Here is a 55477-nt window from a genome sequence, read left to right as displayed (position 1 = left end):
CTGCCTGCACAGCCCCCGCTGGGCCCGCCGCGTCGCCGCCCACCGTCCCTATCCGGACGTACCGTCCCTCCTGGCGGCGGCGGACGAGGCGACGTACGACCTGGACCCCGAGGAACTCGCCGGGGCCCTGGCGGAAGAACCACTGCCGAAGCTGCCCGCCCACACGTACGCGGCCGCCTCCACGGCCCTGAGCGCCGGCTACGCCGCCTACGAGGCCAGATTCGGCCACACCTTCGTCATCTGTCTGGACGGCACCGCCCCGGACGAGACCCTGGACCGGGTCCTGCCGGCGATCCGGTCACGTCTGACCAACGATCCGGAGGACGAGCGCGGCGTCGCCCGGGAGGAGCTGCGGAGGCTGGCGAACGGGCGGCTTCGGGGCCTTCTGGGCGCCGCCACTGCGCCGTCCGTGCACCTTTGAGGGCGACTTCGTTCACACGGGCGGACCCCCCGTAAGGCCCCCGCCAGCACCTCGGTACGATACTGGGGGCCGGTGGACCGTACCCGGCCGGGCCCGACCGACAGTGAAGCCGGCGCGGCCCTAATCCCCGCTCCCGGAGGGTTCTTCCGTGCCGGCTGGAACGCTGTACCGCGGCCGGGAAGGAATGTGGTCCTGGGTGGCTCACCGAGTCACCGGCGTCCTCATCTTCTTCTTCCTGTTCGTCCATGTGCTGGACACCGCACTCGTGCGTGTGTCTCCGGAGGCCTACGACAAGGTCGTGGCCACCTACAAGACGCCGATCGTCGCCCTGCTCGAGTACGGGCTGGTCGCCGCCATCCTCTTCCACGCTCTCAACGGCCTGCGTGTCATCGCCGTCGACTTCTGGGCCAAGGGCGCCCGGTACCAGAAGCAGATGCTGTGGACCGTGGTCGGCGTCTGGGTCCTGCTCATGATCGGGGCGATCTACCCCGTCCTCGGCCACGCCGTTCGTGCAGTATTCGGGAGCTGACGCACATGTCCACTGAAACCACCGCTTCCGGCATCGGCCCGGTCGAGGGCGGCGCCGTCTACGGCGTGGACAACCCCGCCCCCCTCATCGAGGCCCCGCGTCAGCGCACCCGGAAGACCCCGAAGTCGACCCGCGGCAACTTCGAGATGTACGGCTGGCTGTTCATGCGGCTGTCCGGCATCGTCCTGGTCGTCCTCGTCATCGGCCACCTGCTGATCCAGCTCGTCCTGGACGGCGGCGTCTCCAAGATCGGCTTCGCCTTCGTGGCGGGCCGCTGGGCCTCCCCCTGGTGGCAGGTCTGGGACCTGCTCATGCTGTGGCTGGCGATGCTGCACGGCTGCAACGGCCTGCGCACGGTCATCAACGACTACGCGGAGCGCGCGAACACGCGCCTGTGGCTGAAGGGTCTGCTGTACACCGCCACGGTGTGGACCATCCTGCTGGGCACGCTGGTGATCTTCACCTTCGACCCGAACATCCGCTAGGCCCCGGGACCGAGGTATTTTCCTGATGAAGATCCACAAGTACGACACCGTCATCGTCGGCGCCGGTGGCGCCGGTATGCGGGCCGCCATCGAGGCGACCAAGCGCAGCCGCACCGCGGTCCTGACCAAGCTGTACCCGACCCGCTCCCACACGGGCGCCGCGCAGGGCGGCATGGCCGCCGCGCTGGCGAACGTGGAGGAGGACAACTGGGAGTGGCACACCTTCGACACGGTCAAGGGCGGTGACTACCTGGTCGACCAGGACGCCGCCGAGATCCTGGCGAAGGAGGCCATCGACTCCGTCCTCGACCTGGAGAAGATGGGCCTGCCGTTCAACCGGACGCCCAACGGGACGATCGACCAGCGGCGCTTCGGCGGGCACTCCCGCAACCACGGCGAGGCCCCGGTCCGCCGCTCCTGCTACGCGGCCGACCGCACCGGCCACATGATCCTCCAGACGCTGTACCAGAACTGCGTCAAGGAGGGCGTGGAGTTCTTCAACGAGTTCTACGTCCTGGACCAGCTGATCACCGAGGTCGACGGCGTCAAGAAGTCGGCCGGCGTGGTGGCGTACGAGCTGGCGACCGGCGAGATCCACATCTTCCAGGCGAAGTCCGTGATCTACGCCTCCGGCGGCAACGGCAAGTTCTTCCGGGTGACGTCGAACGCGCACACGCTGACCGGTGACGGCCAGGCCGCCGTGTACCGGCGCGGGCTGCCGCTGGAGGACATGGAGTTCTTCCAGTTCCACCCGACCGGCATCTGGCGCATGGGCATCCTGCTCACCGAGGGCGCCCGCGGTGAGGGCGGCATCCTGCGCAACAAGGACGGCGAGCGCTTCATGGAGAAGTACGCGCCGGTCATGAAGGACCTCGCCTCCCGTGACGTCGTCTCCCGCTCCATCTACACGGAGATCCGCGAGGGCCGCGGCTGCGGTCCCGAGGGCGACCACGTCTACCTGGACCTGACCCACCTGCCGCCGGAGCAGCTGGACGCCAAGCTGCCGGACATCACCGAGTTCGCGCGGACCTACCTGGGTATCGAGCCGTACACCGACCCGATCCCGATCCAGCCGACCGCGCACTACGCGATGGGCGGTATCCCGACCAACGTCCAGGGCGAGGTGCTCTCGGACAACACCACGGTCGTGCCGGGCCTGTACGCGGCCGGCGAGGTCGCCTGCGTCTCCGTGCACGGCGCCAACCGCCTGGGCACCAACTCGCTGCTGGACATCAACGTGTTCGGCAAGCGGGCCGGCATCGCGGCCGCGGAGTACTCGGCGAAGGCCGACTACGTGGAGCTGCCGGAGAACCCCGAGTCGTTCGTGGTCGAGCAGCTCGAGCGGCTGCGGACCTCCACCGGCACCGAGCGGGTGGCGAACATCCGCCGGGAGCTCCAGGACACCATGGACGCCAACGTCATGGTGTTCCGCACCGAGCAGACGATCAAGACGGCCGTCGAGAAGATCGCCGAACTGCGCGAGCGCTACAAGAACGTGTCGATCCAGGACAAGGGCAAGCGGTTCAACACGGACCTGCTGGAGGCCGTCGAGCTGGGCAACCTGCTGGAGCTGGCCGAGGTCATGGCGGTCTCCGCCCTGGCCCGCAAGGAGTCCCGCGGTGGTCACTACCGCGAGGACTACCCCAACCGCGACGACGTCAACTTCATGCGCCACACCATGGCGTACCGCGAGGTCGGCGACGACGGGTCGGAAACCGTCCGTCTCGACTACAAGCCGGTCGTCCAGACCCGCTACCAGCCGATGGAGCGTAAGTACTGATGGCAACCCCCGTTCTGGACAAGGTGGAGGCGGAGTCCGCCGCTTCCCCCTACATCACCGTCACCTTCCGCGTCCGCCGGTTCAACCCGGAGGTCTCGGCCGAGGCGACCTGGGAAGACTTCCAGCTGGAGATCGACCCCAAGGAGCGCGTCCTCGACGGCCTGCACAAGATCAAGTGGGACCTCGACGGCACGCTGACCTTCCGTCGCTCCTGCGCGCACGGCATCTGCGGCTCGGACGCCATGCGGATCAACGGCAAGAACCGTCTGGCCTGCAAGACGCTGATCAAGGACATCAACCCCGAGAAGCCGATCACGGTCGAGCCCATCAAGGGCCTCACGGTCCTGAAGGACCTGGTCGTGGACATGGAGCCGTTCTTCCAGGCGTACCGGGACGTCATGCCGTTCCTGGTCACCAAGGAGACCAACGAGCCGACGCGGGAGCGCCTGCAGTCCGCCGAGGACCGCGCCCGCTTCGACGACACGACGAAGTGCATCCTGTGCGCGGCCTGCACCTCGTCCTGCCCGGTCTTCTGGAACGACGGCCAGTACTTCGGCCCGGCGGCCATCGTCAACGCCCACCGGTTCATCTTCGACAGCCGTGACGAGGCCGGTGAGCAGCGCCTGGAGATCCTCAACGACAAGGACGGCGTCTGGCGCTGCCGCACCACCTTCAACTGCACCGACGCCTGCCCGCGCGGCATCGAGGTGACGAAGGCGATCGCGGAGGTGAAGCGGGCGCTGATCACGCGCCGCTTCTGACGTTCCGCAGTACGCGACGCCGAGGGCCCCGTTCCATCCGGAACGGGGCCCTCGGCGTGCTGTGCCCGGCTGTCGTCGCCGGGTACGCGGACGAGTCAGCCGCGCAGGACGCGACCCTGCGAGTCCGTGCGGTCGTTGCTCGTGAAGAAGAGGATGGCGTCGATCAGGGCCCAGATGCCCAGACCGCCGCAGGTCAGCAGCTGGGCGATGCCCACACCCACGGAACCGACGTAGAAGCGGCCGATGCCCAGGCTTCCGAGGAAGAGCTGGAGGATGCCCGCGACGATCTTCGACTTGTCGGAGTACGGGCGGCCCTGCGGGTCGTAGCCGTAGGGGGCGTCAGGGGTGGGGACAGTCATGGCTGGTGCTCCTGGGGAGTGGTGAGAACACCCGGAGTGGGAACCTCCGGGGCCAGGGAGCCGACTGCCCCGTCACACGGCATCCGAGCGTGATTCCACGCGCGTCGACCGGATGCGGCCGCCCCCCTGCGCGTTGGGAGCATAAGGATCCGGAAGGGCGGCGCGGGAGGGGGTTCGAAGGAACGTTCCCGTTCTGTGATCAAATTCGGCCACATTGGCGGCATTTGGCACCGCGCCGGCTTCCGGCCCGTCCACTCGCCCTCGTCGATGCCGTACGCGCTCGTCGGCGCCGTACGCCCGCGCCGGCGCCGCACCACCGTCCCGGCGCCGTGCCGACCGCCTCTGGTGCTGTGACCGGAAAGGTTCACCGGCTCGCGACGCCCGGCACGGCACTCCCCCAGCCTTCGGCCGGGGGTACCCCCACGCCCCGTTGTCGCATCACCCGAGTACCTCCAGTACGCGGGCAATGCTCCGCCTTGCGATGCTCCCCCACTGCCTGAACGGCGTGGGAGGTGCCCCCAGCACCGGACGCCGCGAGCTTCCCGGCAAACCTTCCCGGCCACAGCACTAGCCGATGTTGCGGACCACGGTCCACGCCACGGCCACCAGCAGCACCGCCGCCTGTGCCCGGGGGCTGAGCCGGGGGTGCCAGCGGCGCCCGCGCAGCCCCTCCAGGGCCCACTTGCCGAGCAGCGCCAGCGCGAACGGCGCGGCGAGCAGGAGCATCCTGTTGTCCAGCCAGGCCTGGGTGAGGCGGCCGTGCATCAGGTCGTACACCATGCGCGTGCCGCCGCAGGCCGGGCAGAGCAGCCCGGTGACGTACCGGAAGGGGCACTGGGGCAGGACGTGGCCGGGCTGGTGCGGGTCGGTGACGTAGAGGTACCCGGCACCCGCCACCCCGGCGCACAGCACCGCGAGCGGGGCGGCGGCCGGATGCCGCAGCAGCCGGCCGTGCACCGCGCCGGACACCGCGTCAGCCACGCAGGATCCGGCCCTGCGCGTCGGTGTTGTCGTTGCCGGTCAGCAGCATGATGCCGTCGATCAGGGACCAGATGCCGAACCCTCCGCAGGTGAAGAGCTGGGCGATGCCGATCCCGACGTGGCCCATGTAGAAGCGGCCGATGCCGAGGGTGCCCAGGCTGAGCTGGAGGACACCGGCGACGATCTTCGACTTGTCGGAGTAGGGGCGGCCGTAGGGGTCGTAGCCGTAGGGGGCGTTGGGGTCGTACTGCATCCCCGGGGGAGGCGGGTAACCACCGGGAGGCGGGTAGCCGCCGGGCGGCGGCGGGTACGCGCCGGGCGGCGGCGGGTACGCGCCGGGCGGCGGGTAACCACCCGGGGGAGGCGGGTAGCCGCCGGACTGCTGGTTGGGATACCCGTATCCCGGGGCCTGGTTGGGCTGCTGCGGCTGCTGCGGCTGCTCGGACACGTGGCTCCACTCTTCGACTGCCGACGAACTGACGGTCATATTGCAGGAAGAGCGGCTGAAGCGAAACATCGGGGTCCCGCTCGGCGCCCGGCCGTCCGGCCCGAACGAGTGAGCCGGTGCCCGCTGCGCGCCCCGCCTCCCGGACCCGGCGGGCCCCTACCTCATCTGATGGCATGTCGGATGACGAGTCGTACGAGCTGCTCGGGTTCGACAACGCCCTGCTGCCCGTGGGGGATCTGGGCGAGGCCGTGGGGTTCTACGAGCTGGCCGGGTTCGCGGTGGCGTTCCGTCCGGACGAGGCCGGCATCGCACTGCTGAAGGCCGGGGGCGAGACACCGGGGATCCTGCTGCGCGAGGAGGAGTTCGGGTACCGTCCGCCGCCGAGGCCCTCGCCGCGGGTGTGGCTGGAGGTGCCGGACGCGCGGGCGGCGGCGCGCGAGCTGACGAAGGCCGGGATCGACCTGCTCGACGAGCCCTTCGCCGTGGCGACCGGCTGGACCGTCGAGATCGCCGACCCGTGGGGCAACGTGCTGGGTTTCACGGACCACGGCAAACGGCCGGAGCTGGGGCGCAGGCCCTGAGGCGTTCCGTCACCACCGGACTCCCCCCACCCCCGTATTGAACGCGTTCAAAAACAGGTCTAGAGTCACCCCTGTCAGCGTTTTGAACGCGTTCAAAAGAAGGGGTGGGGGGCATGGACCGCACGGTCATCGCCTACGTCATCTATCTGCTCGTCAGCATCGCCCTGACCGTCTGGGTGGCCCGCACGCTCAGCAGGAACGGGCGGATCTTCCTCGCCGACGTGCTGCACGGCGACGACAAGCTCGCCGACGCCGTGAACCACCTGCTGGTGGTCGGCTTCTACCTCGTCAACCTCGGCTTCGTCACGCTGTACCTGAGCGGCGACCAGAGCATCGACGACACACGCGGCATCTTCGAGGCGCTGTCGACGAAGCTCGGCGTGGTGCTGCTGGTGCTCGGCGTGATGCATCTGGGCAACGTGTACGTGCTGAACCGGATCCGCCGCCGCGGGGTGCTGGAGCGCGAGCAGGTCCCGCCGGTCCCGCCGCAGGACTGGGCCGCCCCCGCGGCCGGGGCGTGAGCGCGATGCCGGCCACCGCCGGCCGGGACCGGGACGCCTCCGCGCGCGTCCCGGTCCGCGGGCTGACCGTCCTGTACGACGCCGAGTGCGCGCTGTGTTCGTTCGTGCGCGACTGGCTCGCCAGACAGCCGCAGCTGGTGCCCCTGGAACTCCTCCCGGCCGGCTCCGAGCAGGCCGGACGGCGTTTCCCGGGCCTCGACCACCGCGCCACCCTGGACGAGGTCACGGTCGTCGGCGACTCGGGGCAGGTCTACCGGGGAGCCGCCGCCTGGATCGTCGTCCTGTGGGCGCTGCGCGAGCACCGGCCGCTCTCCCACCGGCTCAGCACCCCGACGGGCGCGCGGCTCGCCAGGGGCGCCGTGCTGGCCGCCGCCAAGTGGCGCGGCGGGCGGTGGGGAGGGGGTGCGTACCGGCGCGGGGACGGGTGGTCCTACGACCCGCGTCACGGCTGGACCTACGACCCACCCGGCTGTGACAGCGGCGCCTGCGCCACTGGCTAGGCTCTGTCCGTGCCCGCGAAGAACGACGACGGCCCCCTCGGGGGCGTGCCCGCCAGCAAGTCCGAGCAGACCCGCGCGCTCATCCTGGAGACGGCCATGCGGCTGTTCCAGGAGCGCGGCTACGACAAGACGACCATGCGAGCCATCGCCAAGGAGGCCGGGGTCTCCGTCGGCAACGCGTACTACTACTTCGAGGGCAAGGAACACCTGATCCAGGGCTTCTACGACCGGATCGCCGCCGAGCACCGGGAGGCGGCCCGGGAGGTCCTGGCCCGGGAGACCGACCTGGAGGCACGGCTGGCGGGCGTGCTGACGGCGTGGCTGGACATCGCCACGCCTTACCACGAGTTCGCGGTGCAGTTCTTCAAGAACGCCGCCGACCCCGACAGCCCACTCAGTCCCTTCTCCACCGAGTCGGAGCACGCGCGCGCGGAGGCCATCGACGTCCACAAGGAAGTGCTGGACGGCGCGCGGACCAAGGTCCCGGCGGACCTGCGGGAGGTGCTGCCCGAGCTGATGTGGCTCTCCCAGATGGGGCTCGTCCTGTACTGGATCTTCGACCGCACGGAGGGCCGCGAACGCAGCTACCGGCTGGCCGAGCGGGGCGCCCGGCTCACCGCCCGCGGGGTGTCCCTGGCCCGCTTCCGGGTCCTGCGCCCCCTGGTGCACGAGGTGCACGACCTGTTCACGGACTTCCTGCCGGGCATGACCCGGCTGATACCGGACCCGGCGGGCAGGGGGAAGGGCACTGCGGCCGGGTGATCACTTCCGGGTGATCGGGCGCGAACGGGACACCCGATGGGCGGCCTGCCTACCGTGATGCTCTCGACACCAGCCCACGGGAGGCACGTGATGTCCGCTGCATCCGTCGAGCGGTCCCATGGCGACCGTCCGTGGATCGCGGAAGCCAACCGGCTCATGGACCGCAATCCGGGGTATCGCGTCGAGATCGTCGGAGGCCGGATCCGCGTGTCCCCGCCCCGCGACGGCCCGCACGGTGCAGCACTGACCGACCTGATGGTGCCCTTTCTGTCCGCCGGACTGCACGGTGCCGAGTCGAAAGTGGTCCAGGGCATCGGCCTTTGGCTTCCCAGCGGCGTCGAGGACTACGCGATCCCCGACCTGTCGCTGCTGGATGCGGACCACCGGGACCATTACATCGAGAACAACTGCTACGACCCCGTCTGCTTCCGTCTGGTCCTCGAAGTCACCTCCAGCAACTGGAAGACCGACGTGCGGAACAAGGTCAAGGCCTACGCGGGCGCCAAGATCCCGGTCCATGTGATCGTCGACCGCAAACACCAGCGCCTCCATGTCCTGACCGACCCCGCCGGTGACGACTACGAGAATCACCGCTCGTACTCCCCCGGCGAAGTCGTCACCCTGCCCGCCGCCATCGGGGCCGAGGTCACCCTCGATGTCGGCGAAATCCTCAAGTCCGGGGAGAAGTCGGCTACTTGACCGCGTCCATCTCGTCCTCCCTCAGTTCCACATCGTGGACCAGGGGGCCGTCGGTCACGACGACGTGGTGGGCGCGGGACCCGTGCGGGGAGGCCGCGGCGGCGAGCAGATAGGTACCCGGGCCCGGTACCGCGACGATGTACGAGCCGTCGGCCAGGGACGTCACCCGGTCCAGTTGCCGGCCCGCCTTGGACAGCAGGGTCACGGCCGCGCCGTGGACGGGCTCGCCCTCCTCGGTGCGGATGAAGCCGTGGATCACCGAAGCGGGACCCGGCTGCCGCGGGAGCGGTGCCTCCTCGGGCTCCTCCTTCGCCTCCACCGCCAGATGCGGCAGACGGCGCTCCAGCCAGGCCGGCAGCCACCAGTTGGCCCTGCCGAACAGATGCATCGCCGCCGGCACCAGTGCCGTCCGCAGCACGAACGCGTCCAGCGCGACCGCCGCCGCCAGGCCGACGCCCGCCATCGCCGCGCCCTGGTTTCCGCTGAGGACGAAGGCGAGGAAGACGCAGACCATGATCAGGGCCGCGGAGTTGATGACCCGGCTGGTCTCGGCGAGGCCCACGCGGACCGCACGGGCGTTGTCCCGGGTGTGCACCCACTCCTCGTGCATCCGGCTCACCAGGAAGACCTGGTAGTCCATCGACAGGCCGAAGAGCAGGGACAGCATGATGACCGGCAGGAACGCCTGGATCGGTCCCTCCTTGCCGAGGCCCAGCAGGTCCAGGCCCCAGCCCCACTGGTAGATCGCCACGAGGACGCCGAAGGACGCGGCGGCGGCGACCAGGTTCATCACGGCCGCCGTCAGCGGCACCAGCAGCGAGCGGAAGGCGACCAGCAGGAGCAGGAAGCCGAGGCCGACGATGGTCACGACGAAGTACGGCAGACGGTCGCCCGTGACGGAGGCGAAGTCCTTCGAGACCGCCGTGACACCGCCGACGTGCGCCTGCGCCCCCGCCCCGGGGATCACCTCGTCGCGCAGGGTGTCGATGAGCCGGTCCGTCCGCTCGGACTGCGGCGAGGTGGTCGGGACGACCTGGATGACGGTGACGCCGTGCGCGGGCGGCAGCGCGGCCACCCGGGCCACCCCGCGGGTCTCGCCGATGTCCTTGACCAGCGCGGTGGTGTCACCGTCGGTGGAGACCACCTGGAGCGGCCCGCTGAAGCCGGGTCCGAAGCCTTCGGCCAGCAGGTCGTACGCCCTGCGGGTCGTCGTCGAGGCGTCGTCGTTGCCCTGGTCGGTGGCGCCCAGCCGCAGCGACAGCACCGGCAGCGCGAGCAGGACCATGACGACCAGCGCGAGGCCCGCGATCCAGGCGGGACGCCTCTGCACCGTGCCCGACCAGCGCGCCGCGAGCGTGCTCGCCCGCTCGTCCCGGGAGGGACCCCCGGCCGCGAGCCGCCGCCGCTGGCGCCGGCTGAGCACCCGCGGCCCGAGGAATCCGAGCAGCGCCGGCAGCAGGGTGACGGCCGCGAGCACGCTCAGCACCACGGTGAGCGAGGTGCCGATGACCACGCCGTCCAGGAAGCGCAGGCCCGTCACCAGCATCCCGGCGAGCGCGATGCACACCGTGCCGCCCGCGAACAGCACCGCCCGGCCCGAGGTGTTGAGGGCGACGACCGCCGACTCCTCCGGTTCCAGGCCGCGCAGCAGTCCGCGCCGGTGCCGGGTGACGATGAACAGCGCGTAGTCGATGCCCACGCCGAGGCCGATCAGGGAGGCGAGCAGCGGGGCGATGTCGGGCACGTCCGTGACATGGCTGATCATCTGGGTGGAGAACAGGCCGATGCCGACGCCGAAGACCGCCACGGCGATCGGCAGGAGCATCGCGAAGAGCGAGCCGAAGGCGAGGAACAGCACGACCGCCGCCGCCGCGAGGCCGACCAGCTCGGACAGACCCGTGGGCGGCTGCTGGATCCGGGTGATCGCCTGACCGCCCAACTCCACCCGCAGGCCGCTGCGTTCGGCCGCCCGCGCGGTGTCGACGACATCCTGCACGAGCTGCTTGGGCACCGCGTTCGCCCGCTCGGTGAAGGTGAGCTGCGCGTACGCGATCGTCCCGTCCCGGCTGATCTGCGCCGCGCCCCGGGCGCCCGTGTACGGGCTGCTGACCGCGCCCACCCCCGGCATCCGGCCGATCTCCGCCAGGGCGGGCTCGATCCGGGCGCGCACCGACGCGTCCCGGACCGACCCCTCGTCGACCTTCCACACCACCGTGTCGGTGTCGCCCGCCGCCTTCGGGAACGCCTTCTCCATCAGGTCGTACGCGGCCTTGGAGTCCGTGTCCGGCAGGGAGAAGACGTTCGCGTAGGCCGTGCCCCCGGCGGACGCCCCCACGCCCGCCCCGAGCAGTGCCACCACCCACAGCAACAGGACCAGCAGCCGGTGCCGGTAGCACCACCGCGCCAATGTCGTCACGCTCTACGCTCCTTCATCCGGGTCCCCCGGGTCCTGGGACACCAGCATCCGCAGCGGCGGGCGCGGACGGGCACATGCCGCCGCGACTCTCAAGGAACTCCAAAGCATCCGCGGCCCCGCCGCCGGTCCCACCGCGGATACTGGGGACATGACCGTCAACGAGGCAGCGCACGAAGGGGCGACGGTCCTCGTCGTCGAGGACGAGGAGTCCATCGCGGACGTCCTCGCCATCGCCCTGCGCTACCACCGCTTCCAGGTGATGACCGCGGGCACGGTCCGCGAGGCGTGCGCGCTCGCCGAGCGCACCCGGCCCGACGTGGCCCTGCTCGACGTGATGCTGCCGGACGGGGACGGCCGGGCGCTGGGCCGTGAGCTGCGCGCCCGCTGCCCGGACCTGGCGCTGGTCTTCGTCACCGCGCGGGACGCGCCCGCGGAGATCGTCGGGGCGCTCGGCTTCGGCGACGACTACATCACCAAGCCGTTCAACATCGACGAGGTCGTCGCCCGTGTACGGGCCGTGCTGCGCCGCACCCGCCCCGCCGACGTCCTGCCGCAGCGCCCGCCGCTGCGCTACGGCGACCTGGAATTGGACGAGACGACGTACTCGGCGCACCGCGCGGGCCGTGCGGTCGAGCTCACCCCCACCGAGTACGCGCTGCTGCGCTTCCTGGTGCGCAACGGCGGCCGGGTCGTGCCCAAGGAGCAACTCCTCAGGCACGTCTGGCAGTACGAGCACACACCGCCCGAGTCGACCGTCGTCGAGACCTACATCAGCTATCTGCGCCGCAAGCTGGACACGCTCGGACCGCCGTTGATCACGACCCGGCGGGGCGTGGGATACGGGCTGGCATGAGGCCGCGCGGGCCGCGTCCGCGGCGCCGCCGGCACGGGATCCACTCCCTGCGCGGCAAGCTGACCCTGGCGAACGTCGGACTGCTCGCCGTGGGCGTCGTGGTGGCGACCGCCGCGAGCCTGATGGGCATGCGGCACTACCTGCTCGGCCAGATCGACACCCAGCTGATCAAGACCCGTGAGTCCGTGGCGGACTCACGGCTCACCATGCGGCAGATCGACTCGCTGGCCGCGCTGACCCTCATCCGGGACCACTTCGTACAGCCCACCGTCAACAGGCCCCGGCCGGAATCCGTCTTCACCGCCGTCGGCAGCGGCGGCGAGGCCGTGCCCATCGCCGGTTTCGCGCCGACCGACGCCCAGCGGACCCTGGCCGCCGCGATCGGCGACCCGCACGCGCTCGCCGCCGACCCGGCACCGCACGAGGTGACGCTGCACGGCGCCACCTACCGGGCGACCTCCGCCCGTCTGACCGACGGCAACTACCTGGTGTTCGCCACCTCCACCGACGCGCTGCACCAGGGCATCGCCAAGGCCCTCAGGCTGGACCTGGGCGTCGGCACCCTGCTGCTGGCGCTGCTCGCCTGCCTGACGATGTTCAGCGTGCGCCGCCGGATGCGGCCGCTGGAGGACATGGTGGAGACCTCCTCGGCCATCGCCGAGGGCGACCTGACCCGGCGTGTGCCCTCCAGTCACCATCCCACCCAGGAGGTGGAGCAGCTGCGCGTCGCGCTGAACTCCATGCTGCACCAGGTGGAGTCGGCGTACCGCACGCGCGAGCGCAGCGCGGCCCAGCTGCGCCGCTTCGTCGCCGACGCCTCGCACGAGCTGCGCACCCCGCTGTCGGCGATACGCGGCTACCTCCAGCTGTACGACAAGGGGATGCTGACCGAACCGGACGAGCGCAGGCGCGCCTGGGACCGGATGAACGCCGAGGTGGACCGCATGGGGCGGCTCGTCGACGAACTGCTCACCCTGGCCCGCCTGGACCAGCGGCCGCGGCTGCGGCTGCGGAACGTCGACGTCGTCCGGCTGGTGCGGGACGCCGCCGAGGACCTGCGCGCACAGCAGCCGGAGCGGCCCGTGACGGTCGGCGCCGAGGGCGTCCTCCTCGTGCACGCCGACGAGTCGGGGCTGCGGCAGGTGCTCGGCAACCTGGTGGCCAACGTGCGCGTCCACACGCCCGCCGGCGTTCCGGTGCGGCTCACGGCGGAGCGCGCCGACGGTGCCGTACGGCTGTGTGTGCGGGACAAGGGGCCGGGGCTGGCCGAGGAGGACGCGGCGCGTGTCTTCGACCGCTTCTTCCGCGCGGGCGGCGGCGCGGGCAGCGGCCTCGGCATGGCCATCGTCCAGGGGGTGACGGAAGCGCACGGCGGGCAGGTGGCCGTCCGCACGCGCCCCGGTGAGGGGTTCGCGGTGACGGTCACGCTGCCCGCGCAGGCCCGGTCGTAGCGGTCAGATCCAGTTGAGCTTCCAGAGCCGGAAGCTGCCCGTGCCGTCCGACAGGTACTGGCCGCCGCCGACGTCCTCGCTGCTCACCACGTACTCCTTGCGCTGCCACAGCGGGATCAGCGGCACATCGGTGGCGACGTTCGTCTGGAGGCGACGGAAGTCCGTGGCGATCCGGCCCCGGTCGGCCAACTCCCGGGTGTCCCGGATGAGGTTGTCGACGGTCTTGCTGCTGTAGCCGGTGTTCATGGTGCTGTCGGTGCCGACGAGGGCGGAGCCGAAGGTGTCGGGGTCCGGGTAGTCGGCGACCCAGCCGACCGCGTACGCGTCGAGCTTGCCGCCCGCCCAGCGCTTCTGGAAGTCGGACCACTCGTAGCCCGTGGCGTCGACCTTGAACAGGCCGCTGGCCTCCAGCTGCCGCTTGAGCTCTTCGGCCTCCTCGCCGGCGGCGCCGCGCCCCTTGCCGTAGCCGTAGGTGAACCGCACCGGGATCGACACGCCGGCCTCGGTCAGCAACTCGCGGGCCTTCTCGGTGTTCTGCGCCGGGTAGGCGTCGAAGAACGCCGTGTTGTGGCCCGTGATGCCGGCAGGGATCAGCGAGTACAGCGCGTCCACGGTCCCGTCGTACACGGTGCTGGCCAGCTGCTCCCGGTTGATCAGCCAGGCGATGGCCTGCCGGACGCGGGTGTCGTGCAGCGGTGAGGAGGCACGGGTGTTGAGGTACAGGTTGCGGGTCTCGGCGCTGTCGGACACGGACACGCGCATCCTGGGATCGCTCGGGTTGAGTCCGGCGAGGAGCTTCGGGGGCAGGTTGCGCGTGGCGACTTCGACCTTCTTGCCGCCCCAGGCCTTCTCGAGCTCGGCCGGGCTGTCGAAGTAGCGCAGCTCGACCGGTCGCCCGGTGCTGCTGATCGCGCCCTTGTAGGAGCCGTTCGGCGTCAGCTCCGCGCTCTTGTCCTTGGCGTACCCCTTGAGCACGTACGGCCCGGTGCCGTCGACCGCGGTGCCGGTGCGCAGCCCGTTGGCGGGGTAGCGGGTGTGGTCGACGATGGAGCCGGCGCCCGTGGCCACCTTCAGCGGGAAGGTGGCGTCCGGGGTCGACAGGTGGAAGGTGACGGTCATGCCGCCGGCCTCCACCGAACCGAGGGTCGACAGCAGCGAGGCGGGGCCGACGTCGGAGTTGACCTTCTTGATGCGGTCGAAGGAGAACTTCACGTCGTCGGCGTCCATCGTGCGACCGCTGGGGAACTTGATGCCCTCGCGCAGTTCGCAGCGGTAGGTGCGCAGTCCGCTGCCGACGAAGCCGCAGTTCTTGGCCGCGTCCGGCACGGGCTGGACACCACCCGGCTCGAAGGCCAGCAGGGACTGGAACACGTTGCTGAACAGTGCCCAGGAGCCCGCGTCGTACGCTCCCGCCGGATCCAGCGACGTGACGGCGTCCGTCGTGCCCACGACGATCGTCTTGCCATTGTCGTCCTTCGACGGCAGCAACTGCCAGCCGCCCACCCCCACGACCGCCAGCACGAGCAGCGTCGTGAGGATCCGCATGCGAACCGATCGCATCCGTACCCTCCCCAGGCCCCTTTTGGGCCCTTCTGCATATGCCACACACCTGAGTGGCGCCGTTACCTAATCACACACTTTTCGCCAGAGGGAAACCGGGTCTGGGGAGAATGCGAAGAAGTTACGAAGACTTGTTGTTCGAGTGTTTCGGGGGTGGTTCCGGGACTCCAGGGCCTCTCGTTCGGATCATGCCGGGCTCGCGGGGCCTGATCCGAACGGAAGACCCTAGGCCTGCTTCGAGGCGAGCTGGACGACGGTGACGTCGGAGGGGGCGCCGACCCGTGTCGGCGGGCCCCACGCGCCCGCGCCGCGGCTGACGTACAACTGGGTGTCGCCGTAGCGCTCCAGGCCCGCGACGGTCGGGTTGGCGGCGGCCGCGAGGAGGCTGCCGGGCCAGAGCTGGCCGCCGTGGGTGTGGCCGGAGAGCTGGAGGTCCACACCGTGCCGGACGGCCTCGTGGATCTGCACCGGCTGGTGGGCGAGCAGCACGCACGCGCGTGCCGTGTCGCGGTCGCCGAGCGCCCGCTCGAAGTCGGGGCCCTGCCCCTCGCTCTCGCCCCGTACGTCGTTGACGCCGGCCAGGTCGAAGGCGGGCATCTCGGTGCGCGCGTTCTCCAAGGGGTGCAGGCCGAGACGCCGCACCTCCTCCACCCACTGCTCGGCACCGGAGAAGTACTCGTGGTTGCCCGTGACGAAGTACGCCCCGTGCCGCGCCCGGAGCCCGGCCAGCGGTGCCGCCGCGGGCCCGAGGTCCTTCACGCTGCCGTCCACCAGGTCCCCGACGACGGCGATGAGGTCCGGCTGGGTCGCGTTGACCGTGTCGACGACCTTCTGTGCGAAGCCGCGTCCGAGGACGGAACCGAGGTGGACGTCGCTGACGACGGCGATCCGGAACCCGTGCGCCGCCCGCGGCAGTTTCGCCAGCGGCACGGTGACCCGCTTCACCCGCGGCCCGCGCAGCACCCCGTAGGTCCCGTGTCCCACAGTCCCCAGGGCGACCGCGGCGGCGCCTCCGGCGACCACCCGCGACACGAACAGCCGCCGGCTGGGGAGGTCACGGGGTGACGGCGGCGCGGCCTCCGCGGACGGGACCGGACGGCCGGGGTTCGGCGGGGCCTCGGCCTCGGGCTCGGCAGGACCGGCGGCCGACGTCTTCGCCTCGTCCACCGCCAGACGACCGGAACCGGACTGCGGCGCGACGGCGGGGAGCGGCACGCGGCTGAGCACCGGCTCGGCCGCGGACGACGGCTCCGCGGCGAACGAGGGCTCCACGGCGGAGGGTGACTCGTCGGCGGACCGCGCCTCGTCAGCGGTCCCCGTCTGGCGGGCGGGCGCCTGCGCGGCGGGGAGCGGGCCACCCGGACCGGGGGCGGGCTCCGGGGGCCGGGCGGGCAGGAGACGGCGCAGGACCGGGCGGAGGGGCTCGGTCGCCAGGGTGGCCAGCAACAGGTACAGCACCAGGGCGAGCCAGAGGAAGCCGGGCCAGGCCAGGGTGCGCTGGAGCCAGAAGGGGGCCCCGGCACGTTCGGCGACGAGGGCGCCGACGGCCAGGAGCCAGCCGCCCGCGATCAGGACCGCGCCCGCGCGACGCACCGGACCGGGACCGCGGGTGGTGTCACGGAACAGGCGGCGCCACAGGTACCAGTTGGCCGCCACCACCACGGTGACCGCGAGCAGCGCCACGAGCACGAGGACGACCACCATGCCGCCTGTTCCTTCCGCCTGTTGCCTGTGCCGGCCTCTGCCTCTGCCAAAGGCCCCGTGGAGCTGTCCGGAACGCTATGGCGTCCGGCGCAGTGCGCGCAGCCCGCGCAACCCGATGCCCCCGATGACCGTCCCCAATACGAAGGAGACGACGGCGAGCGCCAGGTGCACCCAGAAGTACGCCGTCGGCTGCCCGTGGTCGAACGCGAGACCGCTGCCGTCCTTGACGAGATTCTTGACGAAAGTGACCCAGATGACCCAGCTCCACACCCCGAAGGCGAGCAGGAACCAGGAGACGGGGCGGCTGAGCTTCATACGTTCAGTATCGCTGTCCGGGGCCCGGCTCCGCGTCCGGGGTGGGAGGCCGGGAGGGACGTCACTGCCCGCGCCCTGTACGTTTCCGACCGTGCCCACACCCAATAAGATCATCAGGCGATCGCCGGTGGTCACTTCCGCCACCCTGCTGTCCGCGCTGTCCGTGTTGTCCGTTCCGCTGGCCGCGCCCGCCGCTCTCGCAGCGCCGGTCCCGTCGGCCGCGCCCCCGGCCCGGATGTCCACCGTGGGCGGCGCCCGCCTGGGACTGCCCGGCACACAGGTCGACCTGGGCGACGGCGCGCCCGTGCTGCCCAAGGACCTCTCCGCGCGCTCCTGGATCGTGGCCGACGCCGAGTCCGGCGCGGTGCTCGCCGCGCACAACGCGCACTGGCGGCTGCCTCCGGCCAGCACGCTGAAGATGCTGTTCGCCGACACCGTGCTGCCGAAGTTCCCCCGGACGCAGACGCACAAGGTCGCCCCGGCCGATCTGGCCGACGTGGGCGCCGGGTCCAGCCTGGTCGGCATCAAGGAGAAGGAGACCTACACGGTCCACGACCTGTGGCTGGGTGTCTTCCTGCGCTCCGGCAACGACGCCGTGCACGTGCTGTCCGCGATGAACGGCGGGGTGGGGCCGACCGTGGAGGACATGAACGCGCACGCGCAGGAGCTCCAGGCGCTCGACACGCACGTGGTGAGCCCGGACGGCTACGACGCCAAGGACCAGGTCTCGTCGGCGTACGACCTCACGCTGTTCGCCCGCTCGGGAATGCAGAAGAAGGACTTCCGCGAGTACTGCTCGACCGTGCGGGCGTCGTTCCCGGGCGAGACGAAGAAGAACAAGAAGGGCAAGACCTCCCGCGGCTCCTTCGAGATCCAGAACACCAACCGGCTGCTGAGCGGCGACTACGACGTCTCGGTCTACCAGGGCATCGCGGGTGTGAAGAACGGCAACACCACCCACGCGGGAGCCACCTTCACCGGAGTCGCCGAGCGCGACGGCAGGGTGCTGCTCGTGACCGTGATGAACCCGGAGAAGAAGGACCACAACGAGGTCTACAAGGAGACCGCCAAGCTCTTCGACTGGGGCTTCGCCTCCCTGGACAAGGCGCGCCCGGTGGGCGAGCTGGTGCCGCCCAGGAGCGCCGCCGAGGCGAAGAGCCGGCCGGCCACCGGGCCCTCCGCGGGCCAGACGGACAGCGACCCGTCCCCCGCGGCCGAGGCGAGCGCGTCCGGCGGGAACGGCTCCAGCGGAGTGGGGATCGCCCTCGGGGTCGCCGGTGGCGCGCTGGCGCTGCTCGCGGCCGGCGTCTTCCTGGTCAACCGCCGCTGGCCGCTGCCGGACCTGATGCGCCGCCGGACCCGCCCCTGAGATCGACGGCCCGGCCGTCGTCGCCGCCCCCGTCCTCGCCGGACGCGCCGTTCCCCTCGCCCGTCCCGCCCTGCGTCGCCGTCCAGGCGGCGCAGTACAGGACCAGCTTGGACGTGAAGTTGATCCACAGCAGCAGGGCAACGGGGACCCCGAAGGCGCCGTACATGCTCTTCGCCGCCACCCCCTGGATGTAGCCGCTCAGCAGCAGCTTCAGCAGTTCGAAGCCGACCGCGCCGAGCAGCGCGGCGACCAGCAGCCGGTGGCGTGGCGGCTCGACACCGGGCAGCAGCGTGAGGACGTACAGCAGCACCAGGAAGTCGGCCAGGACGGCGACCGCGAACGCGATGATCCGCAACAGGACGCTGCCCCAGCCCTGTTCGGCGAGCCCGATCTGCCGGGAGAGAAAGCCGACGGCGGCCGAGGCGACGGTGGACACGGCGAGCGTGACCAGCATCGCGCCACCGAGGCCGATCAGGACACCCGCGTCCTTCACCCTGCTCATCAGCGGGTTCTCCTCCGGATCGGGCAGTTCCCAGACCGCGCGCAGGCAGTCCCGCATCTGGCCGACCCAGTTGATGCCGGTCAGCAGCAGGACGGCACCGGCGATGAGCCCGACCGTCCCGGCGTTCTGCACCAGGGCGCTGATGTCCAGCTGCCGGCCCAGGCCCGGGAACTGCTGGGCGATCTTGTCCTGGAGCGTGTGCTGCCGCTGCGGACTGAGTGTGGCGGCGCCGATCGCGGCGGCCACCGTCAGCAGCGGGAACAGCGCGATGAAGCTGATGAACGTCATGGCGGCGGCCAGTCGCGACCACTTGACCCGGTCCAGGCGCTCGTACGACCGCCATGCGTGCGTGGTCATCAGGCGGGCCACCCACGGCCCGACGACGGGGAGCTTCTTCAGCCAGTCCATGATCGGACTGTGCCCGCTCGGCGGCCACGTGAACACCGCGTTTCTGCGTTAAAACACGCATAACCGGACGATATAGTCGTCAGCCGTGAAGGATGCCTCCGGTCTCTCTCGCCTCCCCCGGTCCCTGCTCGTCCTCGGCGGCACATCCGAGATCGCCCTGGCCACCGTGCGCCGCCTGATCGCGCGCCGCACCCGCACCGTGTGGCTGGCGGGCCGCCCGTCACCGGCCCTGGAGGAGGCCGCCGCGCATCTGCGCGGCCTGGGCGTGGAGGTGCGCACCGCCCCCTTCGACGCGCTCGACTGCGCGTCCCACGAGACCGTCCTCGGCAAGGTCTTCGCCGAGGGCCGTATCGACATGGTGCTGCTGGCCTTCGGCGTCCTCGGCGACCAGGCGTACGACGAACGGGCGCCGCTGAACGCGGTCCGGGTCGCGCAGACCAACTACACGGGGGCGGTGTCCGCGGGGCTGGTGGCCGGGCAGGCCCTGCAGAACCAGGCGCACGGCTCGCTGGTGGTGCTCTCCTCGGCCGCCGGTGAACGCGCCCGCCGCACGGACTTCATCTACGGCTCCAGCAAGGCGGGTCTGGACACCTTCACCCAGGGCCTGGGCGACGCGCTGTACGGCACCGGGGTGCACGTCATGGTCGTACGCCCCGGGTTCGTACGTTCCAGGGCGACCGCCGGCCGCGAGGCCGAACCCTTCACCGTCACCCCGGAACAGGTCGCCACCGCCGTCGAACTCGGCCTGCGCAGACGCTCGGAGACGGTGTGGGTGCCCGGTGTGCTCCGGGTGGTGACGTGCGTACTGCGGCATCTGCCGCGCGCGGTCTTCCGGCGGCTGCCGCTGTAGCCGCCGCTTCGGCACCGCTGTCCGCCGCCGGGGCGGGCCCGTCCCTGCCGGGCGGGCGGCGTGCCTACGAGGGCGGCGCGTCCACCGGGGGCGGCGTGCCTACCGGGCGGGCAGCGTGCCGCGGTTCACGGGGGCCGCCTGCGGGGGCACCACCGCACTGCCGCCGAAGCCGAACTCCCGCAGTTTGCGCCACACCCCGTCGGCGCCCTGTTCGTGCAGCGCGAACCCGGTGCACGGCCACTCGGCCTCGTACTCGGCGAGCTCCTCGAAGGCGAGGTCCATCGCCGCGTCGTCGATGCCGTGCGCCACCGTCACATGCGGGTGATAGGGGAACTGCAGTTCACGCGCCACGGGCCCGGAGGCGTCGCGGACCTGCTTCTGCAGCCACGCGCACGCCTCGGCGCCCTCGACGACCCGTACGTAGACCACCGGGGACAGCGGCCGGAAGGTGTCCGTGCCGGACAGCCGCATGGTGAAGGGGCACCCGGCCGCGGCCACCTCCGTCAGATGGGCCTCGACGGCCGGCAGCTCCGCGGACTCGACCTCCGTCGGCGGCAGCAGGGTGACGTGCGTGGGGATACCGTGAGCCGCGGCGTCGCCGAAGCCCGCGCGCCGCTGCTGGAGCAGGCTGCCGTGGGGCTCCGGGACCGCGATCGACACGCCGATCGTTACGGTCCCCACGTCGTCTCCTTCGTCGTGCCGGATGGGTCTTCTGTTTCGTTCTCAGCCGTTTCGTCACCGCCGTCCGGCTATGACTGTACGACCACGGCACCGTTGTGGGCAGGCGCAGCCACAGTGATGTGCAGCGCTCTGCCGTGTGCGGTGGTGCGCCTCAGTGCTTGGCGGGCAGGAAACCCACCCGCTCGTACGCCTGGGAGAGGGTCTCCGCGGCGACCGCGCGCGCCTTCTCCGCGCCCTTGGCCAGGATCGAGTCCAGGGTCTCCGGGTCGTCCAGGTACTGCTGGGTCCGCTCCCGGAACGGCGTCACGAACTCGACCATGACCTCGGCGAGGTCCGTCTTGAGCGCACCGTAGCCCTTGCCGGCGTATTTCTCCTCCAGTTCGCCGATACCCGCGCCGGTCAGCGTCGAATAGATCGTCAGGAGGTTGCTGACGCCCGCCTTGGTCTCCGGGTCGTAGCGGACGACGGTGTCGGTGTCCGTGACCGCGCTCTTGACCTTCTTGGCGGTGGCCTTCGGATCGTCCAGCAGATTGATGAGGCCCTTCGGCGTGGACGCCGACTTGCTCATCTTGATCGTCGGGTCCTGGAGGTCGTAGATCTTCGCCGTCTCCTTGAGGATGTACGCGCCCGGGACGGTGAAGGTCTGGCCGAACCGGCCGTTGAAACGCTCGGCGAGGTCGCGGGTGAGTTCGATGTGCTGGCGCTGGTCCTCGCCGACCGGCACCTCGTTGGCCTGGTAGAGCAGGATGTCGGCGACCTGGAGGATCGGGTACGTGAACAGGCCGACGGAGGTCCGGTCGGCGCCCTGCTTGAGGGACTTGTCCTTGAACTGGGTCATGCGGCCGGCCTCGCCGAAGCCGGTGAGGCAGTTCATGACCCAGGCGAGCTGGGCGTGCTCGGGGACGTGGCTCTGGACGAACAGCGTGCAGCGGGCCGGGTCCAGCCCGGCGGCCAGGAGCTGGGCGGCGGCGAGCCGGGTGTTGGCACGCAGCTCGGCCGGGTCCTGCGGGACCGTGATCGCGTGCAGGTCGACGACCATGTAGAAGGCGTCGTGGGTCTCCTGAAGGGCCACCCACTGACGGACGGCGCCGAGGTAATTGCCGAGGTGGAACGATCCGGCGGTGGGCTGGATTCCGGAGAGCACGCGGGGTCGGTCAGTCGCCATGCTCACCATTCTCTCAGGTACGGGGGCCCGATCCGGAACCGGCCGGAAACAGGTGGGAACCGAATCATCCCGCGCGGTGTAACAAGGGTGTGAGAACGCGGGAGGGGGGCCGCATCGCCGATGAGGCCGCGGTGATCGCACGCGTACGCGCCGGAGAGCCGGAGGCGTACGCGGAGCTGGTGCGGGCCCATACGGGCATCGCGCTCAGGGCGGCCACCGCGCTCGGGGCGGGGGCGGACGCGGAGGACGTGGTGCAACAGGCCTTCGTCAAGGCGTACTGCGCCCTGGGCCGGTTCAGGGACGGCTCGGCCTTCAAGCCGTGGCTGCTGTCGATCGTCGCCAATGAGACGAGGAACACGGTGCGCGCCGCGGCCCGGCGGCGCACGCTCGCCGGCCGGGAGGCGGCGTTCGTGGAGGCAGAGCCGCTGATACCGGAGTCGGCGGATCCCGCGGTGGCGACGCTGCGCACGGAGCGCCGCGCCGCCCTGCTGACCGCGCTGGAACAGCTGAGCGAGGAGCACCGTCTGGTCGTCACCTACCGCTATCTGCTGGAGATGGACGAGTCGGAGACCGCCCAGGCCCTCGGCTGGCCCCGCGGCACGGTGAAGTCCCGTCTCAACCGCGCCCTGCGCAAGCTGGGCCGGCTGCTGCCGGACGCCCGGTCCCGGGAAGGAGGTGAGGAGCGTGCGTGAACAGGAGGGGGCGGGGACCCCCGGGCTGCCGGAGGAGCTGCGCGCGCTCGGGCGGTCGCTGGACGCGCCCCGAGCGGTGGGTCCGGCGGGCCCGGCGGGTTCGGCGGCGGGATCCGAGTCGATGGTGGAGCGAGTCCTTCAGCAGATACTGGCCGATCAGGTGCCGGTCCCGGTGGCCGAGCCGACGGGTGCCGGTGAGCGCCTGCGGGCGGTGCGGCGCTGGACGCGGACGCGATGGCGTTCGCTGACGGCGGCCCTGTGCGGTCTGCTGACGGTCCTCGCGCTCACTCCCCCGGTGCGGGCGGCGGTCCTCGACTGGTTCGGCTTCGCCGGCGTCGAGGTGCGGTACGACCCGTCGGCGATGCCCTCACCCGGCGCCGAGGTTCCCGGCTGCGGCCGCTCGCTGTCCCTGGAGCAGGCCCGGCGGCAGGCGGGTTTCGAGCCCCTGGTGCCGGACGCGCTCGGCGTGCCGGACGCGGTGACGGTGACCGACGAGCCCCGGGGGCGGTTCCTGGTGACCCTGTGCTGGCACGAGCAGGGGCGGACGATACGGCTCGACGAGTTCCCGGAGCGGCTGGACGTCAGCTTCGTCAAGAGCCTGCGGGAACCACCGGAGTGGATCCCGCTGGACACGACGTCGGCCGATGGCGTCCAGGACAGCGCCCTGTGGTTCCCGAGGCCGCATCTGCTCGGCTTCTGGCTGATGGACGCCGACGGGCACCGCTTCACCCGGAGCGAGCGAACCGCCGGTCCGACCCTGCTGTGGATGCACGGGAGGGGCGACGACGCCGTGACGCTCCGGCTGGAGGGAGTGGCGTCGAAGGCGCGCGCGACGCGGATCGCCCGGTCGGACGTGCTGGAGTCCGGGACTTCCGGGCGGCCTTCGGCTAGGTGAGCGTGACCGGACAGGTTGGTGACGCGGGGTGGGAACCCGGGCGGGCCGGGCGGTGTACCAGAAGTGATGCGCGGCCCGGGGCGGGCCGCGTCGGATTCGGCCGTGGGGGTTCGGATGGGCAGGTGGAGGGTTCGTGAACTGATCGCGCTCATGGGCGCGTTGACGACGGTGCTCGCCGTGACGGTGTGGGGCGCGTCCTCCGCGGCGGCGGGCGGTCCGACCAGTGTGCTGGTGACCTCGCCGCAGAGCGGGGAGGCCGGCGCGCTGTACTACTCCGCGAAGGAGTACGGGCAGTTGGAGAGGCTCCTGGGCCCGGCGGGCTCGGGCAGCCGCGACAAGCCGCCCGAGGCCGACCTGGTCCATGCCCGGCAGATCAACGTGACCTGGCTGGCGCACGACATATCACCGTGGCGACTCGACCGGGTCTTCCCGGTGACCGGCGAAAGCGCCGTCTGGATCCACACGGCGGCGAACGTGCCCGAGTCCGTGAACGGCTACTGGCACCGCGCCGAGCAGCCGGCCCGGCTGCGTGCCCTGCTCGCGAAGCTGGGCGTGATGGGCAAGGCCCTGGCCTCGGGCCAGGGGTACACCGGCATCTTCCCGGCGCCGTGGCAGGCGGAGACGGCAGCGCCGGACACCACTACGCCGGACACCCCCGGACCCGCCGTGGACGAGGGGACGCAGACGGTGCGGGTGAGTGTGCCGGACGCGGGTGGCGACGGCACCGACTGGTGGTGGGCGATACCGGGAGCGGCGGGCGGGGCGGTGCTCGCGCTGGTGCTGCGGCCCTTCGCTTCGAGGCTTCCGCTCGACCGCCTGCGGCGGGAGCGGGACCCGGGGCCCCGGCAGGAGCTGCGGGACGTGTAGGGCGCGTGCCGAGAACAAGAGACGTGCGTGGGAGGACGGAGGGGGCGGTCGGATGGCACGGCGCGGCGGGCGCTCGGCGCCATGGCTGATCTCAGTGCTGCCGGTGGCGGTGGTCGGAATGGGGGTGCTGCTGTGCGGGGTGCTCCTGTGCGGGGTGTCGCCGGTCGCGGCGGCCGCGGACGGGGGCGGTGCGCCGCGTGCGCCCGATGTGGCCCTCGTCGTCGCGGGCGGCTCGGGGCGGACCAGGGCGTTGCACGTGGGCGATCGCGACTTCGCCCTGCTCCGGGAGTTGCTGCGCCCGGCGTACACGGGGACGGAGCCGGTGCCGGACGCCTGGGCACAGGGGCGGCATCCAGGGGTGCGGGTGACCGTGGTGTGGGGGCTGACCGGGGTCGGAGGATGGCCGGTGACGAGCAGGCCGCCGGGAGGGGATGTGGCCGTGGAGCGGCAGGACCAGTTGATCGTGGCGGAGGACGGCACACCGTGGGTGCGCTCGGACCTGGCCCCGGACGTGGAGGACGACGACATCCGCTGGCACCGGACGCCGCGGGACCTGTACGAGCGGCTGGCCCGCACGGGGCTGCTGGGTGACACGGACGACGAGTCGCCCGGCGGTACTCCGGGCGGCAGTCCGGGCGGCCTGGGTGATCACGTGTGGTGGGCGGCCGGCGGGCTGGCCGCCGGGGCCGGCGGCACGCTGCTGATATGCCGCGCGGCGGCCCGGCGCGGTGCCGGGCCGCCGTGGGAGGAACCACGACAGGAGCTGATCGAACTGTGAGCCTGTGACTCGTGAGCCCTGGGCCCTGTGAGTCCTGGGCCCTGTGAGTCCCGTGCGGGGACGGGTCAGCCGAGGTCGATCTCCGGGTACAGGGGGAAGCCCGCCACGAGGTCCGTGGCCCGGTGGGAGATCTCGTCCGCGATCTTCGGGTCGAGGACGTGCTGGGCCTTGGACGGGGTGCCCTTGCCGGTGGTGCCGGGCTCGGTGGCCGTCAGGACACGGTCGATCAGTCCGGCGACCTCGTCCATCTCGGCGGTGCCCAGACCACGGGTGGTCAGCGCGGGGGTGCCGATGCGGATGCCGGAGGTGTACCAGGCGCCGTTGGGGTCGGCCGGGATCGCGTTGCGGTTGGTGACGATGCCGGACTCGAGCAGGGCGGCCTCGGCCTGGCGGCCGGTGAGGCCGTAGGAGGAGGCGACGTCGATCAGGTTGAGGTGGTTGTCGGTGCCGCCGGTGACGAGGGTGGCCCCGCGGCGCGTCAGGCCCTCGGCGAGGGCGCGGGAGTTGTCGACGATGCGCTGGGCGTAGTCCTGGAAGGAGGGCTGCCGGGCCTCGGCCAGGGCGACCGCCTTGGCGGCCATGACGTGCGGAAGGGGGCCGCCGAGGACCATCGGGCAGCCCCGGTCGACCTGGTCCTTGAGGGAGTCGTCGCACAGGACCATGCCGCCGCGCGGGCCGCGCAGGGACTTGTGGGTGGTGGTGGTGACGATCTGCGCGTGCGGGACCGGGTCGAAGTCGCCGGTGAGGACCTTGCCCGCGACCAGTCCCGCGAAGTGGGCCATGTCGACCATGAGCGTGGCGCCCACCTCGTCGGCGATCTCGCGCATGATGCGGAAGTTCACCAGGCGCGGGTAGGCGGAGTAGCCGGCGACGATGATCAGCGGCTTGAACTCGCGGGCGGAGGCGCGCAGGGCCTCGTAGTCGAGGAGGCCGGTGGCCGGGTCGGTGCCGTAGGAGCGCTGGTCGAACATCTTCCCGGAGATGTTCGGGCGGAAGCCATGGGTGAGGTGTCCGCCGGCGTCCAGGGACATGCCGAGCATGCGCTGGTTGCCGAAGGCCTGGCGCAGTTCGGCCCAGTCCGCCTCGGAGAGGTCGTTGACCTGGCGGACCCCGGCCTTCTCCAGGGCGGGCACCTCCACGCGCTGGGCGAGGACGGCCCAGAAGGCGACGAGGTTGGCGTCGATGCCGGAGTGCGGCTGGACGTAGGCGTGACGGGCGCCGAAGAGTTCCTTGGCGTGCTCGGCGGCCAGCGACTCGACGGTGTCGACGTTGCGGCAGCCGGCGTAGAAGCGGCGGCCGATGGTGCCCTCGGCGTACTTGTCGCTGAACCAGTTGCCCATGGCCAGCAGGGTGGCCGGGGAGGCGTAGTTCTCGGAGGCGATCAGCTTGAGCATCTCGCGCTGGTCGGCGACCTCCTGGCCGATGGCGTCGGCCACGCGCGGCTCGACGGCGCGGATCACGTCGAGGGCGGCGCGGAAGGCGGTGGACTCGTTGGACAGGGGCGCGGTGTTCTCAGGCATCGGGACCTCCGGACGTGGCGTCGGCGTTCACGTTACGGCCCAGGCGCACGGCACACTTCCCGCTCGGGCCGCTCCCCGATGGTCGGTCCCATCCCAGCGCGCCAGTCACGGCCCGTCGTCAGCCTACCGGGCGCACCCCACGGCGCAGTTCCCGCGTCCGCCATGCGAGCGAGGATAGGAAGGAGGACAACCTCCCCTCCCCGGGAGGCGACCCTCGTCCTCGGGAGCCGCCGTGACCGCCACGGAAGACCTCATCGCCACCGCCGACGCCCACAGTGCGCACATCTACCACCCGCTGCCCGTGGTGATCGCCACGGCGGAGGGCGCATGGATGACGGACGTGGAGGGCCGCCGGTACCTCGATCTGCTGGCCGGCTACTCGGCGCTGAACTTCGGGCACCGCAACCGGCGGCTGATCGAGGCGGCCACGGCGCAGATGGAGCGGGTGACACTGACCTCGCGGGCCTTCCACCACGACCGGTTCGCGGCGTTCTGCGAACAGCTGGCGGAGCTGTGCGGCATGGAGTCGGTGCTGCCGATGAACACGGGCAGCGAAGCGGTGGAGACGGCCGTGAAGACGGCCCGGAAGTGGGGCTACCGGGTCAAGGGCGTGCCCGCGGAGATGGCGAAGATCGTGGTCGCGGGCAACAACTTCCACGGCCGGACGACGACGATCATCAGCTTCTCCACCGACCCGGAGGCCAGGGCGGACTTCGGGCCGTACACGCCGGGCTTCGCGATCGTGCCGTACGGGGACCTCACGGCGATGCGGTCGGCGATGACCGAGAACACGGTCGCCGTGCTGCTCGAGCCGATCCAGGGCGAGGCGGGGGTGCTGGTGCCTCCGGCCGGTTATCTGCCGGCGGTGCGGGAGCTGGCACGGGAGCGGAACGTGCTGTTCGTCGCCGACGAGATCCAGTCGGGGCTCGGGCGCACCGGCCGTACCTTCGCGTGCGAGCACGAGGGGGTGGTGCCGGATGTGTACGTGCTCGGGAAGGCGCTGGGCGGCGGGATCGTGCCGGTGTCGGCAGTGGTGTCCTCGCGGGAGGTGCTCGGCGTGTTCGGGCCGGGCGAGCACGGGTCGACGTTCGGCGGGAACCCGCTGGCGTGCGCGGTGGCGCTGGAGGTGATCGCGATGCTGCGCTCGGGCGAGTTCCAGGCACGGGCCGCGGAGCTGGGCGAGCATCTGCACCGCGAGCTGGAGCGGCTGGCCGGCACGGGCCGGTTGCGGGCGGTGCGCGGACGCGGGCTGTGGGCGGGCGTGGACGTCGACCGGTCGCTGGGGACCGGTCGAGAAATCGCCCGGAAGCTGATGGACCGGGGCGTCCTGGTGAAGGACAGCCACACCTCGACGATCAGGATCGCCCCGCCGCTGGTGATCGGCAAGGAGGACCTGGACTGGGGGCTGGCCCAGCTGCGGGCGGTGCTCGGCGCGTAGCGGGGTCACGCGGTGCACGGCCGGACCGGGCGGTGTACGGCCGGACCGGGCGGTGCACGGCCGGATCGGGCGGTGTACGGCCGGATCGGGCGGCGCGTGGATCCACCGCTCCCCTAAAGTCGCTTCGTGCTCTTCGGAATGGTGTGCGCGCTCGGCGCGGCGGTGTGTTTCGGCGCGGCGACGGTGCTCCAGGCCATCGCCGCGCGCGCCGCGGCGGACAGCGGCGGGGGCGGGGAAGCGGCACTGCTGCTGCGCGCGGTGCGGCAGTGGCGGTACCTGGCGGGCCTGGGCCTGGACGGCCTCGGGTTCCTGCTCCAGATCGCGGCCCTGCGCTCACTGCCGATCTACGTGGTCGGCGCGGCCCTCGCCGCCAGCCTCGCAGTGACGGCGGTGACCGCGTCCCGGCTGCTGCGGGTGCGGCTGAGCGCGGTGGAGTGGTCGGCGGTGGGCGTCGTCTGCGCCGGTCTGGCCATGCTGGGGCTGGCCTCGGGCATGGAGGGCCGCGAGGACGGCTCGGCGGCGCTGAAGTGGGCGATGCTCGGGGCGGCGCTGGCCGTGCTGCTGCTCGGAGCGGTCGCCGGCCGCCTGCCCGAACGCGTCCGTGCCCTGCTGCTGGGCCTGGGCGCGGGTTTCGGGTTCGGCGTGGTCGAGGTGGCGGTGCGGCTGATCGACTCGCTCGCCCCGTCGGCGCTGTTCACCAACCCGGCGGCCTACGCCCTGCTCCTCGGCGGCGGAGCCGCCTTCCTGCTGCTGACCTCGGCCCTCCAGCGCGGTTCGGTGACCACGGCCACCGCGGGCATGGTCATCGGCGAGACGCTCGGCCCGGCGGCGATCGGGGTGGTGTGGCTGGGCGACCGCACCCGCGAGGGCCTGGCCTGGCTCGCGGTGCTCGGCTTCGCGGTGGCGGTGGCGGGCGCCCTGGGGCTGGCGCGGTTCGGGGAGGCGCCGGCCGTGGAAGGACCGGTCGCGAAGGTGCCTGCCGAAGAGGGGTGACCACCGCCCGTCGGGCCGCCCGACGGGCCGTCAGGGCAGCACCCGGCACAGGGCGTCCAGGGCCGCCGCCCACGCGTGGTCCGGTGGGGTGCCGTAGCCGACGACCAGGGCGTCCAGCGGTGCCACGGCGGCCTGCTCGTGGCGGAAACGGGACAGTCCGTGGAGGGCGAGGCCCTGCCAGGCGGCCGCCTGGACCACCGCGGCTTCGGTGCCGGGCGGCAGGCGCAGCACGGCGTGCAGTCCGGCGGCGATGCCGGTGGGGCGTACGTCGGGCGCGCGGGTGGCGAGGGCCTCGACCAGGGTGTCGCGGCGGCGGCGGTAACGCAGGCGGGCCGCGCGCACATGCCGGTCGTAGGCGCCGGAGGTGATGAACTCCGCGAGCGTCAGCTGGTCCAGCACCCCGCAGGTGTCGGAGGGTCCCTTGGCGGCCGTGACCTCCGCCATGAGGGACGGGGGCAGCGCCATCCAGGCCAGGCGCAGGCCGGGGGCCAGGGACTTGCTCGCCGTGCCCAGGTAGACCACGCGGTCGGGGTCCAGTCCCTGGAGCGCGCCGACGGGCTGGCGGTCGTAGCGGAACTCGCCGTCGTAGTCGTCCTCCAGGATCAGGCCGCCGGTGCGCCGGGCCCAGTCCGTCACGGCCGCGCGCCGGTCGGGGTGCAGGGGCACGCCCATCGGGAACTGGTGGGCGGGGGTGAGCAGAACCGCTCCGGGGCCGCTCAGTTCGCCGGTGACCGTGCCGAGTTCGTCGAAGGGCAGGGGGCGGGTGCGCAGGCCCGCGCGGGCCAGGAGGTCCCAGTGCACGTCGAGGCCGTACGACTCGACCGCGACCGTGGTGACGCCGCGGGCCCGCAGCACCGTGCCGAGGATCCGCAGCCCGTGTGAGAAGCCCGCGCACACCAGCAGGTGGTCGGGGTCGGTGCGGACGCCCCGGACCCGGGCGAGATGGCCGGCCAGCGCGGTGCGCAGTTCGGGCCGGCCGCGCGGGTCGCCGTAGCCGAGGGCGTGGTGGGGGGCGGCGGCCAGGGCGCGGCGGGCGGCCTTGAGCCACTGGGTGCGGGGGAAGGAGGCGAGGTCCGGGGTGCCGGGGACGAGGTCGTGGACGGGGCGGGGGATTTCGCGCGGGTGACGGACCGCGCCGGTCTGCCGGGCGTCCGCGCTCGGCGACGGCCCGAACGGCGAGGCGGGTGCCCCCATGGCCACACGCGTGCCCGAGCCCTGGCGGGCGGTGAGCCAGCCCTCGGCGACCAGGTCGCCGTAGGCATCGGCGACCGTGTTGCGGGCGATGCCCAGGTCGGCGGCGAGGGTCCGGGAGGAGGGCAGCCTGGTTCCGGGGACCAGACGGCCGGTGCGGACCGCCTCGCGCAGGGCGTCGGTGAGGCCGCGGCGCACGCCGGGACCGGCCGGTTCCAGATGCAGGTCGACGCCCAGAGTGGCCCATGATTCCGCCATGGAAATGGACCATACTCCTGGGCTGCTTCGCTCATAGGGTCGGGCGTATGGCTACGACGACGAACACCGGCGAACACACGGACACCACCGAAGGCGCCCCCGCGTACGCGCCCGAGCACGAGCCCCGTATGCAGTGGGCCAAGCACGCCCCCGAGGTCTACAGGGCGATGGTCCGGCTGGACGCGGCCGCGGGCCAGGGCCTGGACCCGCGGCTGCGCGAGCTGGTCAAGATCCGCGCCTCGCAGCTGAACCACTGCGCGTTCTGCCTGGACATGCACACCAAGGACGCGCTCGCGGCCGGCGAGAGCGTGGAGCGGATCGTGCAGCTCGGCGCCTGGGAGGAGTCACGGCACTTCTACACGGAGAAGGAGCTCGCGGCGATCGAGCTGACCGAGGCCGTCACGGTCCTCACCGACGGCTTCGTGCCGGACGAGGTGTACGAGAGGGCCGCCGCGCACTTCGAGGAGGCCGAGCTGGCCCATTTGATCGCCTCGATCACGGTGATCAACGCCTGGAACCGGTTCGGTGTGACGGCCCGCGCGGTCCCGGGCCACTACACGCCGGGGCAGTACAAGTGACGACCCCGGTCCAGGGGCCGGCCGGGCCCCTGGACCGGGAGGCCCGGCGGGCCCCGTCCTCGTTCAGGGCAGCCACGCCTTCCACGTGGACCGGTGGCCGTCCACCCACTTCTTCGCCGCCTCGGCCGGGGTGAGCTTCTGGTCGGCGATCATCAGGGAGACCTCGTTCTGGTCCTCGGTGGTCCACTTGAACTTCTTCAGGAAGGCGGCCGCCGCGCCGCCGGACCGGGCGAAGTCGGCGTTGAGGTACTTGCGCAGCGCCGTGTGCGGGTAGGCGCAGGCGACCTTGGCCGCGTCCGCGTCGCAGCCCTCCTTGTACGGCGGCAGGCGCACCTCCGTCATGGGGACCTTCTCGAACAGCCACTGCGGCGCGTACCAGTACGTGAGGAAGGCCTTCTTCTCCTTGGCGAACTGCTTGATCTGGGTGATCTGCGCCGCCTCGGAGCCGGCGAAGACCACCTGGTAGTTCAGGTTCAGGTTCTTCACCAGCGCCTTGTCGTTGGTGACGTAGGACGGGGAGCCGTCCATCAGCTGGCCCTTGCCGCCGCTCTCCGCGGTGCGGAAGAGCGGGGCGTACTTGTCGAGGTTCCTCCAGTCGGTGATGTCCGGGTACCTCTTGACGAGGTACGTCGGGACGAACCAGCCGATGTGCCCGGTCACTCCGAGGTCGCCGCCCCGCGCGATGGTCTTCTTGTCGTCGACGTAGCGCTTCTCCTGGTCGGGGTGGCCCCAGTCCTCCAGGATCGCGTCGACGCGGCCCTGGCTGAGCGCGTCCCAGGCGGGGACCTCGTCGACCTGGACGGTGTCGACGCGGTAGCCCAGCTCGTGTTCGAGGAGGTACTGGGCGACGGCCACGTTGGCCTGCGCGCCGACCCAGGACTGCACGGACAGGGTCACGGTCTTCGAGCCCCGCGCGCCCGCGAACGGCGAGGCCTGCCGGGTCATGTCGGCGGCGCCGCAGCCGCAGGTCAGCGCCAGCACCGCGACGGCGGCGGTGAGAGTCGTACGGCGTCCCATGTCAGGCTCCCTTCCTGGTGCGGCGGCCGGTCGGCTGCGTCACCCGGTCGAGCATCAGGCCGAGGCAGACGATCGCCGCGCCGGCGACCAGGCCGGTCGCCAGGTCGCCCTGGGCGAGGCCGAAGACCACGTCGTAGCCGAGCGCGCCGCCGCCGACCAGGCCGCCGATGATGACGACGGCGAGGACGAGCACCACGCCCTGGTTGACGGCGAGCAGCAGCGCCGGGCGGGCGAGCGGCAGTTGCACCTGGCGGAGCTGCTGGCCGCTGGTCGCGCCGAGGGAGCGGGCGGACTCCAGGGCCGCCGGGTCGACCTGGCGCAGGCCCTGCGCGGTGATCCGGACGACCGCGGGCAGGGCGTAGACGACGGCCGCGGCGACGGCCGGGGCGCGGCCCACGCCGAACAGCGCGACCACCGGGATCAGGTACACGAACTGCGGCATCGTCTGGAAGACGTCGAGGACCGGGCGCAGCAGTTTCTCGAAGCGGTCGCTGCGGGCGGCGGCGACGCCGGTCGCGAAGCCGAGCACGAGGGTGACGGCGACGGCCGCCAGCACCTGGGACAGGGTGTCCAGGGACGGCTTCCACACGCCGAGCACACCGATGGCGGCCATGGCGAGGACGGCGGTCAGCGCGGTGCGCCAGGTGCCGATCAGCCACGCGAGGGCGGCGACGATCAGCAGCACCGACCACCATGGCAGCCACTGGAGGCCGGAGCGGACCGGGTCCAGGATCCAGGTGGTGAAGCGGCCCGCCCAGTCGGCGGTGCCGCCGATGTACGGGACGCCGGAGTACAGGTGGGCGGTCATCCAGCCGACGGCGCGGTTGACGGGCTCGGCGATGCCGACGGTCCAGTCCGCGGGCCAGTCCTGGCGGCCCGCCAGGCGCGCGGTCAGGGCGGCGGCCACGGCGGCGACGGCGGCGCAAGCCCAGGGGCGGACGCCGTGCCGCTCCTGTCCGAGGCGCTCTCCGGCGGCTCCGGTCACCCGGTCCAGTACGACGGCCAGCAGCACGATGGGGACGCCGGCCGCGAGCGCGGCACCCACGTCGACCGAGGCGAGCGCCTGGTAGACGCGGTCGCCGAGGCCGCCGGCGCCGATCACGGAGGCGATGACCGCCATGGACAGCGCCATCATGATCGTCTGGTTGACGCCGAGGAGGAGTTCCTTGCGGGCCAGCGGGATCCGGGCGGTCAGCAGGCGCTGGCGTGCGGTGGCGCCGAGGGAGTCGACCGCCTCCAGCACCTCCGGGTCCGCGCCGCGCAGGCCGAGCGCGGTCAGCCGGGCCATGGGCGGGGCGGCGTAGACGACGGTGGCGAGGACCGCGGCGGGTACGCCGATGCCGAAGACCAGGACGACGGGGAGCAGGTACGCGAACGCCGGGAGCACCTGCATGGTGTCCAGGACCGGGCGCAGGACCCGGTCCATGCGGTCGGACAGGCCCGCGGCCAGACCGAGCAGGGTGCCCACGAGGACGGAGGCGAGGACCGCGACCACCATCAGGGCGAGCGTCTGCATGGTCGACACCCACATGCCGAGCAGTCCGCAGGCGACGAAGGCGGCGGCCGTGCCGAGGGCGAGCCGGACACCGGCGACGCGCCATGCCACGAGGGCGGCGGCGGCCGTGACGCCCGCCCAGCCGGCGGCGAGGAGCGTCAGGTAGACGGCGCGCACGGAGATCACGACCGCGTTGCTGACGTGGCCGAGGAAGTAGAGGAACAGCGGGTGACTGTCGCGGTTGTCGATGATCCAGTCGCTGGCGCCGCCGAGCGGCCCGGACAGGTCGATTGTCAGCGCGTGCGGCCACGTTCCGCTCGCCCAGCGGGAGTGGGCCAGCGGGACGAGGACGGCGGCCAGGACCGCGAGGACCAGGAGCTTGTGGCCGGCGGGGCGTTTGAGCACGCCGGGCAGGCCGGCACGGAGAGCCGGGGCGCCGATCGCCGCCATCAGACGGCCTCCGGGGTGGCGTCGGCGTCGCGCGGGACCGCCACCCCGCGCCCGCGCGGTGCCGTGGAGTCGGTTCCGGCCACCACGGACAGCAACGCGTCCGAGTCGACGACGCCGACGCAGCGGCCTCCGTCGACCACGCGTGCTGGTGCTCCCGCTCGGGCCACCGCCTCGATGGCCTGCGCGACCGTGGCCTCCGGGGGAATCGCCGGGCCGCTGCCGGCCTCGTCGGCGGAGGCCGGGCGCATGGCCCCACGGACGGTCAGGATCTGCTCGCGCGGGACGTCCCGGACGAACTCGCGGACGTAGTCGTCGGCCGGGGAGCCCACGATCTCCTCGGGGGTGCCCAGCTGGACGATGCGGCCGCCGCGCATCAGGGCGATGCGGTCGCCGAGCCGGAGGGCCTCCTGGAGGTCGTGGGTGATGAAGACCATCGTCCGGCCCTCTTCCCGGTGCAGGCGGACGACCTCCTCCTGCATGTCCCGCCGGATGAGCGGGTCGAGCGCGCTGAACGGCTCGTCGAACAGCAGCACTTCGGGGTCCACGGCGAGGGCGCGGGCCAGGCCGACCCGCTGGCGCTGACCGCCGGACAGCTGGGCCGGGCGGCGCTCCTCCATGCCCTGCAGACCGACCTTGGCGACCATCTCGGCGGCCCGCTCGCGCCGCTCGGACCGGGCGACGCCCTGGATCTGGAGGCCGTAGGCCACGTTGTCGAGGACCGTGCGGTGCGGCAGCAGGCCGAAGTGCTGGAAGACCATCGCGGCGCGGTGCCTGCGCAGGGCGCGCAGCCGGGCCCCGTCCATGGCGCGCACGTCCTCGCCGTCGATGGCGATGGTGCCCGCGGTCGGCTCGATCAGCCGGGTCAGGCAGCGCACCAGCGTGGACTTGCCCGAGCCGGACAGGCCCATGACGACGAAGACCTCGCCCTTGCGCACGTCGAAGGAGACGTCGCGGACCGCGGCCGTGCAGCCGGTGCGCTCGCGCAGTTCGGCGGGGCCGAGCGCGCCGAGCTCCCGGTCGGCGGGGACCCGGTCGGCGCGGGGACCGAAGACCTTCCACAGGCCGTCCACCGAGAAGACGGGGGTGGGCCCGGAGTCGTCGGTTGGCGGTTTGCGCGTGGGGACCTCGAGAGCCATCAGCGCTCACCTCCGAGCAGGTCGACGGCCTTCTCCCCGACCATGAGCACACCGATCATGGGGTTCACGGCGGGCATGGCCGGGAAGACGGAGGCGTCCGCGATCCGGATGCCGTCCAGCCCGCGGATACGCAACTCGGGGTCGACGACCGCGCGTTCGTCGTCGGCGGCGCCCATCCGGCAGGTGCCCGCCGGGTGGTAGACGGTGTGCGCGACCTTGCGGGCGTACTCGCTCAGCTCCGCGTCGCCGAGGATCTCCGGACCGGGGCACACCTCCCGCTTCAGCCAGCCGGCCAGCGGTTCGGTCTGCGCGATCCGGCGGGCGATGCGGATGCCGTCGACGAGGGTGCGGGCGTCGTGGTCGTCCTCGTCGGTGAAGTAGCGGAAGTCCAGGGCCGGCTTGACGGACGGGTCGGCGCTGGTGAGGTACAGCCGGCCCCTGCTCCTCGGCTTGGGGATGTTCGGGGTCATCGACACGCCGTACGGCGGACGTTCGTAGCCCAGGCGCTCCGGGTTGTCCGTGAACGGGATCTGGTAGAAGTGGAACATCAGGTCCGGGCCCGCGCTTGCGGGGTCGCGGCGCACGAACAGGCCGGCGTCGGAGTCCATCGCGGAGTTCTCCGGGAGGGGGCCGTTCGTCTCCCACACGATCACCGACTCGGGGTGGTCGAGCAGGTTCTCGCCGACGCCCGGCAGGTCGTGGACGACGGGGATGCCGAGCCTCTCCAGGTCGGCCTTCGGGCCGATGCCGGAGTGCAGCAGCAGCCGGGGCGAGTCGACGGCGCCCGCGCAGAGCACGACCTCGCGGCGGGCCCGTACGAGGAGTTCGGCGCCGTCCTTGGTGCGCACGTGGACGCCCTCGGCGCGGGTGCCGTTGAGCTGGAGCCGGTGCGCCCAGGTCTCCAGCAGGATCGTCAGGTTGGCGCGCGCGTCCATCACCGGGTGCAGATACGCCACGGAGGCGCTGGAGCGCTTGTTGTCCTCCGGGTGGTAGGCGAGGTCGAAGAAACCGACACCCTCGTGGAACGGCTTCTTGTTGAAGCCCTCGACGCGCGGCACCGCGAGCGCGGCCTGCGCGGCGTCGACGAAGTCGCGGGCGATGGCGTTGCGGTCCTTCTCGTCGACGGCCACGATGTTGTTCTTGAGCCGGGCGTAGTACGCCTCCATCGGGACCGCGCCCCAGCCCTTGGCACCGGCCGCCTCCCACTCGTCCCAGTCGGACGGCAGCGGCTTGAACGCGATGAGCGTGTTGTGCGAGGAGCAGCCGCCGAGGACCCGGGCGCGGCTGTGCCGGATGTGGGAGTTGCCGCGCGGCTGCTCGGTGGTCGGGTAGTCGTAGTCCAGTTCGCCGCCGAGCAGGCCCATCCAGCGGCGCAGCGTCAGCACGTCCTCGCGGCCCACGTCGCTGGGGCCGCCCTCGATGACGGCGACGGTGACGTCCGGGTTCTCCGTGAGGCGGGAGGCGATGACGGAACCGGCCGTGCCGCCGCCTATGACGACGTAGTCGAACTCGTGGGTGCTCTCGGGCATCGGGCTCGTACTCCAGTGGGAGGTCGGGAGGTCCGGGGACTTCGGGGTCTGCGGTGGTGCCGGATGCGGCCGCGGCGGCGGGGTGCGCGGCCGCAGCCGGCGGGGCTCAGCCCGCGAACCAGCGCACCGGCCTGGGGGCGAGGTTCTGGTAGACGTGCTTGGTCTCGCGGTACTCGGCGAGCCCGGCGGGGCCGAGCTCGCGGCCGACGCCGCTCCTGCCGAAGCCGCCCCACTCCGCCTGCGGGAGATAGGGGTGGAAGTCGTTGATCCAGACGGTGCCGTGGCGCAGCCGGCCGGCCACGCGCCGGGCACGGCCCGCGTCGGCGGTCCACACGGCGCCCGCGAGCCCGTACTCGGTGTCGTTGGCGAGCGCGACCGCCTCGTGCTCGGTGCGGAAGGTCTCGACGGTGAGGACGGGGCCGAAGACCTCCTCCCGGACGACCTTCATCTGGCGGGTGCAGTGGTCGAGGACGGTCGGCTCGTAGAAGTAGCCGGTGGCGGGCCGGGTCTCCCCGGGCTCGGGCCGCTTGCCGCCGCAGCGCGGTACCGCGCCCTCGGCCAGCGCGGAGGCGACGTACGCCTCGATCCTGGCGCGCTGCTGCTCGGAGACGAGCGGACCGCACTCGACGCCGGGCGCGGTGCCGCGGCCCAGGCGGATCTTCCGGGCGCGGCGGGCGAGTTCGGCGACGAAGCGCTCCCGGACCGGTTCCTCGACGATGAGCCGGGCGCCCGCGGAGCAGACCTGGCCGCTGTGCAGGAAGGCCGCGTTCAGGGCCTGGTCGACGGCGGTGTCGAAGCCCTCGTCGGTCGCGCAGGCGTCGGCGAAGACGATGTTGGGGTTCTTGCCGCCGAGTTCGAGGGCGACCTTCTTGACCGTGTCGGCCGCGGCCCGGGCCACCTTCGCCCCGCTGACCAGGCCGCCGGTGAAGGAGACCAGGCCCACGTCGGGGTGTTCGGCGAGCCGGGCGCCGACGGTGTGGCCGGGGCCGGTGACGATGTTGGCCACGCCCGCGGGCAGGCCCGCCTCGACGAGCAGGTCGATCAGCGCGACGGTGGTCAGCGGGGTGATCTCGCTCGGCTTGACGACGAAGGTGTTTCCGGCGGCGAGCGCCGGGGCGATCTTCCAACTGGCCTGGAGCAGCGGGTAGTTCCAGGGCGTGATCAGAGCGCAGACGCCGACCGGCTCGTGCACGACGACGCTGTGCACGTCGGGCGTGCCCGCGTCCACGACCCGGCCGGGGGCTTCCGCGGCGACGAGTCCGGCGAAGTAGCGGAAGGCGTCGGCGACGCAGTCGACGTCGACGCGGCCCTCCTCCACGGTCTTGCCGGTGTCCCGGCTCTCCAGCAGGCCGAGTTCCTCCCGGTCGCGCACCAGGAGGTCGGCCACCCGGCGCAGCAGGGCGGCACGCTCGGCGACCGGTGTGCGCGGCCAGGCGCCCTCGCCGCCGTCGAAGGCGCGGCGGGCGGCCTCGACGGCCACGTCCGCGTCCTTCTCGTCGCCCTCCGCGACCACGGCGAACGGAGCCGCGTCCGCGGGGTCGAGGATCTCGCGTGTCGCGCCGCCGATCGCCTCGCGCCACTCCCCGCCCGCGTGGATGGTGCCGCGCGCACCGCGTCCCGTACTGTCCGCCATGATCGGTACTGCCTTCCGCTCCTGCTCAGTTGCCCTGTGTCACGTCGTGTCATCCACAGGGAGAGTGAGCGGGCACCTGCCCCCTTCGTCGAGGTCCATGCCCCACCGGTGACCGGAAGTGTTCCGTGTCACGGAACTTGGGGGCATCACTGGACAAACAGGGTGTCGCGCGGGTGTCCGGAGCGGTGATGGATCAGTCCGCGCAGGTGGCGGAGGACGGACAGAACCAGTTCAGCGCCGCGCTGAGGACCTCCTGCTCGTCGTCGCGGCCGTCGGATTCGGGGCCGTAGGAGGCGAGCGCGTACAGCCTGCCGTCGACGGCCAGGAAGCGTTCGTCCACGACGTGCCAGGTGCCGATGTCCGGTTCGCCCCTGAGGGAGTCGGCCAGATACTCCAGCCGGGAGCCGGTGAAGTCGCCGCTGTCCAGGTTCACCCGGGACAGCGTCCGGAAGCCCTGGGGCTTGGGCACGTCCGCGGACAGGTACTGGTCGAACGACTCGTCCGGGGAGGACTCCTGCACCTCGTACACCTGGAGCCGGTGACGGCCCGTGGAATCACGGTAGTTGACGATGTCCATCCCGTACCGGGAGCTCACGGTGGACCGCTGGTGCTGCCAGCCGTCGGGCACGGCGATGCGGAAGCCCTCCGGGTCGTCGTAGGCGGTGTAGCCGGCCGGCGGCTCGTCGGCCGACGGGGACGGCGTCCCGGTGTCCGGTTCCGGTGAGGCGTACGTGGTCGGGGGCGGTTCGGACGTGGCCGGGGTACCGCTCGTCGTGGCGGCCACCCGGTCGCCGCCGTGTCCTCCGCTGCCGGGACCGAGGGTCACCACAAGGGCGACGGCGACCCCCACGGCCGCGGCCGAGCCGATCACCGCCACGGCGGTGCGCCGGCTGTACCCGCCGGGCACGGCCGGCGGCGCCGACGGGGCTGCCACGGGCCAGGGGCCGGTGGGCGCGTCGGCGTCGGGATCCCGGACCTCGCCCGGCGGCCAGGCCGGCATGTGCGCCGGCCGGGCGGGGGGTGGCGGGGTGGCCCGCGCCACCTCCGCGGTGCCGTCCTCCCAGCGCTGGGTCTCCTCGTTCCAGTGACGCTGTCCCCCGTTCATCGCGCTCTCACTGTCCCAGCAGTCCCGCCACGGCACCCGCGGAGGCGAGGACGTTCAGCAGGGACTGGGAGTCGGCGAGCAGCCCGCGCAGGCGCTCACGGCGGGACGGGCCGGCCTGGCCGGTGGTGGTGATCTCCTCCTCCGTACCGGCGAGTTCGGCATCCAGCGCGGCGGTCTGCTCGGTGCCGCGCACCCGGGTCAGATCGGCGCGCAGCTCGCGCACCGCGGCCAGCAGTTGCTCGGTGACCTCGTCGCGCTGCGGTCCTGTGCCGTGATGGCCGACGGCGCTGGCATGGCTGCCGATGGCGAAGGTGCTGCCCGAGACGTTCCCCATGGATACGTTCGGCTCACGCCGGTCGGTCATCGCTGCCCGTTCCCCTCCGCGGCTCGGGGCCGCTGCTCGCGGTCGCGTGCGAACCGACGGCGAAGGTGGAGCCCTCCACCGAGTCGATGTTCACACCGCCGTTGCTGATGTTGACGATCTTCTGGACGAACTCGCCGGTCTGGTAGCCGGCGTCGGCGAGCGCTGCGCGCACGCCGTGCGCGATCCGGTCCTGGATCGTGCGCAGGTAGCGGTCGACATCCATCTGCTGGAACAGCGACCCGTCCGGCGCGGACCCCAGCTCACGCACCGACAGGGCGGGGCCCTCCGGCAGCGCGCCGGCATTGCCGGCCGTCAGCAGCCGCCAGTTGAACCGGATCATCCGTCCCAGGTCGAACAGGGCGATGCCCAAGGACACCGGTACCCGTGGCACGGCGTAGGCGGCCTTGCCCAGCAGGCTGTTGCGGTTGTAGCGGTGAGCGGTGCGGTCGGCGTCCTTGAACTCCGGCCGCACCGGGTTCAGTACGTGCGGGGCGACCTCCAGCATGAGCATCCGGCCCTGGGTGTGCACGCGGACGAAGACGCTGACGATCAGCTCCCCCTCCCAGCCACCGACCCGCACGCACAGGAAGTGCCGCCGTTTCTCGGCGCCTTCCTCGGCGGCGCGCATCCGGTGGTTCTCGAAGGCCTGCGGATCGTACGGGGCATCCTCACGACGCAGCATCCCCTCGACGGGCAGGAAGACGCACTCGTCGATCTCGAGCCGGCGCAGTCGGTCGCGCACGGGGTACGCGGCGGTCGTCGCCGATTCGCGGAGCTGTTCCAGCAGCGGGCGGACGGTCTCCAGGACCGCCCGGTTGCTCAGCGGGCGCTGCTTCTTCATGCCGTCGGGGCGCAGTTCGACGGCGAGCACCCAGGTGTCGTGCGCGGTTCCGGCCCCGCAGAACGGGCGGGCCTCGTGATACATGACCAACTGCTGATGCTGTTCCGCGCGGACGCGCCCGACCAGCCGCCGGAACCGTCCGCCCTCGGCCCGGAGGGCCGGATCGCTCGCGGCGTCCGGGAAACGCCGAGGGGAGAGTTCCGCCGTCAGCGCCCGGGTGACCTGGCTGCGCCGGGCGGCGAGGCAGAGCGCGATCAGCGCGAGGACAGCGATCGAGAACCATGCCTCCCGAGGGCCGATCGTCTTGTCCGTGAACAGGTCGGACAGGCTGGTCGGTGAGCCGCTCGACGTCCCGTACTCGCCGTAGTACGCCGACGTGCCCGGGGAGGAGTGGCCGCCACCGGAGAATGCGGCGATCAAGGTCAGCAGGAAGACCCAGGCCAGGCCGATACGGCTGTACCACCGCAGGAACCAGGCCGGTACGCGCCGGTACAGCGGAGCGTGGTCGCTCTTGCCTCTGATCAGGGTGGCGACGGCCAGTTGGACGCCCAGGACGAGGAAGAGCAGCAGCCAGTACCCGGTCAGCACGGCGCCCGCCACCCACAGCCCGAGGAGGGCTCCGTCCCAGGCCAGTTCCAGACGTCGCGCACGCAGGGCGTGGGCCAGGACCCGTGCGGCGTCGAAGCCGAACGACGGAGCACAGAGGCGTTGCTCGTTGACGTACAGCTCGTCGATGACCCGGTCCCGGTATTCGCTGTCCAGGTAGGTGCCCGCGCACAGCAGCCGGGTGGCCTCACTGGCGTACGGCGGCACGGGCGGGGTCGCGTCCGGAGGCGTCGGCTGCTGTTGAAGCGGCACGGATACGGTGCTCACGCGACTCCCCCGAGATGCGAACGGCCCCCAGTTCAAGGAACTGACGAGCCATCAGCATAGGGGTGCGTAAAGCGGTGCGGGAAGCGGTTTGTCAAGAGGGCCCCCTCGGGCCCCGGCCGCAGGCGGCGCCGGCGTACGCGGGCACCGAACGCGCGAGGCCCCGCTCCGGCCGGAACCGGAACGGGGCCTCGCGGACAGGCGCGGTGGCTCAGATGAGGCCGAGCGAGCGGACCGCCTCGCGCTCCTCCGCCAGCTCCTTGACGGAGGCGTCGATGCGGGTGCGGGAGAAGTCGTTGATCTCCAGGCCCTGGACGATCTCGTACGAGCCGTCCTTGCAGGTGACCGGGAAGGAGGAGATCAGGCCCTCGGGGACGCCGTAGGAGCCGTCCGACGGGATGCCCATGGAGGCCCAGTCGCCGTCGGCGGTGCCGTTGACCCAGGTGTGGACGTGGTCGATGGCGGCGTTGGCGGCGGAGGCGGCCGAGGAGGCGCCGCGGGCCTCGATGATGGCCGCGCCGCGCTTGGCGACGGTCGGGATGAAGTCGTCGGCCAGCCACTTCTCGTCGTTCACGACCTCGGCGGCGTTCTTGCCGGCGATCGACGCGTGGAAGATGTCCGGGTACTGGGTCGCGGAGTGGTTGCCCCAGATGGTGAGGCGCTTGATGTCGGCGACCGTCGAGCCCGTCTTCTTGGCGAGCTGGGTCAACGCGCGGTTGTGGTCCAGACGGGTCATCGCGGTGAAGCGCTCCGCCGGCACGTCCGGCGCGGCGGCCTGGGCGATCAGCGCGTTGGTGTTCGCGGGGTTGCCGACGACCAGGACCTTGATGTCGTCCGCGGCGTGGTCGTTGATGGCCTTGCCCTGCGGCTTGAAGATGCCGCCGTTGGCCTCGAGGAGGTCACCCCGCTCCATGCCCTTGGTGCGCGGGCGGGCGCCGACGAGGAGGGCGACGTTGGCACCGTCGAAGGCGACGTTCGGGTCGTCGCTGATGTCGATGCCCTGAAGGAGCGGGAACGCGCAGTCGTCGAGCTCCATGGCCGTGCCCTCGGCGGCCTTCAGCGCCGGCGTGATCTCCAGGAGGCGCAGTTTGACCGGCACGTCCGCGCCGAGCAGCTGGCCGGAGGCGATGCGGAAGAGCAGGGCGTAACCGATCTGGCCGGCCGCGCCGGTGACGGTGACGTTCACGGGAGTGCGGGTCATGGCGTTCTCCGTATGACAGCAGGCGGTGGGGCGTCCCTGCCCCGGGGTGCGGGATCCCGCCACCGGCCGCTGACCGGCGGCGCCGCGATGACCGATCACGCAACGGATGATCGATCTCTTGGCGTCAAGAGAGATCCAGCCGTCAGGCTATCGCCTCTCCGGAATCCCGGTGGGCCGGGCCCCTGTGGCCCGGCCCACAGAGTGACCCGTTGACGTGGGAGAGGCGGCCGCCCGTCCGGGAGAGGAGGGACGAAGGCGGCCGCCGTATGGGGGTTGCCGGAAAACCGGACTCCCGTGGGGGTACTGTCCGCGTGCCCGGTTCGGCGGCCCCCACACCTGTCCCGCGCCACTTGTCATCCGGACGGGCCTGGACCGCTGCCCCCCGGTCTCACTGACTGGTGCACCCCGTCTGTCCCGACGCCAGCGTCGCGCACGCCTTGGCCTGCGTCGCGTCCCGCACCGCGACCATGGGCGTGTACGCGATCGTCTCGCCGGCTGCCGCGAGGGTGCCGCGCTCCGTGCGCGCACCGACCGTGACCCGGACCTCGTCGCCCTGGACGGCCTGGGTGATACGGGCCCAGGCGGCACCGCAGGTCTTGCTGTAGCGGACCTCGACCAGGGTCGTGCCGACGGTGACGCTCTCGACCGTGCTCACCAGGTTGCCGCTGCACCCCATGGCCTCGGCGTCCTTGCCGGTGCAGCCGTCCGCGACGCACTTGACACCGGGCGGCAGGCTGACGTCGGCGGACGGGGAAGGCGACTTGGCCGCTTCCGCGGCCTTCTTGTCGTCCCCGCCTCCGGTGAGGAAGAGGACGGCGCCGATCACGGCCAGGGCGCTGGCCGCGCCCGCGAGGAACATCATCACCTGCCGCTTGCGTGCCCCGGAGGAGGCGGGACGGGGAGACCGCGGAGGCTCGCCGTGCGTGCCCGGGGACCCCTGGGTGTACGGGTGGCCGGGGTCGCTCTGGGCGTACGGGGCGGCGGAAGCCGCGGAGTGCGGACCCGAGGGTCCGGCAGCCGGCGCGGCGCCGCCGGCCGGGGACGCCGTGGCGCCGGGGGCGCGTCCACCCGTCCGGGACGGTCCCCGGTAACCGGCCAGCCCCCAGGAGTTGCCGCCCGACGCCTCGGAACCGGAACCCGATCCGGTGGCGGAGTCGGGGCGGGCGTCGGGGGCGGAGTCGGGGTCAGGACCGGGGCCGGGCGCGGCGGGCGTGGGCGCGGCGGCCGGGAGGACGGCCGTTCCCGAGACGTCCTCCGAGGCCGCCGACGCCTTCCTCGCCGCGCTCTCACGGGCGTCGGCGTCGGACGCCGTCGGCTGCACCGGCACCGCGGGGGACGCGCCCGCCGGGCCCGCGCTCCCCGGGGCCGCCGTGGCGGTGCCGTTCTTGCGGGCCGCCTTGCCCCCGCCCGCCTCGGCGCCGGGTACCGCCGCGCCGAACTCCCCCAGTGCGGCGCGCGCCTGGGATATCCGGATGGCCTCCATGGTCCGGTCGTGGCGCATCTCCGCACGGCTCCAGGCCCGTTCGGCCAGCTCCCACATGGTGGTGAGGTGGACCGGATTGGTGCCCGTGACCTCGGCGAGTGCCACGACCGCACCCTTGGGTGCCAGGAGCCGTCCGTTCAGATAGCGCTCCCAGGACGTCTTGCTGTAGCCCGTGCGATCTGCCAGTGCGGCGATGCTCAGGCCGCCGCGGTCCACGAGCCTGCGCAACTGGCTCGCGAACTCCCTTATCTGTGGATCGAGTTCATCGGGCAAGGCCTTCCAACGAGGCATCGCTTCCCCTTCCCCCCGGTACGTGCTGGTTGTTCCCCGCGCATGACGTCCTGTGCCGAGTCCGTGCCCTCGGTCTTCGGTGTTCTTCAGTGTTCTCGGTTCTCGGTTCTCGCTACCCACAGGAGTGCGCCCCGCCAGGATCTCAGGTCCCGCGTCAGGGGCGCACGGAAGCATTCGAACCGAAGCGCGCGCCGGTGCGCCGACCGCCCACGCTAGCCCGACGGGCGGAAGGCCTCACCCGCGCGGCGGGCTCTGTCGACGCATCGGCACATCCCGGATCCCGGCGTGACCTCGTGCGCCGCAGAGGTCCCCGGCTCACCCGGCGAGGCCGGGTCAGATCCTGTGGCAGAGCGCGGAAACCGTAGCGGAACGGTCACTTCCGTGCCACAGCGCACGGACAGGCGTTGAACAGCCCGTTCACGGTGCAGGAGGGTTGGTCCCGGCGGCGGCCCGTCCTGACTCGGGGGAGAGGACGGGCCGCCACCGCGAACGCCGGACGGCGAGCACGGCGAGCGCCGCGAGCGGAAAGGTGAGCCGTTGAACCCTCCCGGTCACAGAACTAGCCGTTGCGGACCGTGAAGTGCAGCGCGTCGTCCAGGAACGGAATCTCCAGCCAGGGCCTGGGCTGGGCCATCAGCGCCAGCAGGACGATGACACAGCCCAGCAGGCCGTAGGTGACGATGTCCGTGAAGCGGGAGCGGACCGCGAGCATGCCGACCCGGGGCAGGAACCAGCGCAGCCCGGCCCCGCCGAGCAGTGCGAGCCCGATCAGCAGCAGACCGACCCTGAAGGCGTCGAAGGCGGTCACCAGCAGCCCGAGCCCCACCGTGCCCAGCACGGCCAGCAGCGGCCACTGCCGGGCGGGCGCCGGGGCGCCGCCGGGCGCGGCCCGGCCACCGCCCTCCGGCCGCGCGGTGTCCCGCGTCAGCATCGGAAAGCGGCGTGTGTCCCGGCGCGGCTTCCCCGCGGCGGCCGGCACGCCGGCCGCGTCCCGTACCTCTGTCTCCGGCTCCGCGGGAGACGGCTCCCGCCCGGTGCCCTCCACCTCAGCCGACACTGCGCTCCGCCGCCTCGACCACGTTCACCAGCAGCTCGGCCCGGGTCATCGGACCGACTCCACCAGGGTTCGGGGACAGCCAGCCGGCGACCTGGGCCACGTCCGGGTGAACGTCGCCGACGATCTTGCCCTCGGCGTTGCGGGAGACACCGACGTCGAGGACGGCCGCGCCGGGCTTGACGTCCTCGGCGCGGATCAGGTGCGGGGAGCCGGCCGCGGCGACGATGATGTCCGCGCGGCGCAGGTGCGCGGACAGGTCACGGGTGCCGGTGTGGCACTGGGTCACCGTGGCGTTCTCGCTGCGCCGGGTCAGCAGCAGCGGCATCGGCCGGCCGATGGTCACGCCGCGGCCGACGACCACGACCTCGGCGCCCTTGATCTCCACGCCGTGGCGGCGCAGCAGCGTCAGCACGCCGTTGGGGGTGCAGGGCAGCGGGGCGGGCTCGTTGAGGACGAGCCGGCCGAGGTTCATCGGGTGCAGGCCGTCCGCGTCCTTGTCCGGGTCCATCAGCTCCAGGACACGGTTCTCGTCGATGCCCTTGGGCAGGGGCAGCTGGACGATGTAGCCGGTGCAGGCGGGGTCCTCGTTCAGCTCCCGGACGACCGCCTCGATCTCGTCCTGGGTCGCCGTGGCCGGCAGTTCCCGCTGGATGGAGGCGATGCCGACCTGGGCGCAGTCACGGTGCTTGCCGGCGACGTACTTGCGGCTGCCGGGGTCGTCCCCGACCAGGATCGTGCCGAGTCCGGGCGTGACGCCCTTCTCCTTCAGCGCCGCCACACGGGCGGTCAGATCGGTTTTGATCTCGGCTGCGGTGGCCTTGCCATCGAGAATCTGGGCGGTCATGTCCTCATCCTCGCGGATGACCGGCTCACGGTTCCAATCCGGGAGGTCCGCGCCCTCTGTCCGCGCCCGGCGCCCGTGGCCGTCTTGATCGGTGATGTTGCACTTGCACAACACATGCGGAATGCGGCTGGACAAGTAAGTCGCCGGTAAAGAACCATGATGAGCACAGTGCCGCGGGCAGCTCTTCGGGGGGACGGACCGCACTTCTGTGAACTCTCCTCCGCACGGTGCCGCGCGTCCCCGCACCTGATCGACGGAGGAATCAACCGCCATGAGTTACGGCGACTCGAACAACCCCTACGGCGCGCCGCAGCAGCCGCCCCAGCAGCCCGGTTTCGGCTATCCGCAGGGCCAGGCCCCCGGCTACGGCTACCCGCAGGCCCCGCCCGTGCAGCAGCCGTACGGCGCACCCGTGCCGCAGACGATGCCGGGCACCGTGAAGGCGGCCCGCGTGCTGCTGTTCGTGCTCGGTGGTCTTCAGGCGCTGGGCGGCGTGGTGATGATGGTGGCGAGCAGCTGGTTCGCCGACAAGATCCAGGAAGTCGTCTCCGCCGACGACAACGTCTCCGCCGCGGACGCGGACAAGGCGGCCAGCATCGGCGCGGGCGTCATGATCGTCCTCGGTGTGTTCGTGCTGGCGTTCGCGTTCTGGGCGATCTTCACCGCCGTGAAGGTCCCCGCCGGGCGCGGCGGCGTGCGCGTCTCCGCGATCGTGTACAGCTCGTTCGTCATCCTGTTCAGCCTGCTGAGCCTGGTGGGCGGCAACGTCCTGGCACTGCTCAGCCTCGCCATGGGCATTCTGATCATCGTCTTCTGCGCCAACAAGGCCGGCGGCGCCTGGTTCAACCGCCCCAGCTACTGAACAGTTCGCGCCATGTGCTCCGAGGGCCGTGTCGGCACCACACAAAGTGGGACACGGCCCTGGTGCGTCGCCCTGGTCCGGATTCCGTAGCCGTCAGGCACGAGGAGACGCGCCTTGTGCAGCATCATCGTGGTACCTCCGCCGACCACGAGGGACGAGCAGCACGGCACCCAGTTCCGGCCGCGCCCCGCGAGCGCCTCGCCAGGCGTCCTGGACGGTGAGCAACCTCCCCGCCCGCCACCCGTACGTCGTGGAGAACCCGGAGGGCGCCGGCGAGCACATCGAGGTCGCACCGGGGCGACTGGACGCGCCGGTTCCCTTCGAGTCCTCCCGGATCGTGCTGCCCGCGGCCGGGGACCCGCTGCCCGTCGAGGTGTGAACACCACGGCACGACTGTCTGAGCGGCACGGGCGCCACCGACGGCGAACCCACCGCGCCCGCCTTCTCCGTGGACCGCAGCAAACGCTGCTTCGCGGTGCCTCCGGCGCCAAGGTCTGCAAGAGCACCAACACGGGGTCCGTCGTGGGCCGCATGTACTCCGACCCGTCCTGGTTCGTCTGCAAGTCCGACGGCGGGCGGAACCACGGTGGCCCGCACCCCACCCGCTGGGTCCACACCCAGGCGGACAACGGGGCCCTGGGCTGGATGAGCGGCGACGACATCGCCTCGGAGACCAACCCGCTGCCCTCGTGCTGAGGTCCGCGTGGACGCGGCCTCCGGCTCTCTCCGTGAGAGAGCCGGAGGCCGCGGCCGTCAGGGGCGTTCGCCGATCAGTGGAAGAAGTGGCGGGTCCCGGTGAAGTACATCGTCACGCCCGCCTTCTGCGCGGCCTCGACGACCTGCTCGTCGCGGATCGAGCCGCCCGGCTGGACGATCGCGCGGACGCCGGCGGCCATGAGGATCTCGGGGCCGTCGGGGAACGGGAAGAACGCGTCCGAGGCCGCGTAGGAGCCGCGGGCCCGCTCCGCGCCGGCCCGCTCCACCGCCAGCTTGCAGGAGTCGACACGGTTGACCTGGCCCATGCCCACGCCGACCGAGGCCCCGTCCTTGGCGAGCAGGATCGCGTTGGACTTGACCGCCCGGCAGGCACGCCACGCGAAGGCGAGCTCGGCCAGCTCGCCGGGCGACAGCGCCTCACCGCTGGCGAGGGTCCAGTTGGCCGGGTCGTCGCCGTCGGCCTGGAGCCGGTCGGTGGCCTGGAGCAGCACGCCGCCGTCGATGTGCTTGGCCTCCACCCGGCCGCACGGTCCGTTCGGGGCCTTCAGCACCCGGATGTTCTTCTTCTTGGCGAGGGCCTCCAGCGCGCCGTCCTCGTAGTCCGGCGCGACGATGACCTCGGTGAAGATCTCCGCGACCTGCTCGGCCATCTCCTTGCTGACCGGGCGGTTGACCGCGATCACCCCGCCGAACGCGGACAGCGGGTCGCAGGCGTGCGCCTTGCGGTGCGCCTCGGCGACGTCGGCGCCGACCGCGATGCCGCACGGGTTGGCGTGCTTGATGATCGCCACGCACGGCTCGTCGTGGTCGTACGCGGCACGGCGGGCGGCGTCCGTGTCCGTGTAGTTGTTGTACGACATCTCCTTGCCGTGCAGCTGCTCGGCCTCGGCGAGTCCGCCGACCGGGCCGCCGGTGTAGAGGGCGGCGGGCTGGTGCGGGTTCTCGCCGTAGCGGAGGGTGTTCTTGCGCGCGTAGGTGGCGCCGAGGAAGTCCGGGAAGGAGGACTCGTCGACGGGCGCGTAGGAGGAGGCGAACCAGGAGGCGACGGCCACGTCGTAGGCGGCCGTGTGCTGGAAGGCCTCGGCGGCCAGGCGCTTGCGGGTGGCGAGGTCGAAGCCGCCGTCCCGCACCGCGGCGAGGACGTCGGCGTAGCGGTCCGGGCTGGTGACCACGGCCACGGACGGGTGGTTCTTGGCGGCGGCGCGGACCATCGAGGGGCCGCCGATGTCGATCTGCTCGACGCACTCGTCGGGCGAGGCGCCGGAGGCGACGGTCTCGCGGAACGGGTAGAGGTTGACCACGACGAGATCGAAGGGCTCGACACCCAGCTCGCCCAGCTGCCGCCGGTGGTCCTCCAGACGCAGGTCGGCGAGGATGCCGGCGTGCACCTTGGGGTGCAGCGTCTTGACCCGGCCGTCCAGGCACTCGGGGAAGCCGGTGAGGTCCTCGACCTTGGTGACGGGCACGCCGGCCGCGGCGATCCGGCCGGCGGTGGAGCCGGTGGAGACGAGTTCGACGCCCGCTTCGTGCAGCCCGCGCGCGAGCTCCTCCAGGCCGGTCTTGTCGTAGACGCTGACGAGCGCGCGCCGGATGGGCCGCTTGTTCTCGGCGGTCACTGGATAACTACCTTTCGTCCCTCGATGCGATAGCCGTTGCGGGCGAGCCGCCCCACGACCTCGACGAGCAGCCTTCGCTCGACTTCCTTGATGCGCTCGTGCAGCGCGCTCTCGTCGTCCTCGTCCCGTACCTCGACCACGCCCTGGGCGATGATCGGGCCGGTGTCGACGCCGTCGTCGACGAAGTGGACGGTGCAGCCGGTGACCCTGGCGCCGTACGCGAGCGCGTCCCGCACACCGTGGGCCCCGGGAAAACTGGGCAGCAGGGCGGGGTGCGTGTTGACGAACCGCCCACCGAACCGCGCGAGGAACTCCTTCCCCACGATCTTCATGAACCCGGCGGAGACGACGAGGTCGGGCTCGTGGGCGGCGACGGCCTCGGCCAGCGCCGCGTCCCACTCCTCGCGCGTGCCGTAGTCCTTGACCTTCCGCACGAAGGTCGGCAGCCCGGCGCGCTCGGCGCGCGCCAGCCCCTCGATGTCGTCACGGTCGGCGCCCACGGCGACGATCTCGGCGCCGTAGGCCTCGGCTCCCACGTCGGCGATCGCGTCGAGGAGCGCCTGAAGATTGGTGCCGGATCCGGAGACCAGCACGACGAGGCGCTTGGCCACGGGCTTGGCGGCCACTATGGGGCCCTTTCTCGGGGAAGCTGTTTTGTACGGTCGTACGAATGCTTCGCGCCCCCGGATACGGGGAAGCCTACGAACCGGCCGACCGCCAGCAACGATACCGGCACTTCGGACGGCCCCCATGGGACGGGGGCGTGGCCGGAAGGTAGCGTCTGGGGAGAGCTGGTACGGGAACGCACCGCACGCACCGTGCGTTCACGCGGTGAGAGTCCCCGGACCGTGGGCACCCAGCGCCTTCGGGGGGAACCTCTCCATCGGATCGTCCATGCCGGAACGGTCGTGCCAGATCAGTCGTGACTCACCAAGGGGAAGACGCTCACTTGATGCCGGACCGCAGCCTGCGACCCCTCACCTTCCCTTCCCAGTCGGCGCAGGGACGGCTGCGCGGTGCCGTGGTGCTGCGGGAGCGTCCGTCCTCGCCTCCGGACGCGTCCTCGGACGGGCGGGACGGCGCCGGACGCGGCAGCGCCTCCCCCGACGACAACCCCTTCGCACCGCCCCCGAAGGGCACCCCCGACCGCCCCTGGCAGCCCCGTCCGCAGTCCGGCCGTGACGCGTCGTCCGAGGGCGGATCCGACGGGTCCGGCGAGGGCGGCGGCCAGGCCCCCTGGGGCAGCCAGTGGAGCGACCACCAGCCCGGCCGCTCCTCCAGTGGATTCGGCGAGCGCCCGCAGCGGCCCGGCGGCCCGCAGAACCCGAGCGGCGGCCCCGGTCCGCGCTGGGACCCCACCGACCCCGCCCAGCGCCGTGCGCGGTACGCCCTGCTGTGCGGCATGTGGGCCTTCTTCTTCGCCCTGTTCAGCTGGCCGTACGTGGCCCTGCTGCTGGGCGCGCTCTCCCTGTACTGGGGTGTCAGCTCGCTGCGCGCCAAGCCGCGCGGGCAGGGCCCGGGCGGACCGGCGCCCGAGGGCCGCCCCCAGACGACGGCCGCGGTCAGCGGCCTGGTCACCGCGTCACTGGCGCTCGCCCTGGTCGCCGTGAACTTCACGGCGCAGCTGGTCTACCGCGACTACTACTCGTGCGTGAACGACGCCCTCACCAACGAGGCCAAGCAGTCCTGCGACCAGCATCTGCCGCCTGAGCTGCGGGGAGTGCTGGGGATCAGCGACTGACGGGGGCGTCCGGCGCGGGAGGCTCCTCCGCGCCGGGGTCCTGTGCGGGGGGTCGTGGCACGAGGGGTTCGCGCGGGGAAACCCACAGGGATTCCCATACGGAAAGTTCCCGCCGGGTGGGCGGGGCCACTTGGTCCCCGTGACCGGGGGCCGGAGGGGGATCCACCGGCTTCGGGGGCACGGGCGGCCTCACGGTTCCTTCGGGCTTCGCGTTCTTCTCCGCCGCCGCGGCCTCGCGCGGCGCCTCCGTCCCTGCCGCCGTCTCCTTCAGCGCGGCCCGGCGGGCCTGCGGGGCTCCGTCGTCCTCGTGCCAGGAGGGGGGTCCCGGCACCGGCGGGCCGAAAAGCAGTACGTCGTACGGCTCGAGGAGGTCGTCGTAGCGATCGGGCACCGGCGTGGGCTGCGGGGGCCGGGGCTTCGGGGCCTTCGCCCGCAGAAGCAGGCCCCACCGGCGCACTCTTCCGCGCATGGCTTCGGCGGGCGACGGACGCGGCACCGTGACGGTCGCGCCCGCCCGGGGTTCGCCGGTCTCCGGCTCGGCCACGCCGCCCACCACCACCCGGCCCGAGCGGCAGCGCCATGCCCGCAGCGCCGCCGCCGTCGGCACGGCCGCCGTCACGGTCCACACCAGCGCCGCAGCGCCCACCTGCCACCCGACGGGCCCGAACCGGGCGAGTACAGAGCCCCCGAGCGGACCGCCGGCCAGTGCCGCGAGCGCCCCGAGAACCGCCGCGCACAGCAGACAGGCCAGCCCGGCACCGGCCACCGTCCGCCGCCACGACCAGGCCCGCACGCGTGTCTCTCCGCCGTCCCGCTCCGCGACGCCCCGCTCCTCCCGCACCGCCGCCCCGGCCACGAACCAGCCCATCGTCAGCCCGGCCGTCACCGGCAGCGACACCGTCACCCAGTTCAGCGCGGTGCCGGGGCCGGGGTCCGGAACCGCGGCGAGCAGCGGGAAGGGCGGCAGCAGCGGGGCCGGGGCGGAGGACAGCGGGCCGACGGCATGACCGGCGCCGAGCACGAAGCCGGGTCCGAGGGAGTAGGCCGCCGCCCACAGCAGCGCGTTCGGCAGCAGCGCCAGGCACAGCAGCAGTACGGCGAACCGTCCCGTCCAGCCCTCGGTCAGCTCCAGGAAGGCCTCCTGGACCGTCCCGGCGTGCACCACCAGCGACACCACGAGCATCAGCGCCCCGCCGCCGACGAACACCATGGCACCGGCCCCCGCCGCCCGCGCCGCGGCACCCAGGCGCACCTGCGGGCCCGGCCCGAGGAGCAGCCGCCTCACGCCGCCCGGCAGCCGTCGCAACGCCCGCTCCAGGGGTGCGCGGGGGCAGCCGTACGCCTTCCACACGCCACTGCCCGCGGCCGCCGCGGTGAAAAGCGGTACGCACACCGCCGCCCACGCCCACGAGGGCCGCAGCGCACCGCCGTCCGCGTACGCGGCGGCACCGGATCCGACGGCGAGGTAGCCGAGGACGATGCCCGTCCAGGCGCTGCGGGGTGGGAGGAGCGGCCCGCCGTCGCCCCCGTCGGTCGCGTCCCGGGCCGCCCGGTGCACCAGCAGCGCGGGCAGCGCGAGCAGCAGCAGCGGGGTCACTCCGACGGGCGCGGGGACCCCCGTGAGGGTTTCGGTGCGGATCAGTTCGGCGCCGTGCGCCAGCAGCCACAGCGCGGCGGCGACATGCAGCGCGCCGCCGGGGCCGCTGTCCGGATACGGCGAGCTGATCCACAGCGCGACGACGACCACGGCGAACGAGCCGAGGCCGAGCCCCGCCGCGACCGCGCCGCCCACGAAGCCGGCTCCCAAGCCGGGTGAGCGGTCCCGCAGGCGGGTGCGAAGGCGTGACAGCGGTGGACGTCGGCGGGTCGTCTGGATCACGACTTCCATGCTCCCAACGACACGCGCTTTACCGGCGCAACAGGCGAACCTCCGCCGTGTCACTCAATATACGATTATGTTCCCATTCACACCAAGGGACGCATCATGACGAACAGTCATGCGAACCCGCTGCCATCACCCACGGAGTGCCGGCGCTCCTGCACGGCCGCCTCCCTGACGCGGGATCAGGTCGTCGACGAGGCGGACGACGCCCTGACACCCGCTCAGGCCTTCGACATCCTGTACGCGTTCTGCGCCCCCGCCCTCGTACGGCAGGCCTATCTGCTCACCGGCCGGCGCGAGCGGGCGCGCAGGTCCGTGGAACGGGCCTTCCAACTGGCCTGGCAGCGCTGGCCGGAGGTGGCCCACGACCGGGACCCGGCGGGCTGGGTGCGGGCGGTGGTGCACGAGTGCGCGCTGTCCCCCTGGCACCTCTTCCGCCGGCGCGGCCACGTCCCCGACCCGCTGTCCGACCCCGCGGACCGCGCGCTGCAACGCGCCCTGCTGCTGCTCCCGTCGTCATACCGCCGCACCCTGGTGCTCTACGACGGTGTCGGCCTCGACCTGCCCGAGACGGCGGCGGAGACGGAGGCGAGCACCCCGGCCGCGGCGAACCGGCTGATGCACGCGCGCGAGGCGCTCGCCGCACGCCTGCCGGAGCTGTCCGATCCGGCGGAGCTGCACCGGCGGCTGGTCCGCCTGGCCTCGGCGGAACGCCTCGGGGCGGGCGAGCCGGCGGGCGTGCGCACGGCCGGGGAACGCCGGACCCGGTTCTGGACCCGGTCCGCCATCGCCTTCACGGCCACCATCATCGGCGCGACGACGCTCACCCTGCGCACCGCCCCCATGCACTACCTGGCCCCGGTGTCCCCCGGGCACACGGTCCAGGGGCTGCCGGCGCAGGGCATGCTCGGCCCGCTCTCGCCGGAGGCGCTCGCGCTGCGCGGCGGGTTGAGGAAGGAGACGGCGGGCGGGCCGGAGCGGCTGGCACCGGAGCCCAGATGACTCGGCTGGGCCGCGGACCGGCTGGTCCGCTCCCGGAAACGCCGGTGTGTCTCCGCGGAAGACGCCGGTGCGCCCCCGGAAACGCCGGTGGGCCCGCCCCCATCTGGGGGTGGGCCCACCGGACCGGCTCGGAGAGCTCGGCCGCCGAGGGCGGCCGTGTGCAGCCGCCCGGGGCGGCCGGTGCTCAGCTGCCGAGGATGGCGCGAGCCAGCTTGGCCGTCTCGGTCGGGGTCTTGCCGACCTTGACGCCCGCGGCCTCCAGGGCCTCCTTCTTCGCCTGGGCGGTACCGGAGGAACCCGAGACGATGGCGCCCGCGTGGCCCATGGTCTTGCCCTCCGGGGCGGTGAAGCCCGCGACGTACCCGACGACCGGCTTGGTCACGTTCTCCTTGATGAACGCCGCGGCCCGCTCCTCCGCGTCGCCGCCGATCTCACCGATCATCACGATCAGGTCGGTGTCCGGGTCGTCCTGGAACGCCTTCAGCGCGTCGATGTGCGTGGTGCCGATGATCGGGTCACCACCGATGCCCACACAGGTGGAGAAGCCGATGTCCCGCAGCTCGTACATCATCTGGTACGTCAGCGTGCCCGACTTCGACACCAGACCGATCCGGCCCGGCTTGGTGATGTCGGCCGGGATGATGCCCGCGTTCGACTGACCCGGCGTGATCAGACCCGGGCAGTTCGGGCCGATGATCCGCGTCTTGTTGCCCTTCTTCCCGGCGTACGCCCAGAAGGAGGCCGAGTCGTGCACCGCGATGCCCTCGGTGATGACCACCGCGAGCGGGATCTCCGCGTCGATCGCCTCGATCACCGCGTCCTTGGTGAACTTCTCCGGAACGAAGATCACCGTGACGTCGGCGCCGGTCTTCTCGATGGCGTCCTTCACGGTCCCGAAGACCGGTACCTCGGTGCCGTCGAAGTCCACGCTCTGGCCCGCCTTGCGCGGGTTCACGCCACCGACGATGTTCGTGCCCGAGGCCAGCATGCGACGCGTGTGCTTCTGGCCCTCGGAGCCGGTCATGCCCTG

Annotated in this window: 53 protein-coding genes, 1 pseudogene and 1 riboswitch (1 of these 55 cut by a window edge); of the genes and pseudogenes, 26 read left to right on the top strand and 28 right to left on the bottom strand. The window is 72.2% G+C overall.

Features of this window, described 5'->3' with window-relative positions; all coding sequences use genetic code 11:
* The 5 genes from ACIQMV_RS04395 to ACIQMV_RS04375 form a co-directional block, all read left to right on the top strand.
* On the top strand, positions 1-421 hold the 3' portion of the coding sequence (locus tag ACIQMV_RS04395) for a 2-oxo-4-hydroxy-4-carboxy-5-ureidoimidazoline decarboxylase (protein WP_141359138.1). Its footprint begins 179 nt before the window's first position; the window shows 421 of its 600 coding nt (coding positions 180-600); the start codon falls outside the window, past its left edge; it ends in the stop codon at positions 419-421.
* 148 nt (positions 422-569) lie between these two features.
* The gene (sdhC, locus tag ACIQMV_RS04390; protein ID WP_402591050.1) at positions 570-950 is read left to right on the top strand and encodes a succinate dehydrogenase, cytochrome b556 subunit; all 381 of its coding nucleotides are present in this window, start codon (positions 570-572) and stop codon (positions 948-950) included.
* A 5-nt stretch (positions 951-955) separates the two neighbouring features.
* Positions 956-1435 (top strand): succinate dehydrogenase hydrophobic membrane anchor subunit, encoded by a 480-nt coding sequence (locus ACIQMV_RS04385; protein WP_402591048.1) that lies wholly within the window; start codon positions 956-958, stop codon positions 1433-1435.
* A 25-nt stretch (positions 1436-1460) separates the two neighbouring features.
* Positions 1461-3215 (top strand): succinate dehydrogenase flavoprotein subunit, encoded by a 1755-nt coding sequence (gene sdhA / locus ACIQMV_RS04380; protein ID WP_141359141.1) that lies wholly within the window; start codon positions 1461-1463, stop codon positions 3213-3215.
* Positions 3215-3976, top strand: a complete 762-nt coding sequence (locus tag ACIQMV_RS04375; RefSeq protein WP_141359142.1) for a succinate dehydrogenase iron-sulfur subunit — start codon at positions 3215-3217, stop codon at positions 3974-3976. Before sdhA ends, ACIQMV_RS04375 begins: the two co-directional genes overlap by 1 nt.
* A 95-nt stretch (positions 3977-4071) precedes the next feature.
* Here the strand turns inward: ACIQMV_RS04375 and ACIQMV_RS04370 are convergent, their stop codons facing one another.
* From ACIQMV_RS04370 to ACIQMV_RS04360, 3 genes are all read right to left on the bottom strand, one after another.
* Positions 4072-4335: a TM2 domain-containing protein gene (locus tag ACIQMV_RS04370; RefSeq protein ID WP_141359143.1), complete on the bottom strand. Its 264-nt coding sequence runs from the start codon at positions 4333-4335 to the stop codon at positions 4072-4074.
* Between the two features lie 567 nt (positions 4336-4902).
* Positions 4903-5316 carry a DUF2752 domain-containing protein gene (locus ACIQMV_RS04365; protein WP_402591045.1) on the bottom strand — a complete coding sequence of 138 codons (414 nt, stop codon included), beginning with the start codon at positions 5314-5316 and terminating at the stop codon, positions 4903-4905.
* Entirely contained in the window at positions 5309-5764 is a 456-nt protein-coding gene (locus tag ACIQMV_RS04360) for a TM2 domain-containing protein (protein WP_402591043.1), read from the bottom strand. Before ACIQMV_RS04360 ends, ACIQMV_RS04365 begins: the two co-directional genes overlap by 8 nt.
* 173 nt (positions 5765-5937) lie before the next feature.
* Here ACIQMV_RS04360 and ACIQMV_RS04355 point away from each other — a divergent pair, with 173 nt between their 5' ends.
* From ACIQMV_RS04355 to ACIQMV_RS04335, 5 genes are all read left to right on the top strand, one after another.
* Complete coding sequence (locus tag ACIQMV_RS04355; protein ID WP_402591041.1) at positions 5938-6345, top strand: VOC family protein; 408 nt, start codon at positions 5938-5940, stop codon at positions 6343-6345.
* A 113-nt stretch (positions 6346-6458) separates the two neighbouring features.
* Positions 6459-6866, top strand: coding sequence for a hypothetical protein (locus ACIQMV_RS04350; RefSeq protein WP_141359148.1), 408 nt, complete (start codon positions 6459-6461; stop codon positions 6864-6866).
* 5 nt (positions 6867-6871) lie between these two features.
* The gene (locus ACIQMV_RS04345) at positions 6872-7366 is read left to right on the top strand and encodes a thiol-disulfide oxidoreductase DCC family protein (protein WP_141359150.1); all 495 of its coding nucleotides are present in this window, start codon (positions 6872-6874) and stop codon (positions 7364-7366) included.
* A 9-nt stretch (positions 7367-7375) separates the two neighbouring features.
* Positions 7376-8128: a TetR family transcriptional regulator gene (locus ACIQMV_RS04340; protein WP_402591038.1), complete on the top strand. Its 753-nt coding sequence runs from the start codon at positions 7376-7378 to the stop codon at positions 8126-8128.
* A gap of 90 nt (positions 8129-8218) precedes the next feature.
* On the top strand, positions 8219-8827 hold the full coding sequence (locus ACIQMV_RS04335; protein ID WP_402591036.1) for a Uma2 family endonuclease: 609 nt from the start codon (positions 8219-8221) through the stop codon (positions 8825-8827).
* Here ACIQMV_RS04335 and ACIQMV_RS04330 read toward each other — a convergent pair.
* A complete protein-coding gene (locus ACIQMV_RS04330; RefSeq protein WP_402591910.1) occupies positions 8820-11234 on the bottom strand; it encodes an MMPL family transporter in 2415 nt (804 codons plus the stop codon). The genes ACIQMV_RS04335 and ACIQMV_RS04330 overlap by 8 nt on opposite strands.
* Positions 11235-11391: 157 nt before the next feature.
* On the opposite strand from ACIQMV_RS04330, the gene ACIQMV_RS04325 reads away from it, so the two are divergent.
* Both ACIQMV_RS04325 and ACIQMV_RS04320 read left to right on the top strand, forming a co-directional pair.
* Positions 11392-12096, top strand: coding sequence for a response regulator transcription factor (locus ACIQMV_RS04325; protein ID WP_281156152.1), 705 nt, complete (start codon positions 11392-11394; stop codon positions 12094-12096).
* Entirely contained in the window at positions 12093-13547 is a 1455-nt protein-coding gene (locus ACIQMV_RS04320) for an ATP-binding protein (RefSeq protein ID WP_402591034.1), read from the top strand. The genes ACIQMV_RS04325 and ACIQMV_RS04320 overlap by 4 nt, the downstream gene beginning before the upstream one ends.
* A 3-nt stretch (positions 13548-13550) precedes the next feature.
* Here ACIQMV_RS04320 and ACIQMV_RS04315 read toward each other — a convergent pair whose 3' ends face one another.
* From ACIQMV_RS04315 to ACIQMV_RS04305, 3 genes are all read right to left on the bottom strand, one after another.
* Positions 13551-15107: an ABC transporter substrate-binding protein gene (locus ACIQMV_RS04315; RefSeq protein WP_402591032.1), complete on the bottom strand. Its 1557-nt coding sequence runs from the start codon at positions 15105-15107 to the stop codon at positions 13551-13553.
* 225 nt (positions 15108-15332) lie between these two features.
* Positions 15333-16811, bottom strand: a complete 1479-nt coding sequence (locus ACIQMV_RS04310) for a metallophosphoesterase (protein WP_402591030.1) — start codon at positions 16809-16811, stop codon at positions 15333-15335.
* Positions 16812-16886: 75 nt separating this feature from the next.
* Positions 16887-17126 (bottom strand): SCO4848 family membrane protein, encoded by a 240-nt coding sequence (locus tag ACIQMV_RS04305; protein ID WP_253266078.1) that lies wholly within the window; start codon positions 17124-17126, stop codon positions 16887-16889.
* Between the two features lie 91 nt (positions 17127-17217).
* Between ACIQMV_RS04305 and ACIQMV_RS04300 the strand changes: the two genes are divergently transcribed.
* Positions 17218-18495: a D-alanyl-D-alanine carboxypeptidase family protein gene (locus ACIQMV_RS04300; protein WP_402591028.1), complete on the top strand. Its 1278-nt coding sequence runs from the start codon at positions 17218-17220 to the stop codon at positions 18493-18495.
* On the opposite strand, the gene ACIQMV_RS04295 is transcribed toward ACIQMV_RS04300, so the two are convergent.
* Positions 18443-19405: a YihY/virulence factor BrkB family protein gene (locus tag ACIQMV_RS04295; protein ID WP_402591026.1), complete on the bottom strand. Its 963-nt coding sequence runs from the start codon at positions 19403-19405 to the stop codon at positions 18443-18445. The genes ACIQMV_RS04300 and ACIQMV_RS04295 overlap by 53 nt on opposite strands.
* An 85-nt stretch (positions 19406-19490) precedes the next feature.
* Between ACIQMV_RS04295 and ACIQMV_RS04290 the strand changes: the two genes are divergently transcribed.
* Complete coding sequence (locus ACIQMV_RS04290) at positions 19491-20255, top strand: decaprenylphospho-beta-D-erythro-pentofuranosid-2-ulose 2-reductase (RefSeq protein WP_402591024.1); 765 nt, start codon at positions 19491-19493, stop codon at positions 20253-20255.
* Positions 20256-20354: 99 nt separating this feature from the next.
* On the opposite strand, the gene ACIQMV_RS04285 is transcribed toward ACIQMV_RS04290, so the two are convergent.
* Positions 20355-20936 carry a 2'-5' RNA ligase family protein gene (locus tag ACIQMV_RS04285; protein ID WP_141359168.1) on the bottom strand — a complete coding sequence of 194 codons (582 nt, stop codon included), beginning with the start codon at positions 20934-20936 and terminating at the stop codon, positions 20355-20357.
* A 151-nt stretch (positions 20937-21087) separates the two neighbouring features.
* Entirely contained in the window at positions 21088-22101 is a 1014-nt protein-coding gene (gene trpS / locus ACIQMV_RS04280) for a tryptophan--tRNA ligase (protein WP_141359171.1), read from the bottom strand.
* Positions 22102-22232: 131 nt separating this feature from the next.
* On the opposite strand from trpS, the gene ACIQMV_RS04275 reads away from it, so the two are divergent.
* From ACIQMV_RS04275 to ACIQMV_RS04260, 4 genes are all read left to right on the top strand, one after another.
* The gene (locus ACIQMV_RS04275; RefSeq protein ID WP_402591021.1) at positions 22233-22793 is read left to right on the top strand and encodes an RNA polymerase sigma factor; all 561 of its coding nucleotides are present in this window, start codon (positions 22233-22235) and stop codon (positions 22791-22793) included.
* Complete coding sequence (locus tag ACIQMV_RS04270) at positions 22777-23688, top strand: hypothetical protein (protein ID WP_402591019.1); 912 nt, start codon at positions 22777-22779, stop codon at positions 23686-23688. Before ACIQMV_RS04275 ends, ACIQMV_RS04270 begins: the two co-directional genes overlap by 17 nt.
* Positions 23689-23802: 114 nt before the next feature.
* Positions 23803-24555, top strand: a complete 753-nt coding sequence (locus tag ACIQMV_RS04265) for a hypothetical protein (protein ID WP_402591017.1) — start codon at positions 23803-23805, stop codon at positions 24553-24555.
* Between the two features lie 52 nt (positions 24556-24607).
* Complete coding sequence (locus ACIQMV_RS04260) at positions 24608-25333, top strand: hypothetical protein (protein WP_402591015.1); 726 nt, start codon at positions 24608-24610, stop codon at positions 25331-25333.
* A 65-nt stretch (positions 25334-25398) separates the two neighbouring features.
* On the opposite strand, the gene ACIQMV_RS04255 is transcribed toward ACIQMV_RS04260, so the two are convergent.
* Positions 25399-26853, bottom strand: a complete 1455-nt coding sequence (locus ACIQMV_RS04255) for a glycine hydroxymethyltransferase (RefSeq protein WP_402591014.1) — start codon at positions 26851-26853, stop codon at positions 25399-25401.
* A gap of 30 nt (positions 26854-26883) precedes the next feature.
* Positions 26884-26972: riboswitch (ZMP/ZTP riboswitch) on the bottom strand.
* Between the two features lie 113 nt (positions 26973-27085).
* Here ACIQMV_RS04255 and rocD point away from each other — a divergent pair.
* On the top strand, positions 27086-28291 hold the full coding sequence (gene rocD, locus ACIQMV_RS04250; protein WP_141359181.1) for an ornithine--oxo-acid transaminase: 1206 nt from the start codon (positions 27086-27088) through the stop codon (positions 28289-28291).
* Between the two features lie 138 nt (positions 28292-28429).
* A complete protein-coding gene (locus ACIQMV_RS04245; RefSeq protein WP_402591909.1) occupies positions 28430-29284 on the top strand; it encodes a hypothetical protein in 855 nt (284 codons plus the stop codon).
* A 30-nt stretch (positions 29285-29314) separates the two neighbouring features.
* Here ACIQMV_RS04245 and ACIQMV_RS04240 read toward each other — a convergent pair whose 3' ends face one another.
* On the bottom strand, positions 29315-30733 hold the full coding sequence (locus ACIQMV_RS04240) for a PLP-dependent aminotransferase family protein (RefSeq protein ID WP_402591011.1): 1419 nt from the start codon (positions 30731-30733) through the stop codon (positions 29315-29317).
* Between the two features lie 47 nt (positions 30734-30780).
* Between ACIQMV_RS04240 and ACIQMV_RS04235 the strand changes: the two genes are divergently transcribed.
* The gene (locus ACIQMV_RS04235; RefSeq protein WP_141359186.1) at positions 30781-31311 is read left to right on the top strand and encodes a carboxymuconolactone decarboxylase family protein; all 531 of its coding nucleotides are present in this window, start codon (positions 30781-30783) and stop codon (positions 31309-31311) included.
* 63 nt (positions 31312-31374) lie between these two features.
* Here ACIQMV_RS04235 and ACIQMV_RS04230 read toward each other — a convergent pair whose 3' ends face one another.
* The 12 genes from ACIQMV_RS04230 to ACIQMV_RS04175 form a co-directional block, all read right to left on the bottom strand.
* The gene (locus tag ACIQMV_RS04230) at positions 31375-32328 is read right to left on the bottom strand and encodes an ABC transporter substrate-binding protein (protein ID WP_402591009.1); all 954 of its coding nucleotides are present in this window, start codon (positions 32326-32328) and stop codon (positions 31375-31377) included.
* 1 nt (position 32329) lies between these two features.
* Complete coding sequence (locus tag ACIQMV_RS04225) at positions 32330-34273, bottom strand: ABC transporter permease (protein WP_402591007.1); 1944 nt, start codon at positions 34271-34273, stop codon at positions 32330-32332.
* Positions 34273-35409 (bottom strand): glycine betaine/L-proline ABC transporter ATP-binding protein, encoded by a 1137-nt coding sequence (locus ACIQMV_RS04220; RefSeq protein ID WP_402591005.1) that lies wholly within the window; start codon positions 35407-35409, stop codon positions 34273-34275. The genes ACIQMV_RS04225 and ACIQMV_RS04220 overlap by 1 nt, the downstream gene beginning before the upstream one ends.
* Positions 35409-36938 (bottom strand): GMC family oxidoreductase, encoded by a 1530-nt coding sequence (locus ACIQMV_RS04215; protein ID WP_402591003.1) that lies wholly within the window; start codon positions 36936-36938, stop codon positions 35409-35411. The genes ACIQMV_RS04220 and ACIQMV_RS04215 overlap by 1 nt, the downstream gene beginning before the upstream one ends.
* 106 nt (positions 36939-37044) lie before the next feature.
* A complete protein-coding gene (locus tag ACIQMV_RS04210) occupies positions 37045-38571 on the bottom strand; it encodes an aldehyde dehydrogenase family protein (protein WP_402591001.1) in 1527 nt (508 codons plus the stop codon).
* 193 nt (positions 38572-38764) lie between these two features.
* The gene (locus tag ACIQMV_RS04205; RefSeq protein WP_402590999.1) at positions 38765-39676 is read right to left on the bottom strand and encodes a hypothetical protein; all 912 of its coding nucleotides are present in this window, start codon (positions 39674-39676) and stop codon (positions 38765-38767) included.
* Between the two features lie 7 nt (positions 39677-39683).
* Complete coding sequence (locus tag ACIQMV_RS04200) at positions 39684-40040, bottom strand: hypothetical protein (RefSeq protein ID WP_141359197.1); 357 nt, start codon at positions 40038-40040, stop codon at positions 39684-39686.
* Entirely contained in the window at positions 40024-41754 is a 1731-nt protein-coding gene (locus ACIQMV_RS04195) for a hypothetical protein (RefSeq protein WP_402590997.1), read from the bottom strand. Before ACIQMV_RS04195 ends, ACIQMV_RS04200 begins: the two co-directional genes overlap by 17 nt.
* Positions 41755-41962: 208 nt before the next feature.
* Entirely contained in the window at positions 41963-42952 is a 990-nt protein-coding gene (locus tag ACIQMV_RS04190) for a malate dehydrogenase (RefSeq protein WP_141359201.1), read from the bottom strand.
* Positions 42953-43340: 388 nt separating this feature from the next.
* Positions 43341-44726: a helix-turn-helix domain-containing protein gene (locus ACIQMV_RS04185; protein WP_402590995.1), complete on the bottom strand. Its 1386-nt coding sequence runs from the start codon at positions 44724-44726 to the stop codon at positions 43341-43343.
* 559 nt (positions 44727-45285) lie between these two features.
* Positions 45286-45783, bottom strand: coding sequence for a DUF3017 domain-containing protein (locus tag ACIQMV_RS04180; protein WP_172632876.1), 498 nt, complete (start codon positions 45781-45783; stop codon positions 45286-45288).
* Positions 45773-46627, bottom strand: coding sequence for a bifunctional methylenetetrahydrofolate dehydrogenase/methenyltetrahydrofolate cyclohydrolase (locus ACIQMV_RS04175; protein WP_141359206.1), 855 nt, complete (start codon positions 46625-46627; stop codon positions 45773-45775). Before ACIQMV_RS04175 ends, ACIQMV_RS04180 begins: the two co-directional genes overlap by 11 nt.
* A 271-nt stretch (positions 46628-46898) precedes the next feature.
* Here ACIQMV_RS04175 and ACIQMV_RS04170 point away from each other — a divergent pair, with 271 nt between their 5' ends.
* The 3 genes and pseudogenes from ACIQMV_RS04170 (at position 46899) to ACIQMV_RS04160 (ending at position 48185) form a co-directional block, all read left to right on the top strand.
* Positions 46899-47489 carry a hypothetical protein gene (locus ACIQMV_RS04170; protein ID WP_141359208.1) on the top strand — a complete coding sequence of 197 codons (591 nt, stop codon included), beginning with the start codon at positions 46899-46901 and terminating at the stop codon, positions 47487-47489.
* Positions 47490-47603: 114 nt separating this feature from the next.
* A pseudogene (locus ACIQMV_RS04165) lies at positions 47604-48085 on the top strand (FHA domain-containing protein); the annotation flags it as partial.
* Positions 48012-48185: a hypothetical protein gene (locus tag ACIQMV_RS04160; RefSeq protein WP_402591933.1), complete on the top strand. Its 174-nt coding sequence runs from the start codon at positions 48012-48014 to the stop codon at positions 48183-48185. The pseudogene ACIQMV_RS04165 and the gene ACIQMV_RS04160, both read left to right, overlap by 74 nt.
* Before the next feature lie 74 nt (positions 48186-48259).
* On the opposite strand, the gene purH is transcribed toward ACIQMV_RS04160, so the two are convergent.
* Positions 48260-49822, bottom strand: a complete 1563-nt coding sequence (purH, locus tag ACIQMV_RS04155) for a bifunctional phosphoribosylaminoimidazolecarboxamide formyltransferase/IMP cyclohydrolase (protein WP_402590992.1) — start codon at positions 49820-49822, stop codon at positions 48260-48262.
* On the bottom strand, positions 49819-50448 hold the full coding sequence (purN, locus tag ACIQMV_RS04150) for a phosphoribosylglycinamide formyltransferase (RefSeq protein WP_402590990.1): 630 nt from the start codon (positions 50446-50448) through the stop codon (positions 49819-49821). Before purN ends, purH begins: the two co-directional genes overlap by 4 nt.
* Before the next feature lie 326 nt (positions 50449-50774).
* Here purN and ACIQMV_RS04145 point away from each other — a divergent pair, with 326 nt between their 5' ends.
* Positions 50775-51563 (top strand): hypothetical protein, encoded by a 789-nt coding sequence (locus ACIQMV_RS04145; RefSeq protein WP_402590988.1) that lies wholly within the window; start codon positions 50775-50777, stop codon positions 51561-51563.
* Here the strand turns inward: ACIQMV_RS04145 and ACIQMV_RS04140 are convergent.
* Positions 51553-53451 (bottom strand): DUF6350 family protein, encoded by a 1899-nt coding sequence (locus tag ACIQMV_RS04140; RefSeq protein WP_402590987.1) that lies wholly within the window; start codon positions 53449-53451, stop codon positions 51553-51555. The two genes, ACIQMV_RS04145 and ACIQMV_RS04140, sit on opposite strands and share 11 nt — an antisense overlap.
* A gap of 96 nt (positions 53452-53547) precedes the next feature.
* Here ACIQMV_RS04140 and ACIQMV_RS04135 point away from each other — a divergent pair, with 96 nt between their 5' ends.
* Positions 53548-54447 (top strand): RNA polymerase sigma factor, encoded by a 900-nt coding sequence (locus ACIQMV_RS04135; protein ID WP_402590985.1) that lies wholly within the window; start codon positions 53548-53550, stop codon positions 54445-54447.
* Between the two features lie 184 nt (positions 54448-54631).
* Here the strand turns inward: ACIQMV_RS04135 and sucD are convergent.
* The coding region (gene sucD / locus ACIQMV_RS04130; RefSeq protein WP_402590984.1) for a succinate--CoA ligase subunit alpha at positions 54632-55477 on the bottom strand (846 nt) is incomplete at its 5' end.

It is taken from the genome of Streptomyces sp. NPDC091412, from assembly GCF_044756885.1.
Classification (GTDB): domain Bacteria; phylum Actinomycetota; class Actinomycetes; order Streptomycetales; family Streptomycetaceae; genus Streptomyces.
Note: the sequence above shows the minus strand (reverse complement) of the source record. Positions and strands in the feature narration are given on the sequence as shown.

Coding starts and splice junctions, on each gene's coding strand:
- ACIQMV_RS04385 (WP_402591048.1), top strand. CDS start 956: ATGTCCACTGAAACCACCGCTTCCGGCATCGGCCCGGTCGAGGGCGGC.
- sdhA (WP_141359141.1), top strand. CDS start 1,461: ATGAAGATCCACAAGTACGACACCGTCATCGTCGGCGCCGGTGGCGCC.
- ACIQMV_RS04375 (WP_141359142.1), top strand. CDS start 3,215: ATGGCAACCCCCGTTCTGGACAAGGTGGAGGCGGAGTCCGCCGCTTCC.
- ACIQMV_RS04370 (WP_141359143.1), bottom strand. CDS start 4,335: ATGACTGTCCCCACCCCTGACGCCCCCTACGGCTACGACCCGCAGGGC.
- ACIQMV_RS04355 (WP_402591041.1), top strand. CDS start 5,938: ATGTCGGATGACGAGTCGTACGAGCTGCTCGGGTTCGACAACGCCCTG.
- ACIQMV_RS04350 (WP_141359148.1), top strand. CDS start 6,459: ATGGACCGCACGGTCATCGCCTACGTCATCTATCTGCTCGTCAGCATC.
- ACIQMV_RS04345 (WP_141359150.1), top strand. CDS start 6,872: ATGCCGGCCACCGCCGGCCGGGACCGGGACGCCTCCGCGCGCGTCCCG.
- ACIQMV_RS04335 (WP_402591036.1), top strand. CDS start 8,219: ATGTCCGCTGCATCCGTCGAGCGGTCCCATGGCGACCGTCCGTGGATC.
- ACIQMV_RS04325 (WP_281156152.1), top strand. CDS start 11,392: ATGACCGTCAACGAGGCAGCGCACGAAGGGGCGACGGTCCTCGTCGTC.
- ACIQMV_RS04320 (WP_402591034.1), top strand. CDS start 12,093: ATGAGGCCGCGCGGGCCGCGTCCGCGGCGCCGCCGGCACGGGATCCAC.
- ACIQMV_RS04315 (WP_402591032.1), bottom strand. CDS start 15,107: ATGCGATCGGTTCGCATGCGGATCCTCACGACGCTGCTCGTGCTGGCG.
- ACIQMV_RS04310 (WP_402591030.1), bottom strand. CDS start 16,811: ATGGTGGTCGTCCTCGTGCTCGTGGCGCTGCTCGCGGTCACCGTGGTG.
- ACIQMV_RS04305 (WP_253266078.1), bottom strand. CDS start 17,126: ATGAAGCTCAGCCGCCCCGTCTCCTGGTTCCTGCTCGCCTTCGGGGTG.
- ACIQMV_RS04295 (WP_402591026.1), bottom strand. CDS start 19,405: ATGGACTGGCTGAAGAAGCTCCCCGTCGTCGGGCCGTGGGTGGCCCGC.
- trpS (WP_141359171.1), bottom strand. CDS start 22,101: ATGGCGACTGACCGACCCCGCGTGCTCTCCGGAATCCAGCCCACCGCC.
- ACIQMV_RS04265 (WP_402591017.1), top strand. CDS start 23,803: ATGGGCAGGTGGAGGGTTCGTGAACTGATCGCGCTCATGGGCGCGTTG.
- ACIQMV_RS04260 (WP_402591015.1), top strand. CDS start 24,608: ATGGCACGGCGCGGCGGGCGCTCGGCGCCATGGCTGATCTCAGTGCTG.
- ACIQMV_RS04255 (WP_402591014.1), bottom strand. CDS start 26,853: ATGCCTGAGAACACCGCGCCCCTGTCCAACGAGTCCACCGCCTTCCGC.
- ACIQMV_RS04245 (WP_402591909.1), top strand. CDS start 28,430: ATGGTGTGCGCGCTCGGCGCGGCGGTGTGTTTCGGCGCGGCGACGGTG.
- ACIQMV_RS04240 (WP_402591011.1), bottom strand. CDS start 30,733: ATGGCGGAATCATGGGCCACTCTGGGCGTCGACCTGCATCTGGAACCG.
- ACIQMV_RS04235 (WP_141359186.1), top strand. CDS start 30,781: ATGGCTACGACGACGAACACCGGCGAACACACGGACACCACCGAAGGC.
- ACIQMV_RS04230 (WP_402591009.1), bottom strand. CDS start 32,328: ATGGGACGCCGTACGACTCTCACCGCCGCCGTCGCGGTGCTGGCGCTG.
- ACIQMV_RS04225 (WP_402591007.1), bottom strand. CDS start 34,273: ATGGCGGCGATCGGCGCCCCGGCTCTCCGTGCCGGCCTGCCCGGCGTG.
- ACIQMV_RS04220 (WP_402591005.1), bottom strand. CDS start 35,409: ATGGCTCTCGAGGTCCCCACGCGCAAACCGCCAACCGACGACTCCGGG.
- ACIQMV_RS04215 (WP_402591003.1), bottom strand. CDS start 36,938: ATGCCCGAGAGCACCCACGAGTTCGACTACGTCGTCATAGGCGGCGGC.
- ACIQMV_RS04210 (WP_402591001.1), bottom strand. CDS start 38,571: ATGGCGGACAGTACGGGACGCGGTGCGCGCGGCACCATCCACGCGGGC.
- ACIQMV_RS04205 (WP_402590999.1), bottom strand. CDS start 39,676: ATGAACGGGGGACAGCGTCACTGGAACGAGGAGACCCAGCGCTGGGAG.
- ACIQMV_RS04200 (WP_141359197.1), bottom strand. CDS start 40,040: ATGACCGACCGGCGTGAGCCGAACGTATCCATGGGGAACGTCTCGGGC.
- ACIQMV_RS04190 (WP_141359201.1), bottom strand. CDS start 42,952: ATGACCCGCACTCCCGTGAACGTCACCGTCACCGGCGCGGCCGGCCAG.
- ACIQMV_RS04185 (WP_402590995.1), bottom strand. CDS start 44,726: ATGCCTCGTTGGAAGGCCTTGCCCGATGAACTCGATCCACAGATAAGG.
- ACIQMV_RS04175 (WP_141359206.1), bottom strand. CDS start 46,627: ATGACCGCCCAGATTCTCGATGGCAAGGCCACCGCAGCCGAGATCAAA.
- ACIQMV_RS04170 (WP_141359208.1), top strand. CDS start 46,899: ATGAGTTACGGCGACTCGAACAACCCCTACGGCGCGCCGCAGCAGCCG.
- ACIQMV_RS04145 (WP_402590988.1), top strand. CDS start 50,775: ATGCCGGACCGCAGCCTGCGACCCCTCACCTTCCCTTCCCAGTCGGCG.
- ACIQMV_RS04140 (WP_402590987.1), bottom strand. CDS start 53,451: ATGGAAGTCGTGATCCAGACGACCCGCCGACGTCCACCGCTGTCACGC.
- ACIQMV_RS04135 (WP_402590985.1), top strand. CDS start 53,548: ATGACGAACAGTCATGCGAACCCGCTGCCATCACCCACGGAGTGCCGG.